We start from the raw sequence: 53135 nt of genomic DNA on the forward strand, positions 1-53135 counted from the left end.
TGTGTCTCACCGAGACCAACAGACGTTCTGGCATCCCTCCACCCCAACCCCTCCTCCAAGGAGGAGGGGCTAAGAAGGGGGTTACTCAATCCCCCGGCTTGCCGCCCCCGAACATCACCGCCTTGAGATTCATGAACTCGTGCAGCCCCCAGGGGCCGAGCTCGCGACCATGGCCGGAAAGCTTGACGCCCCCGAACGGCGCCGCCGGCACCGAGGCGAGCAGCGAATTCACCGCCGTCATGCCGGATTCGATATCCCGCGCGAACCGCTCGATCTCGTCCTCGTCCTTTGTCCACACCGACGAGCCCAGCCCATAGGGCACGTCGTTCGCCAGCGCGATCGCTTCGTCGATATCCGCGACCTTGTAGACCGCAGCGACCGGCCCGAAGATCTCCTCCTTGGCGACGTCGCTCTCGGGATCGAGACCAACCAGCACGCCCGGCGTCATCCACGCGCCCTCGCGATCGATCTTGGTGCCGCCGGTCAGCAGCTTTGCGCCGGCGGACTTGGCCTTCTCGACCTGCCCGAGCACGGTGTCGCGCTGCTGGACGCTGGAAAGCGGCCCCATCACCGTCGCCTTGTCCATCGGATCGCCGATCTTCACCGCTTCCATGCCGGCGACGAACTTCTCCAGGAACGCGTCATAGACCTCGGCATGGACGATCATCCGCTTCGAGCAGATGCAGCTCTGCCCGGCATTCTGCACGCGCGCGGTCACCGCGGTCTTCACCGCCGCATCGAGATCGGCCGACGGCATCACGATGAACGGATCCGAGCCGCCCAGCTCCAGCACCACCTTCTTGAGCGCGCGGCCCGCCGCCTCCGCCACCTTGGCGCCGGCGCCTTCCGAGCCGGTAAGCGTCACCGCCACCACGCGCTTGTCGGCAATGATCGCATCGACCTTGCCGGACTTGATCGCGAGGTTCTGGAACAGCCCCTCGGGCGCGCCGGCCTTGCGCGCCATGTCTTCCATCGCCGCCGCGCAGCCCTGCACCGACGACGCATGCTTGAGCAGCGCGACATTGCCGGCGAGGATCGTCGGCGCGAGGAAGCGCACCGCCTGCCAATAGGGGAAGTTCCACGGCATCACCGCCAGCACCGGCCCCAGCGGCAGCCAGCGCGCCACGGCATGGCCGGTGGGCGTCTTGACCGTCGTGGGTTCCAGATAGGCAGGGCCGTGCTCGGCATAATGCCGGAAGCCCGAGATGCACTTCTCCACCTCGGCCAGCCCTGCCGTGATCGTCTTGCCCATTTCGCGCACCGCCAGCTCGGCGAGGTGCTGCTTGTCGGCTTCCCAGGCATCGGCGATCCTGGCGAGCAGCGCGGTGCGAGTCTCGATCGAGGTTTCGCGCCACGCTTTATAGCCCGCCGCCGCCCGCGCCAGCGCCGCCTCGATCCCGGCATCGTCCAGTTCGGGAATGCGGTCGACGGTTTCGCCCGTGGCGGGATTGATGATTTCGAACATCCGCAAGTCTCCTTCGCGCTTCTGAACGCAGGCCTAGGCGCGGAGTGCCGCCCGCCGCAATCATACGCTGGGCGTGGCGGCGCTCGCCGACCCACCTCGGCGCGGAATTGATCGCGCCCGGTTGCCATCGCCCCCCACCCTGCCGCATAGCGAGCCCATGGCGGAACAAGCAGACATCACGGCGCTCTCCTTCGAAGAGGCGCTGAAGGAACTGGAGAAGATCGTGAGCCGGCTGGAGAGCGGCGAAGCGGCGCTGCAGGAGGCGATCGACCTCTATGAGCGCGGCGACCAGCTGCGCCGGCAATGCGCGGCCCGGCTCGACGCGGCGCAGGCCCGGATCGAAGCGATCCGCACCGATGCCGACGGCCGCGCCGCCGGCACGGCGCCCTTCGCGGCCGGCTGAGGCGTGGCGAGCGTGACCCATGCCTCGCTCGCGCTCGAATCGGCGCTGCGCCAGGTCGCAGCCGAGATCGACGCCCAGTTCGACCGGCTGCTCGACGTGCCGGACGATCCGCGCGCCGACCTGTACCGGGCGATGCGCCACGCCGCGATTGGCGGCGGCAAGCGGCTGCGCCCGCTGCTGGTGTTCGCGACCGCGCAGCTGTTCGCGGTCGACAAGAGCTGCGCGGCGCGCGTCGCCACCGCGCTCGAATGCATCCATGTCTATTCGCTGATCCATGACGACCTGCCGGCGATGGACAATGACGACATGCGCCGCGGCAAGCCGACGGTGCATAAAGCGTTCGACGAGGCCACCGCGATCCTGGCAGGCGACTGCCTCCACGCGCTCGCCTTCGAGATCCTGGCGCACGACGCCACCCATCCGGATCCGTTCGTCCGCGTCGAGCTGATCGGCGAACTCGCCCGTGCGTCCGGCCCGTCGGGCATGGCGGGCGGCCAGATGATGGACCTGGAAGCGGAGAAGGCCAGCTTCGATCTCGCCACCGTCACCCGGCTCCAGGCGATGAAGACCGGCGCGCTGATATCTTGCGCCGTCGAATGCGCGGCGATCCTCGGCCGCGTGCCGCCCGAAGGCCGCACCGGTCTGCGCGGCTATGCCCGCGACATCGGCCTTGCCTTCCAGATCGTCGACGACATTCTCGATGCCGAGGGCGACGAGGCGCTGGTCGGCAAGAAGCTCGGCAAGGACGGCGTGGCGGGCAAGGAGACCTTCCTGTCCCTGCTCGGCATCGATCGCGCGCGCGAGCAGGCGCGGATGCTGGTCGACCAGGCGATCGCGCACCTTCACGCCTTCGGCCCCGAGGCCGATCTGCTGCGCGACGTCGCGCGCTTCACGCTCGAACGCGACCGCTAAGGGTCAAGGGGAGAACCCGCATGCACAGCCGTATCGGAGTCTATCCCGGCACCTTCGACCCGATCACCCGCGGCCATATGGACATCATCCGGCGCGGCGCGAAGCTGGTCGACCGGCTGGTGATCGGCGTGACCACCAACCCCTCCAAGTCGCCGATGTTCACCGTCCAGGAGCGGATGGCGATGGTCCGCCGCGAGGTGGAAGGGCTGCCGGGCACGATCGAGGTGGTCAGCTTCGATTCGCTGCTGATGGACTTCGCCGAGCGCGAGCGCGCCAGCGTGATCGTCCGCGGGCTGCGCGCCGTCGCCGATTTCGAATACGAATATCAGATGGCCGGCATGAACCAGCAGATCAACGACCGGATCGAGACGGTCTTCCTGATGGCCGATGTCTCGCTCCAGCCGATCGCCAGCCGGCTGGTGAAGGAAATCGCGATCTATGGCGGCCCGATCCACCGCTTCGTCACCGAAACGGTCGAGGCCGATGTGGTCGCGCGCGTCGAGGCGATCGGGCGCAAGGGCACCATCTGACCGCCCCCAACGCCACCGGGCTTTGCGGCGCCGGGCGATTGGTCTAGAGCCGCGCATTCACCAGAAACGAGTGGGAAGTTCGATGCGTTTGCTAGCCACGATGGCCGCCATGGCCGCCACGCTGTTTGCCATGCCGGCGTTGGCGCAAGGCGGTGGCGGCAAGCCCAAGCCCGTCATCGAGCCGCTGAAGGGGGTCAACTCCGATGCCGCCACCCGCCCGTCGGTGCTGGTGCCTGCCGACCCCGAAAATACCTGGGTGCTCGACCTGTCCACCGGCGGCCGCGTGACCATCCGCATGCGTCCGGACGTCGCGCCGAAGATGGTCGAGCGGATCAAGACGCTTACCCGCAAGCATTTCTATGACGGCCTGACCTTCCACCGCGTCGTCGACGATCCCTACAACATCGCCCAGGGCGGCGATCCCAAGGGGGACGGCACCGGCGATTCGGATCTGCCCAACGTGCCGGCCGAGTTCAGCTCGCTGCCGCACGTCCGCGGTACCGTCTCCGCCGCCCGCCGCGGCGCGCCGGACAATGCGACGGCCGAGCAGAAGACCGAGGCGGAGAACAGCGCGAACAGCCAGTTCTTCATCATGATGCAGCCCAAGCTCGCCTTCGATCACGATTATACCGTGTTCGGCCGCGTCACCTCGGGGATGGAGTGGGTCGACAAGATCCAGCGCGGCGAGCCGCCGCAGCACCCGACCGTGATCATCCACGCCTATATCCAGTCGGACAATCCCCCGCCCTACCAGCCGCTGGCGGCCGCCGCGCCGGCAGCGACCGGCCCGACGCTGATCCCCGTGGGCCCGAGCGCTGCGGCGCCCGCCAAGCCCGCCCCGGCGGCGAAGAAGCCGGCACCGAAGAAGAAGTGATCGCGTAACCTTCCCGTGAATGTCGATCTTTTCGATTTCGAGCTGCCCAACGAACGGATCGCGCTGCGCCCAGCAAGCCCGCGCGATTCCGCGCGCCTGCTGGTGCTGGAGGGCAGCGCGACGCGCGACGCGATCGTTCGCGATCTCGCCGCTCAGCTCCGCCCCGGCGACTGCCTGGTGTTCAACGACACCCGCGTGATCCCGGCACAGCTGGAGGGGACGCGCGGCGAGGCGAAGATCGGGGCGACGCTCCACAAGCGCGAGGGGCCGCGCCGCTGGCGCGCCTTCATCCGCAACGCCAAGCGGCTGCGCGAGGGCGATGCGATCACCTTCGGTCCCGACGCGATCGCCATCGCCTCGGACCGCGCCGAGGACGGCAGCTTCGCGCTCGACTTCCAGGGCGACGAGCCGGTCGAGCTGCTGCTCGAGCGCTGCGGCCGGATGCCGCTGCCCCCCTATATTGCCTCCAAGCGCCCGACCGACGCCCGCGACGCCGACGATTACCAGACGATGTTCGCCGCCGAACCCGGCGCCGTCGCCGCGCCCACCGCGGCACTGCACTTCACGCCTGCGCTGATGGCCTCGCTGGAGGCCGCCGGCATCGGGCACACCACGCTGACCCTGCACGTCGGCGCGGGCACGTTCCTGCCGGTCAAGGCCGAGGACACGGCCGACCACAAGATGCATGCCGAATGGGGCCGCATCACCCCCGAGGTCGCCGATCGGCTCAACGCGGTGCGTGCGGCGGGCAACCGGATCATCGCGGTGGGCACCACCAGCCTGCGCCTGCTCGAAAGCGCCGCGGACGAGCATCGCGTGATCCAGCCCTTCGAGGGCGATACCGCGATCTTCATCACGCCGGGCTATCGCTTCAAGGGCGTCGACGGGCTGGTGACCAACTTCCACCTGCCGCGTTCCACGCTGTTCATGCTGGTATCGGCGCTGATGGGGCTCGATCGCATGCAGGCGGCCTATGCCCATGCGATCGAAACCGGCTATCGCTTCTACAGCTACGGGGATTCGAGCCTGTTGCTGCCCGCCCGCTAAAGGGAATCCGATGCGCCTGTTCCTGCTGCTCGCCGCCTGCACCGCTGCCCTCCCCGCCCTTGCCCAGGAACGCCCCGCACCGGGCCAGATCACGGTCAACGCGCCCGGTGCGCAGCCCCAGGCGACGGTGATCGCCGAACCCGTCGCGCTGCTGATCGCCGGGTTCGACAGCGACGGCGATGCCCGCGTCACCCGGGCCGAGTTCGACGCAGGCCTCAAGCGCAGCTTCGACAGCGCCGACACCGCACACACCGGCAGCCTCGGCTATATCGCCTATTCGGACTGGTCGCTGCGCTGGATGGGCGATCGCAACACGCTGCCCAGCCCGTTCGAGATGGATCGCGACGGCGACAACAAGGTCAGCTGGGCCGAATTCCAGGATCGCTTCGCCCAGATCTTCGCCCGGTTCGACAAGAACAAGGACGGGGTGATCGAACGCAGCGAGCTGGTGACAATCCGCCCGCCGGCGTTCAACCCGATGGAAGGCAAGCGGAAACGCCGCTGAACCTTTCGTCGCGATGGGCTAGCATCACATGGGGGACGGCCGCTAGGATCGCGCGACATGTCGGGAAATCACGCGCACGGCCATCACCACGGCCATTCACACGGGCACAGCCACGGGCATGGTCACGGCCACGGTCATGGCCATAGCCATGCGCCTGCCGATTTCGGCCGCGCCTTCGCGATCGGAACCGCGCTCAACATCGCGTTCGTGCTGATCGAGGGCGGCGCCGGCATCTGGACCGGATCGATGGCGCTGCTCGCCGATGCCGGGCACAACCTGTCCGACGTGCTGGGCCTGCTGATCGCCTGGGTCGGCGCCGAGCTCGGCAAGCGCCCCGCCACGCCGCGCTTCACCTATGGCCTCGGCGCCTCGTCGATCCTTGCCGCGCTCGCCAACGCACTGCTGCTGCTGATCGCGATCGGCGCGATTCTGCTCGAGACGATCCAACGCCTCGCCAATCCGCCCGCGGTCGCGCCGATCCCGGTGATGCTGGTCGCCGGCGCGGGCATCGTCGTCAACCTCGGCACCGCGCTGCTCTTCGCCCGCGGGCGCGAGCACGACATCAACATTCGCGGCGCCTATATGCACATGGCGGCCGACGCCGCCGTCTCCGCCGCGGTGGTGCTGGCCGGCGCGCTGATCTGGTGGACCGGGCTGCGCTGGATCGATCCGGCGGTGAGCCTCGTCGTCGTCATCGTCATCCTCGTCGGCACCTGGGGCCTGCTCCGCGAATCGCTCACCATGGTGCTGCAGGCGGTGCCGGACCGCATCGATCTGGAGGCGGTGGAGCGCACGCTGCTCGCCCAGCCGGGTGTCGAGCGCGTCCACGATCTCCACGTCTGGCCGATGAGCACCACCGAAGCGGCGCTGACCGCGCACCTCGTCATTCCCGATGGTCATCCAGGTGACGCATTTTTGATTAATCTGCAGCACCTACTCGCGCACGATTTCCGGATCGAGCACAGTACGGTACAGATTGAGTTGGGCAACGGGGCGGAGTGCCGGATGCATGGAACTGGTAGCGGACATGGCTGAGACGGGCGCCATCGCGACCCGCCCCCTGGACCTCGTCATTTTCGATTTCGACGGCACGCTCTCCGATAGCGGCGACTGGTTCGTCTCGGTTGCCAACGATCTCGCCGAGCGCTTCCGCTTCCGCAAGATCGCCCCCGACGAGGTGGAGATGCTCCGCCGCAAGAGCTCGCGCGAAGTGATCGAGTTCCTCGGCATCGCGCGCTGGAAGATGCCGTGGATCGCCCGCTATGTCCGCAAGCTGGTGAGCCGCGAAGCACATCGGATCGAATTGTTCCCCGGCACCCCGAACCTGCTCGAGCGGCTTGCCGACATGGGCGTGAAGATCGCGCTGGTCACCTCCAATTCGGAGGAGAATGCCCGCAAGATCCTGGGGCCGCGCCACGCCGCCCGCATCCATTGCTATGCCTGCGGCTCGTCGCTGTTCGGCAAGGCACCCAAGTTCCGCCAGGTGCTGCGCAGGATGGGCGTCCAGCCGCACGCCGCGCTGGCGATCGGCGACGAGACCCGCGATGTCGACGCCGCCCGCGAAGTCGGCTTGCGCGCGGGTTCGGTGCTGTGGGGCTATGCCGCCGAGGACCTGCTGACCGACATGGCCCCCGACGCGCTGTTCCGCACGCCGGAGGATATCGTCAGCTACGTCCGCCAGCACCGGGGCTGAGGCTCGATACCCCCAGTCAAGCCGTCATCCCGGCGGAAGCCGGGATCCATTTGCCAGTCCGGCTCGGCTCCTTCGGCAACGGAGCGCCAATGGATTCCGGCTTTCGCCGGAATGACGGACGTGGGGTGACGAGTGGATCAGATATCCAGCGCCCAGCCGTCGCGGCCCTTGGGATCGGGCGGAGTGACCGGCACGTAGCGCGTCGCCCCGGCGGCGAGCCGCAGGATCGTCCAGTCGCCGCGGCGGTCGACCGCCTCCAGCGTGCAGCCGCACGCTTCGAAGGCTTCTACCACCTGCGGGCGCTGCGTCTCCAGCAGACCTGCCAGCACGATCGTCGCGTGGGGCGCGGCGATCGCGGCGAGCTCGGGTGCCATCGAGACCAGCGGCCCCGCCAGGATATTGGCGATGACGAGGTCGTACGGCGCCTTGGCGGTGATCGCATCGGACAGTGCGCCGTCCGCCACCACGAGGTCGACTCCCGCGATGCCGTTCGCCGCCGCATTCTCGCGCGTCACGTCGACCGCCGCGGGATCGATGTCGGTCGCCATTACCTGCGCCTCGGGCCAGAGGTGCACGCCGGCAAAAGCCAGCAGGCCCGTACCCGTGCCGACGTCGATGATGTTGGCGAAGCGCCTGTCCGCGAGCCCGTCGAGCATCGCCAAGCACCCCGACGTGGTCGCGTGATGCCCGGTGCCGAACGCCCGGCCGGCATCGATCAGGAACGCGCGGCCGCCTTCCGGCGCCGCCACCGGATGCGCGCTCGTATGGACGACGAACCGCCCCTCGCGGATCGGCTCCAGCCCTTCCTGGCTCAGCGTCACCCAGTCCTGCGCGGTCAGCGCCTCCACCTCGGGCTCGACGCCCGCCGCGCTCGGCACCAGCGCCTTGATCGCCGCGAGCATTGCCGCGTCGGGTTCGTTCTCGAGATAGGCATCGAGCCGCCAATGCTCGACATCGTCCTCCACCGTCTCGGTGGTCATCAGCACCGCGTCGATCTCGATCGTGCCGGCGTCGATCGCCTCGGCCTCGGCACGGGTGCAGGGCAGGCTGACCTTCCAGCTGTCGATCTCAGCGGACATAGCTGGCTCCATTGGCGTCGAGCACCGCGCCGGTCATCGAGGGGGGCGCGTCGAGCGCGCAGAACTTGGCGATGGCGGCGATCTCCTCCGGGCTCGCGACGCGACCGAGCGGGATATCCGCCAGCAGCTTGTCGCCGCCGCGGCTCGCCAGATAGTCCTCGGCCATGCCGGTCATGGTGAAGCCGGGGCAGATCGCGAAGGCGAGGATGCCCTCGCCCGCATAGCCGCGCGCAATCGTCTTGGTCATGCCGACCATGCCCGCCTTGGAGGCGGCGTAATGCCAGTGCGCCGGGCTGTCGCCGCGATAGGCGGCGCGGCTGGCGACGTTGACGATCCGGCCACCGCTTTTGCGCTCCTGCCAGTGGCGCACGGCCAGCCGACACAACTCGGCCGAGGCGGTAAGGTTGACGCGCATGGTGCGCTCCCAGCCTTCGACCCAGTCGTCATGTTCGGCGTCGAGCGGGTTGGCTTCGAAGATCCCGGCATTGTTGATCAGCACGTCGATCCGGCCGTCCAGCGCGTCCAGCGCCTGCGCCCAGAGTGCTTGCGGCGCGGCGGGATCGGTGAAGTCGGCGGGGATGCCGCTGCGGGTGCCCTGGCCGACAAGCTTCACGCGCGCGTCGTCGCCGAGCAGCGCCGCCGTCGCGGCGCCGATGCCCCGGCTGCTGCCGGTGAGGAGGATATGGGTGCTCATGGTGCCTGCCCTAGCGCGGGCGGGTGGGCGCGTCACCCCGTGCGACACGGTGACGAAGCGCGCCGGCGAACGTTTCGGTAGGAGCGGATCGGCCGCACTTGTATAGGGCTGCCATGTACCGCCCGCCCGCCTTCCGCGAAGACCGGCCCGATCGCCTGTACGAGGCCATGCGGGCGCATCCGCTTGCCACGCTTGTCACCCAGGGCTCTACGGGACTGATGGCCAATCTGGTGCCGTTCACGCTGCAGACGGAGCGTGGTCCCGTCCTGCAGGCGCATCTCGCCCGGGGCAACGAACAGGTCGCCCAGTTGCGCGAAGGCGCGCCGGTGCTGGTCATCTTTCAGGGCCCCCAGGCCTATGTCAGCCCCGGCTGGTACGCGACCAAGCGCGTGCACGGCCGGGTCGTCCCCACCTGGAACTACATCGTCGTGCAGGCGCGCGGCACGCCCACCCTGATCGAGGACGCGAACTGGCTGCGGCGCCAGATCAGTACGCTCACCGCCGCGCAGGAGCAGGGACGCGCCGAGCCCTGGAGCCTCGACGATGCGCCCGCAGACTTCCTCCAGGGACAGATGAAGGGCATCATCGGCCTCGAAATCCCGATCGCGCAGCTCGAGGGCAAGTGGAAGGTCAGCCAGAACCAACCGCTGGAAAACCGTCTCGGCGTTGAGCGCGGGCTGCGCGCCGATGGTCGGGCGGCCATGGCAGACGCCGTGGCGAAGCACGCGGCCGGCGACTGAGCCGGCGCGGCTCTACGCCGCCACCGTGCTCGAGAAATTCTCCGCCGCTGAACGCAGCTGGTTCAGCCGGTCGTCCACCTCGGTCACGTCGTGCTGCAGCGTGTCGATCTCGCTCGTCACGCTCTTGGTGTCCTCGCGGATCGCGCCGATCGTCGCGGACATCGAATCGGCTGCCAGCGCGGTTTCGTCGACCGCCGCGGTGATCGCGGTGACGGTCTGCGCCTGGACCTCCATCGCAGTGCGGATGCGGTTGGCGCTTTCCTGCACTTCGGAGACGGTCGCGCGAATCGAGGCGTTGGTCTCGACCGTCGAACGCGTGGCCGACTGGATCGCGGCGATCTTGGCGGCGATGTCGTCGGTCGCGCGCGCGGTCTGGCTGGCGAGGCTCTTCACTTCCTGCGCCACTACCGCGAAGCCGCGGCCCGCATCGCCCGCCCGCGCCGCCTCGATCGTCGCGTTGAGCGCCAGCAAATTGGTCTGCCCGGCGATGTCGCGGATCAGGCCGAGGATCGATTCGATCGACTTGGCGTGATCGGACAGCATTTCGCTCATGCCCACGGCATCGCTCGCCTGGCCGCTTGCGCGCGTGGCGATCGCCGCCGCCGCCTCGACTTCGGTGCGCGCATCTTCGATCGCGCGGATCAGCCCCGCCGCGGTCATCGCCGCCTCGCGCATCGCCACCGCCGACTGCTCGGCCGCCGCCGCCACTTCGCTGGCCTTGCCGAGCATGCCCCGCGCTGCGCTGGAGGCGCCCTGCGCCTGCACCCGGATGCGATTGCCGAGCATCGTCGTGCCCTCGATCGATTCGGCGATGCTCGCGCGGAACTGGTCGGACCGTTCGCGCCGCTCGGCATGGATCGTCGCCGCATCGCGCGCGCCGAGATGCGCCGCCATCAGATCGACCTCGGCCAGCGCGATGCGCTGCACCGCGTCGCAGAGCCGCGCGAGCCGATCGACGTCGCCGCCGACCTTGGCACGCAGCACGTCGATCGTCTGCGTATGCGCATAGGCAAATTGGGAGATCAACGCCGACAGGGGAATGCCCATGCGATAGGTGCCGGCGGCATAGTCGCAGACGAGACGCGACCATTCGGCGCCGAACGGCTGCTCGAACTTGACCCGATCGTAAGTGGCACCCGCCTCGACATGGGCGTCCGCGCCATATTCCTGCAGCAGCCGCGCGCCGTCCGCGCTCTTCAGCAGTTGCGCCTGGCAGCGCCGTGCGATGTCATGGTGCGAGTCGTCGAGCAAGGCAGCGATCTCGGCGCAGGACGCCAGCAGCGTCCCGTCCCAGTCATAGTCCGCGCACCATTGCTGCGGTGATCGGAGGCAGTCGCCCCCCTGCTCCGACATGACCGTCATCGTCCCCTCTCCTCAGGCCGCTACCTTGGCGACGAACTCGCCGGCGCTGCCCTTCAATGCACCGAGCTGCTCGTCGAGCGCGGCGAATCCCTGGCCCACGCGATCGATCTCCGAGGCGACCGTCTCGGTATCGGCGCGGATCGCGTTGATCGTGGCGGACATCGAATCGGCCGCCAGCGCGGTTTCGTCGACCGCCGCGGTGATCGCGGTGACCGTCTGCGCCTGGACCTCCATCGCGGTGCGGATGCGATTGGCGCTTTCCTGCACTTCGGACACGGTCGCGCGGATCGAGGCGTTGGTCTCGACCGTCGATCGCGTCGCCGACTGAATCGCGGCGATCTTGGCGGCGATGTCGTCGGTCGCCCGCGCGGTCTGGCTGGCGAGGCTCTTCACTTCCTGCGCCACCACCGCAAAGCCGCGCCCGGCATCGCCCGCGCGTGCGGCTTCGATCGTCGCGTTCAGCGCCAGCAAATTGGTCTGCCCGGCAATGTCGCGGATCAGGCCGAGGATCGACTCGATCGACTTGGCATGGTCGGAAAGCATCTCGCTCATCCCCACCGCGTCGCTCGCCTGGCCGGAGGCGCGGGTGGCGATCGCCGCCGCCGCCTCGACCTCGGTGCGCGCATCCTCGATCGCGCGGATCAACCCGGCCGCGGTCATCGCCGCCTCGCGCATCGCCACCGCCGACTGTTCGGCCGCCGCCGCCACTTCGCTCGCCTTGCCGAGCATGCCCCGCGCCGAGGCCGAGGTGTGCACCGCCTGCCCGCGCAGCTCCTCGCCGCCGCGCGAAGCCTGCTCGACCGTGGCGCCGATCGAGTCGCGGAACTCGCTGGCCAGCCGGTCGCGCGCCACCTGCGCTGCATGGTCGCGGTACATATTGTAGATCTCGACGGTGATGTCCGCCTCCAGCGCCGACAGGCGCATCAGCGTATCGACCAGCGCCGGCAGCCGCGGATCGGCCCCGCCCAGCCGCCGCAGCAGCACCTCGAGCGCGGCGCGGTCGCTCGCGCTGATCATCGACAGCAGCGCCATCGGCGGCACGCCCGCAGCATTGGCAGCGGAGACCGAGCGCTCGATCGATTCGACCCAAGTCTTGCCGGTGGTGTCGAGGAAGCGGTGCCGCAGGAACACCACGCCCACGTCGATCATCTTGGCGGTATCGGAAGGCGCCCAGTCGCGCTCTTCGGGGAAGCAGCGCACCCATTGGTGCCAATACGCCGCGGATACCGCTTCGATCTCGGGCTCGAGGATCTCCCAGCACTCCCGACTCGACTGGAGCAGCGAGCCCTCGAAGTCGAACACGCGCAGCCGCGCGCTGGTGTCGATCCGCGCACTCATCGTGCCGGCAGCGGCAAGTGCCTGGGTGGATACCGAATTCGTCACGCCGTCATCCCCGGTCGGCGGCCACCCTGGGGCCGCATCGAACAGGAGCTATGTGGGCTGACTGGTTAAGAGCCGGTTAGGAGCAGCCTGCCGTTGCCGCTCCGCAACATCTTGCATCCACCGCCCGGCTGAACCTAAGGGCAATCCGTCTTGCATCCTCGTCTGGCGGGATTAAGGAAGCCCGCGTCGACCGAAAGGATTTATCGTTGGCCAACGTCCGCAACACGGCACGACCGCTGTCGCCGCATATCGGCATCTATACCTGGGGGCCGCACATGGCGGTCTCGATCATCCACCGCGCTACCGGCTCCGGCATGGCGACCGTGGGCACCGGGCTGTTCGTCTGGTGGCTGGTCGCGCTCGCCTATGGCCCGGATGCCTATGCGACGTTCCTCGACGTGTTCACGCTGTCGAACGGCAAGCTCAACATCCTCGGCTATATCGTCGGGATCGGGATGAGCCTGTCCTTCTTCCAGCACATGGCCTCGGGCGTGCGCCACCTGTTCCTGGACGCCGGCGCGAATTTCGAGCTGCGGAGCAACAAGCGCACCGCGCTGACCACCTTCGCGGTCAGCATCCTCGCCACCGCGATCTTCTGGGTCGTGCTTCTGGAGAAGGCGCATGGGTAACGGAACGCAGCTCGGTCGCGTCCGCGGCCTCGGCTCGGCGCATGAAGGCGCGGGCGAATGGTGGAAGCACAAGGTTTCCGCAGGTTCCAATCTGCTGCTGGTGCTGTGGCTGATCGTCTCGATCGCCCTGCTGCCCGCCTATGACTATGCGACGATGGTTGCCTGGATCGGCCAGCCGCTGGTCGCGGTGCCGCTGATCCTGCTGGTGCTGAGCGTCACCTTCCACTTCCGTCACGGCCTGCAGGTCGTGATCGAGGATTATCAGCACAACGAGACGCGCTTCGTGCTGATCGTCCTGCTCGAATATTTCACGATCACCGTCCGCGTGCTCGCGATCTTCTCGATCCTGAAGATCGCCTTCACCTCCGTTGGAGTGGCTGCCTGATGCCCGCCGCCTACAAGATCATCGATCACATCTACGATACCGTCGTCGTCGGCGCGGGCGGCTCGGGCCTCCGCGCGGTGATGGAAGTGGCGCAGTCGGGCCTCAAGACCGCCTGCATCACCAAGGTGTTCCCGACGCGCAGCCACACGGTCGCGGCGCAGGGCGGCATCGCCGCCAGCCTCGGCAACATGGGTCCGGACCACTGGACCTGGCACATGTACGACACCGTCAAGGGCTCCGACTGGCTCGGCGACCAGGACGCGATCGAGTATCTCACCCGCGAGGCCCCGGCCGCGGTGTACGAGCTCGAGCATGCCGGCATGCCGTTCAGCCGCACCGACGAGGGCAAGATCTACCAGCGCCCGTTCGGCGGCATGATGCAGAACATGGGCGAAGGCCCGCCCGCACAGCGCACCTGCGCCGCGGCGGACCGTACCGGCCATGCGATGCTGCACACGCTGTACCAGCAGAGCCTGAAGTACGACGCGGACTTCTTCATCGAATATTTCGCGCTCGACCTGATCATGGAAAATGGCGAGTGCCGCGGCGTGATCGCGCTGTGCATGGAAGACGGTTCGATCCACCGCTTCCGCAGCCATGCGGTGGTGCTGGCGACCGGCGGCTATGGCCGCGTCTACCAGTCGGCCACCTCGGCGCACACCTGCACCGGCGACGGCAACGCGATGGTGCTCCGCGCCGGCCTGCCGCTGCAGGACATGGAGTTCGTCCAGTTCCACCCGACCGGCATCTACGGCGCTGGCGTGCTGATCACCGAGGGTGCGCGCGGCGAAGGCGGCTATCTCACCAACTCCGAGGGTGAGCGCTTCATGGAGCGCTATGCCCCGTCCGCCAAGGATCTCGCCAGCCGCGACGTGGTGTCGCGCTCGATGGCGATGGAGATCCGCGAAGGCCGCGGCGTGGGCAAGGAGAAGGACCATATCTACCTTCACCTGAACCATATCGACCCGAAGATCCTGGCCGAGCGCCTGCCCGGCATCACCGAGACCGGCAAGGTCTTCGCCGGCGTCGACCTCACCCGCCAGCCGCTGCCGGTGGTCCCGACGGTCCACTATAATATGGGCGGCATCCCGACCAACTATCACGGCGAAGTCGTCCATCTGAAGGACGGCGATCCGGATGCGGTGGTCCCCGGCCTGTTCGCGGTCGGCGAAGCGGCCTGCGTGTCGGTCCACGGCGCCAACCGCCTCGGCTCCAACTCGCTGATCGATCTCGTGGTGTTCGGCCGCGCGACCGGCAAGCGGATCGTCGACATCCTCAAGCCGAACACCCCGCACCACCCGCTGCCGAAGGATTCGGAAGCGCTGGCGCTGGGCCGCCTCGACCATTTCCGCAACGCGAACGGCGGCACCCGCACATCGCAGCTGCGCGCCGACATGCAGAAGACGATGCAGCGCCACTGCGCCGTGTTCCGTACCGAGGAGCTGATGGCCGAGGGCGTGGCGCACATGGACCAGGTTTATGCGGGCATGCAGGACGTGCACGTCAGCGACCGCTCGCTGGTGTGGAACACCGATCTCGTCGAGACGCTGGAGCTGGACAATCTGCTCGGCCAGGCGATGGTGACGATCCGCAGCGCGATCAACCGCAAGGAAAGCCGCGGCGCGCACATGCACGAGGACTTCCCCGAGCGCGACGACACGACGTGGATGAAGCACACGATCGCGACGTTCGACGGCTGGGGCGGCAAGGGCGGCACCACCGCGATCGATTATCGCCCGGTCCACGACTACACGCTCACCGATGCGATCGAGTATATCAAGCCGAAGAAGCGGGTGTACTGATCCGCGCAGCGGATGGGTTTTAGAAGAGGCCGGGGCGGCGACGCTCCGGCCTTTTCGTTTGCTCGAAGGCGCGGTCATCCCCCAGCCGTCATCCCGACGAAAGTCGGGATCCATTGGGGCCTCCGTTCCGGCTCCTGCTGAAAGCTAGGAGCGTCTGGATCCCGGCTTTCGCCGGGATGACGACAATTGCGAAATGGCCGCTACCGCAGCACCCCGAACCGCGCACTCGCCAGATGGTGCGCATGGCAAATCGCCACCGCGAGCGCGTCGGCCGCGTCCGCCCCGACGATCTTCACCCCCGGCAGCAGCCGCGAGACCATCGCATGGACCTGCTCCTTGTCGGCATTGCCGACGCCGACGACGGACTTCTTGACCGTGCTCGGCTTATATTCCCCGACATCGATCCCCACCCGCGCCGCGGCGCACAGCACCACCCCGCGCGCCTGGCCGAGCTTGAGCGTCGACTGCGCATTGGAATTGACGAACACTTCCTCGACCGCCGCCGCCTCGGGCGCGTGATCGGCGATCAGCGCGGCGAGCATGGCATCGAGATGGGCGAGCCGGCGGGGGAGCGTGGCCTTGGTGTCGGTGACGAGCTTGCCGTGGCCGAGATGGCTGAGCCGATTCCCCTCGGCGCGAAGGAGGCCCCAGCCGGTGGTGCCAAGGCCGGGATCGAGGCCGAGGATGATCACGAGCCTAGCCCCTCCCCTTCAGGGGAGGGGTTGGGGTGGGGCATGACGGACCAGCGATCCGGACGGGCTTCGAGTGCCTCGACGATCGCCGCGAGCACGCCGTCGAGATTGTCGAACACGTCGTGATTGGAGAAATGCAGGGCAAGGAATCCTTGGCTGAGGAGGTACGCATCCCGGCGCTCATCATAAGCGGGATCATGCGTGTCGCCGTCGACTTCGATCACCAGCCCTTTGGCGGGACAGAAGAAATCGCAAATGTACGGGAAGATCACCTGCTGGCGACGAAATTTGTGGCCTAGCTGGGTGTTGGAGAGGTTGCGCCAAAGGCGCTTCTCCAACTCCGTCGGGTTCCGCCGCATTTCGCGTGCTCGCGCCAGTAGCTCGGCTTCGGTGACCATCCCTGCCCTCCCTTAGAGACCGGATGCACCACAAGCGGCGCGCCTGGCTACTCTGCCAGCCCCCACCCCAACCCCTCCCCTGAAGGGGAGGGGCTTAGGTTTGAGATCAACCCAGCTTCTCCATCACGTCGTCGGGGATCTCGTAATTCCCCCACACCGTCTGGACGTCGTCGTCGTCATCCAGCGCATCGATCAGCTTGAACAGCGTCGCCGCGTCGTCCGCGCCCACCGTCACGATGGTCTGCGGCCGCCAGGCGAGCTTGGCGCCCTCGGACTCGCCGAGCACCGGCTCCAGCGCCTTGGCGACTTCGTGCAGGTCGCCCTGCGCGGTCCAGATCTCGTGGCCGTCCTCGCTGCTGGTCACGTCCTCGGCACCCGCTTCCAGCGCTGCCTCGAACACCTTCTCGGCGTCGCCGGCGCTCGCCGGATAGGAGATCAGGCCCAGGCGATCGAAGCCATGGCTCACCGAACCTGCCGTGCCCAGGTTGCCGCCGTTCTTCGACACCGCGGTGCGCACGTTGGTCGCGGTGCGGTTGCGGTTGTCGGTCAGCGCTTCGATGATCAGCGAGACCCCCGCCGGGCCGAAGCCCTCGTAGCGGATCTCTTCGTAATTATCGCCTTCGCCCTTGCTCGCCTTGTCGATCGCGCGCTGGATATTGTCCTTGGGCATCGACTGCGCCTTGGCGGCGTTGATCGCGGCGCGCAGGCGCGGGTTCATGTCCGGGTCTGCCAGACCCATCTTTGCCGCCACGGTGATTTCGCGGCTGAGCTTGGAGAACATCGCCGAGCGCTTCTTATCCTGCGCGCCCTTGCGGTGCATGATGTTCTTGAATTTGGAATGGCCTGCCATGGTGAACCCGAACTGCCTGCGGTTTTGAAGGGTGGAAAGCGCTCGCCTTAGCGCGGAAGCCCGGCGAGCGCCATCGCGGCGGACTTAGATGCCCAGCGCCTGCTTGTAGGTTTCGAGCAGCATCTCGGCCTCTTCGCGATGATGCTTTTCCATCTTCCGCAGGCGGACGATGGTGCGCATCGTCTTGACGTCGAAGCCGGTCGACTTGGCTTCGGCATAGACGTCCTTGATGTCGTCGGCGATGCCCTTCTTCTCCTCTTCGAGACGCTCGACTCGCTCGATCAGGAGGCGGAGCTGCTCGGCGGAAATATTGTCGGACATGGGTGTTTGGCTCCTGAAGCGTGATGCCGGGCGGCACAGGCGCCGCGAATCACATCTCGGGTGGCCCAGCCGTTCGGAAAGGAATGGATGAAAGCGCGCGCTTAAAGAAGCACGCGCCCCCGCTCAAGCCCTGCGAAGCGTTAACGGCCCGGCTCGGTCATCGCCGGTGGATCGCTGGCCGGGAAGCTCTCGTCCAGCGCCTCGTCGAGCGCGTCATCGCGACCCTCGTTCTTCTTCAGGCTCTCTTCCATCCGCGCCAGCTGCTCGGGCGTCGCCTCGCTCTGGTACTTCGCCTTCCACTCGGATTGCTCCATGCCGTAGACGATTCGGCGGGCATCGCCCTTGGCGATGCTCGGGTCGGCCTCGTGGATCCAGTCGCCCAGGCAGTTCCGGCAAAAGCCCGAAAGCCCCATCAGATCAATGTTCTGGGCATCGTGGCGGTGGCGCAGATGGCGCACCAGCCGGCGGAACGCCTTCGCCGCCGTCGCGTCGTCCAAACGATCTAGTTCATCCATTCGCCACCTCCGGAGTTGATGTTAACGCATTTGGGGCTAGAGGCGGGCACGCACAAGCCGAGGAAGACAACGATGACACAGGCGATCTCCCCCCGCTCGCGCAAGGTGCGCGTGCTGGCAACCTTGGGACCGGCCAGCGCGTCCCCCGACATGATCGAGAAGCTGTTCCGCGCCGGCGCCGATGCCTTCCGCATCAACATGAGCCATGGCGACCAGGCCTCGAAGATCCCGCTGTTCGAAGCGATCCGTGGCATGGAGGCGACCACCGGCCGCCCGACCACGATCCTCGCCGACCTGCAGGGACCGAAGCTGCGCGTCGGCAAGTTCGCCGAGGGCAAGGTGATGCTCGTCACCGGCCACCAGTTCACGCTCGACCGCGATCCCACCCCGGGCGACGCCACCCGCGTCGAGCTGCCGCACCGCGAGATCTTCGAAGCCGCGCATGCCGATGCCCGCCTGCTGCTCGACGACGGCAAGCTGGTGCTGCGGGTGACCGACGTCGCCCCCGACCGGCTGACCACGATCGTCGAGGTCGGCGGCGCGCTGTCGAACAACAAGGGCCTCAACGTACCCGACATGGTGCTGCCGCTCGCCGCGCTCACCGAGAAGGACCGCAGCGACCTCAGCTTCGCGGTGGAGCAGGGTGCAGACTGGATCGCGCTCAGCTTCGTCCAGCGGCCCGAGGATCTGATGGAGGCGCGCCGGCTGATCGGCGGCAAGGCCGCGCTGCTCGCCAAGATCGAGAAGCCCTCGGCCATCGCGCGCCTCGAGGAAATCCTCGAGCAGTGCGACGGCGTGATGGTCGCGCGCGGCGATCTCGGCGTCGAGCTGCCGCCGCAGACCGTCCCGCCGCTGCAGAAGCGCATCGTCGAATCGGCCCGCCGCCTGGGCCGCCCGGTGATCGTCGCGACGCAGATGCTCGAATCGATGATCGAGAGCCCCTCGCCCACCCGCGCCGAAGTGTCGGACGTGGCGACCGCGGTGTATGACGGCGCCGACGCGATCATGCTCTCGGCCGAAAGCGCCGCGGGCAAGTGGCCGATCGAATCGGTGTCGATGATGAACTCGATCGCCGATGCGGTGGAGCGCGATCCGGCGCATGGCGACCGCGTCCACTTCACCGTCACCAAGCCCGACCCGACGACCGCCGACGCGCTGGCCGAAGCGGCGAAGAACATCGCGGCGACGGTGTCGGCCTCGGCGATCATCTGCTTCACCAGCTCGGGCTCGACCGCGCGCCGCATCGCGCGCGAGCGGCCGCTGGTGCCGATCCTGGTGCTGACCCCGGAACGCGACACCGCCCGCCGCCTGGGCCTGCTCTGGGGTACCCACGCCGTGCAGACCCGCGACGTCGAGTCGTTCGAGGAAATGGTTGCCAAGGCCAAGCGCATGGCGCTGCGCCATGGCCTCGCCAAGGCGGGCGACCGCGTGATCGTCTGCGCCGGTGTGCCGTTCAAGACCCCCGGTTCGACCAACGTGCTCCACGTGGTGACGCTGCTCGGCGACGAGCTGACCAACTATACCGGCCCGGAAGGGAACTGAACCAATCCGCCCCCTTTCGCTCCGGCGGAAGGGGGCTCACCCCCGCCCCATCCGCATCGCCGCACCTGCGACAAAGGGGCAGCCGGCCACCAGCACCAGGCTGATCGCCGCGAGGAGCTTGAGCGCCCCCGGTGCCCCGGCGCTGGCACCCGCGCCGAAGATCAACAGCGGCACCGCGAAGGGCAGCATCACCAGCCCGGCCAGGGCGCCGGCCCCGCGCAACCCTGCCACCAGCGCTGCCGTCGCCACGCCCAGCGCCGCCAGCCCCGGCGTGCCGATCGCCAGCGCCAGCAGGATCGTGCCGAGCACCGCCCCCGGCACCTGCAGCAGCGCCGCCGCCACGCAGCTGGCGACGAGCAGCGCGGGGCCGAAGCCCAGCCAGTGCCCGAGCATCTTCGCCGCCGCGATTTCCGCGTCCGAATGCCCCCGCACCACCAGCTGATCGAGTACCCCGCTCTCCGCGTCGGGCGCCACCAGCCGCTCGACGGGCAATAGCGCCGCGAGCAACGCCGCCGCCCAGATCACCCCGCCGCCGATCCGCGCCAGCAGCCGCCCATCGGGGCCCACCGCGAAGGGGAACAGGATCGCGACGAGCAGGAAGAAGGCGACCGGGAAGACCAGCCCGCCGCTGCTCCACGCCCGCCGCAGCTCGCGCCAGACCAGCGCGATCACAGCGCGATCGCCTGCGCGCCGGGGAGCGCGATCGGCTGGTGCGTCGCGATCAGCGCGATGCCGCCCGCCGCGCGGTGCTCGGCGATCCGCGCCTCGAGCATCGCGATCGAGGCGCTATCGAGGCCATTGGCGGGCTCGTCGAGCAGCCACACCGGGGCGCCGCTCGCCAGCACCCGAGCAAAGGCCGCCCGCCGCCGCTGACCCGTGGAGAGCAGCCGCACGGGCACCGCCGCGATCTCCGCCAGGCCAACCGCCGCCAGCGCCTCGGCCACTGCCCCGCGGCGCCCGTCCAGCCCGGCCCAGAATGCCAGCGCATTTGCCAGCGTCCGCTCGGCATCCAGCGCCGCGGCTTCGGCGAGCAGCGCCCGCGCGCCGCTGCCCGTCACCCGACCGCCGAGCGGCGCGAGCAGCCCGGCGGCGATGCGGATCAGGCTCGACTTGCCGACGCCGTTGGGCCCGAGCACCAGCCCCGCCTCGCCCGGCCCCAGGGCGAAGCGCAGCCCCTCGAACAGGATCCGCCCGCCGCGCAGGCAGGTGACGTCGTCAAAGGCCAGGCCGGGGTTCAATCGGCCGCGTCTTCCAGCGCATGCATGTCGTCGTCGGACAGGCCGAAATGGTGCCCGACCTCGTGCACGACGACATGCTGGACCAGCCGCTCCAGCGACTCGCCCGTCTCCACCCATTCGTCGAGGATCGCGCGACGATAGAGGTGGATGCGATCGGGCAGGCCGCCCGAATCGAACGCCGATTTCTCGCCGATCGGCCGGCCGTGATAGAGCCCGCTCAAGCCGAACGGATCCTCGATGCCGAGCGCATCGAGCGTCTCCTCGTCGGCGAACTCCTCGACCAGCAGCACCACGTCGGCGAGATGGGCCTGGAAAGGCTCGGGGATCCGCGCCAGCGCGGCGCGGGCGAGGCGTTCGATCTGGGCCGCATCGGGGGCGAAGGTTGGCGCTTGCTCCGGCATGGGGGATTGCATAGGCGGAGCAGCCGAGAAGGAGCAAGGAGGGGATGGCATGGTAGCGCGTTTGACCGACGGCCTGCGCGAGGAATCGCTCGCGGCACTGCCCGCCTGGACCTACGAACCGGGGCGTGACGCGATCACCCGCCGGTTCGTCTTCGCCGATTTCGCCGAGGCCTTCGCCTTCATGACCCGCGTCGCGATCCTCGCGGAAAAGGCCGATCATCATCCCGAATGGTCGAACGTGTGGAACCGGGTCGACATCCTGCTGACGACCCATGACGCCGGCGGGCTCTCGACGCGCGACCTGCAGCTGGCGGCAACCATCGACGGGCTGGTGAAGGGGTAGGACGCGCCCCTCCTGCCACCGGGAGGGGCGAAAGGGTTCACTCCTCCGCGTCGGGCCGGTCGTACAGGGTCCAGCGGTGCTCGCCGGTCACGACATCGGCATAGGGGCGCCCGGCGGCATCCTTGCTCGGCACATAGCGGAAGCGCCTGCGGATCAGCTTGCAGGTGGTCTCGTCGAGCTCGCGACTGCCGCTCGACCGCGTGACGGTGCAGTCCGACACGCGACCGTTGGTACCCACCACGAAGCGCAGCCCGACGGTGCCGCTTGCCCCCGCCTCCAGCGCGGCGCGGGGATAGTCGCCATCGGTGATCCGGCCGCCGACCCAGCGAAGCGGCACCCCGCCCCCGCCGCCCGGCCCGTTGCCGCGGCCGCCGCTGCCGGTGCCGTCACCCTGCCCGCCTGCGCCGGTGCCCGGCCCCGCCACCGGCGCGGCGCCGGAGGAGGGGTCGCTTGCGGCGGCAGGCTTGGGTGCCGCCACCACCGGCGGTGGCGGAAGCAGCACCGGCGGGGGCGGCGCGGCCACTTCGGTGGCCTGGGAGACTCGGTTGGGGGGCGCCGCGGCGCCTTCCTCCTTGGGCGCGGCGCGGCGCTTGGCCGGTTCGGGCACGGGCGGCGGGGGTGGTGGCGGCACGTCGAAGCTGAGCAGGGGCGCGTCGGGGTCCGCGCGCAGCACCGCCTGCGCACGCAAACCGGCGAAGAGCAGCGCCGCCAGCAGCGCCTCCACCGCCAGCGCGGCAACCGCGCCGCGCAGCCGGGAGCCGCCAGAAATCATCGGTCGCGCCCCGATCGTTGCGGGTTCATGCAACCGAAATGTGGCGTGGCACATTGATACGCATCGAACACAAACCGAAAGATGGGGTCCAACCATGCGTAAGACAATTGCCGCCTTCACCGCCTTCGCTCTGGTGATGCCGGTTGCCATGCCGATCACCACCGCCAGCGCCCAGACGCGCTACGAAGGCAAGTCCAGCCGCGGCTATCGCTATGTGAAGAAGTGCCGCAGGTCGAAGGGCGAGGCCGGCCTGATCGCGGGCGGCGTGGCGGGTGCGGTCGCGGGTCCGGCGATCATCGGCGGCGGCCTGCTCGGCGCCGCGGCCGGCGGTGTCGCCGGTGCGCTGGGCGGCCGCGCGATCGATCGCAGCCTGACCGCGAAGAACCGCTGCTACTACGTCAAGGTCCGCCGCTGAGAGCCCGTTTGGAAATGCGCCGCAGCGCATTTCCAAATAGACTCTTAGCCATGCTGGGGGGCGGGCCTTGGGTCCCGCCCCTTTCCAAATCGCCCTGCATCGGCCAGAAACCCGGCCATCTCGCGGTGCCGTGCGCCGCCCTTAGATGCAGGAAGTACGCGTATGTCCAGCTATGCCGATCGTCTGAACGCCCTCCGGGAACAGCTTTCCCGCGACGCGCTCGACGGCTTCGTCGTGCCGCTCACCGACGAGCACATGTCCGAATATGTTGGCGAATATGCCCAGCGGCTGGCGTGGCTCACGGGCTTCCAGGGCTCGGCCGGCACCGCGGTGGTGCTGCCGCAGGAAGCGGCAATCTTCACCGACGGGCGCTACACGCTCCAGGTCCGCCAGCAGGTCTCGGCCGACCAGTGGGCCTATGTCGGCGTGCCCGCGACCAGCGTCGCCGACTGGCTCGGCGAGCATGCCCCGGATGGCGGCCGCATCGGCTATGATCCCTGGCTGCACACCCGCGCCTGGGTGGAGGAAGCGCGCAAGGCGCTGGCCGAAAAGGGCGCGACCCTCGTCGCCGTGCCGCGCAACCCGATCGACGTGGTGTGGTCCGACCAGCCCAGCCCCTCTGACGCGCCGCTGGCGGTGCTCGACGAGGCGCTGGCGGGCAAGTCCTCCGCCGCCAAGCGCGCCGAGATCGCCGATTGGCTGCAGGCCCGCAAGGCCGATGCAGTGGTGATCGCCGCACTCGATTCGATCGCCTGGACCTTCAACGTCCGCGGCGGCGACGTCACCCACACGCCGGTCGCACTCGCCTATACGGTGATCCATGCCGACGGCACCGCCGACCTGTTCGTGGCGCCGGAGAAGGTGACCGATGCGGTGCGCCAGCATCTCGGCAACGCCGTGCGCATCCACGATCGCACCGCCTTCACCCCGGCGCTGGCCGGCTTCGCGGGCAGGCGCGTCGTCGCCGATCCGGGCAGCGCGGTGGCGGCGATCTTCGATGGCCTCGAAGCGGGCGGCGCCACCGTCGTCGCGCTGCGCGATCCGGTGATCCTCGCCAAGGCGATCAAGAACCCCGCCGAGGTCGCCGGCCACAAGGCGGCCCAGGCGCGCGACGGCGCCGCGCTGAGCCGCTTCCTCAAATGGTTCGAGGAAACCGCCCCCCAGGGTGGGCTCACCGAGCTGTCCGCCGCCGACAAGCTGCGCGAATTCCGCGAGGCGACCGGCCGGCTGAAGGACCTCTCCTTCGACACCATCTCCGCCACGGGCCCGAACGGCGCGATCCCGCACTACAAGGTGACCGACGAATCGAGCCTGCCGATCGAGCACGGCCAGCTGTTCCTGATCGATTCGGGCGGCCAGTATGGCGACGGCACCACCGACGTCACCCGCGTGATGCCGGTCGGCGCGGCCAGCGACGAGATGAAGGATCGCTTCACCCGCGTGCTCAAGGGCCATATCGCCATCGCCACCGCGATCTTCCCGGACGGCACGATGGGCGCGCAGATCGACGGCTTCGCGCGGCGACCGCTCTGGGAAGCGGGGCTCGATTTCGCCCATGGCACCGGCCACGGCGTCGGCGCCTATCTCGCGGTGCACGAGGGCCCGCAGCGCATTGCCCCGCCTTCTTATCCCGGCGGCCAGGCGCTGGAGCCGTTGCGCGCCGGCATGTTCCTCTCGAACGAGCCCGGCTATTACAAGGCCGGCGAATACGGCATCCGCATCGAGAACCTCGTCCATATCGTCGAACGCACCATCCCCGGCGGCGACAAGCCGATGCTGGCGTTCGAGACGCTCACCTTCGCGCCGATCGAGCGCAGCCTGATCGTGCCGGCGCTGCTCACGCCCGAGGAGCGGGCGTGGCTCGATGCCTATCATGCCGAGGTGCTGGCGATCGTCGGCCCGCAGCTCGAGGGCGCCGACCGGGCCTGGCTGGAGGCCAAGTGCGCGCCGATCGGGTGAGGTAGGAAAAGATCCTCCCCATTGCGGGGAGGATCGCGTCAATCCGCCGAGTCGGGGGGCGCCTGCTCCCCCTGCCCGCCGCCCTCGGCCTTCGCCCCGCGCGCCTGCGCCTTCCGCCGCCGCAGGTTTTCGCGCAGTTTTTCGGCCAGCCGGGCCTGCTTATCCACATCCTTCATGCGAAAAGCGATAAACCGGCGCGATGCGGGTTGACAATCACCGGCCCCCAAGCAAATAGGCGCCTCCCGCACGGCGCTGGTCGCCGCGGTTGGAAAACAGTGCTGCCGTAGCTCAGTGGTAGAGCGCATCCTTGGTAAGGCTGAGGTCGCGAGTTCAATCCTCGCCGGCAGCACCATTTTCCCTTCTCTTTCCGTCACATCGCCGGAAACCGCCGACAGGCGGCACGCAACGATCGCGTCGCTGAGACGTCTCTTGCTGACAACAGCAAGCGAGACACGTGCGATGGACCCCAGAACCGAACCCGTGGAAAAGCGCGCCCGCAAGGGGCTTGGCGCCGTCGCACTGATCATCCTGGCGATCATCGCAACGGTCTTTATCGGCTACAACCTCTACTACATCGTCACGCCGGGCTGAGCCGCTAGCCCAGCTTCGTCCGCGCGCGCCGCCGCCGCACCGGGCTGGCGATCGACAGGCTGGGCACCACCGGCGCCTCGACCCGATCGAACCAGCCGAGCGAGGCCGAGATCGCCGTCGCGGTCGCCTTCAGCATCTCCAGCGCCTCGCCGTGCGACACATGCGCGGCGTCGTCGATCGCGACGAGAAACGGGATGGTCAGCGCCGCGACGACATGGCCGTCGAAGCCATAGACCGGGCAGCTGATGTCGGAAACGCCCGCCATCCGCGCGCTGGGAAGGGTCTCATAGCCCTGGGCGCGGACGCGCTTGAGCCGCTCGGCCAGCTCCTTGGACACCCCGCGCGGAAAAAGAGCCTTGCGGCGCGCCTCCTCCATCGTCGCCAGCAGCACATGGCCCGAACAGCTGGTCAGCAGGTCGATCTCGGTACCCAGCCGCACGGCGAAGCCGGTGTTGCCCGGGCTCTCCTGCCGCGCGACGATCAGCCCGCGCGTGCCGTTCACCACCACCAGATGGCAGGATTGCACCGTCGCCGCCGCCAGGCTGTGCATCAGCGGCGTGGCGACATGGGTGAGTTCCTGCGCCGGCGTCGCCCGGTGGGCGATCTCGAGCAGGCGATAGGTCACCCGGTAGCGATCGCTCGCGCCGTCCTTGTGCAGCCACCCCCGCCGATCGAGCACCACGATGATTCGGAACAGCTCGCTGATCGATCGCCCCAGCCGCTGGGCGATTTCGCTGATCGTCAGCCCCTGCGGCTCGGCGCTCAGCAGTTCGATCACGTCGATCGCCTTCTCCAGCGCGGGCGCTGCATAGCTGGGCGATTTGTCGGCCACGGCAGGCGGAGCATTGTCTGTCATGGGGTAAAGCTATCCAATGCCGGGCGGCCTGTCATGCCACTTGCGCAGGGCGCCCGCTTGCGCATAAGAATGTGAAAGTAGTTTTGACATATAAAAACGCTGACGAGGAGATGGGCAGGCGATGCGTTTCGGCAACAAGACCGCGCTGGTAACCGCGGCGGCGCATGGCATCGGCCGCGCGACCGCGCTGCGGCTGCGCGACGAGGGCGCGAGGGTGTTCGCGCTCGACCGCGACGCCGCTGCGCTGGCGACGCTCGACGGCGTCGAGCCGGTGGCGCTCGACCTGCTCGATGCGGACGCGATTGCCGCGCTTCCCGACACCATCGGCCAGCTCGATGTGCTCGCCAACATCGCCGGCTTCGTCGCGGCGGGCTCGATCCTCGACGGCACCGACGCCGACTGGATGCTGTCCTTCGACCTCAACGTCCATGCGATGCACCGCATGATCCGCGCTTTCCTGCCCGGCATGCTGGCGAAGGGCGGCGGCGCGATCGTCAACATGTCGTCGATTGCGTCGAGTGTGAAGGGCATCCCCAACCGCCACGCCTATGGCGCCTCCAAGGCCGCGGTGATCGGCCTCACCAAGTCCGTCGCCGCCGATTTCGTCGCCAAGGGCATCCGCTGCAACGCGGTCTGCCCCGGCACGGTCGACACCCCCAGCCTCCGCCAGCGCGTCGCCGAACAGGCCGCGCAGCAGGGTATCGCGGTCGAGGAAGCGCACGCAGCCTTTGTCGCACGCCAGCCGATGGGCCGGCTCGGCCAGGAAGACGAGATCGCCGCGCTGATCTGCTACCTCGCCAGTGACGAGGCCAGCTTCACCACCGGCGCCGTGCATGTGATCGACGGCGGGTGGGTGAACTGATGACGCTCAACGCCCGCATCACCGGCCTGCGCACGGTCGACCTGCGCTTCCCGACCAGCGCCTCGCTCGACGGCTCCGACGCGATGAACCCGGACCCCGATTATTCGGCGGCCTATGTCATCCTGGAGACCGACGTACCCGGCCTCGAAGGCCATGGCCTCACCTTCACCATCGGTCGCGGCAACGATATCTGCGTCGCCGCGATCGAGGCGATGCGCCACCTCGTCATCGGCCTCGACCTCGCCTGGATCGCCGAGGAGCCCGCGCGCATGTGGCGGCACCTCACCGGCGACAGCCAGCTGCGCTGGATCGGTCCCGACAAGGGCGCGATGCACCTCGCCACCGGCGCGGTGGTCAACGCGATCTGGGACCTCTGGGCCAAGGCCGAGGGCAAGCCGGTGTGGAAGCTCGTCGCCGACATGACGCCCGAGCAACTCGTCCGCGCGATCGACTTCCGCTACCTCACCGATGCGATCACGCCCGAGAAGGCGCTTGCGCTGCTCACCGAGCGCGCGGCGGGCAAAGCCGAGCGCGTCGCCACGCTCGAAGCGAACGGCTATCCCTGCTACACCACGTCCGCCGGTTGGTTGGGCTATCCCGACGAGAAACTGCGCCGCCTCGCCCAGGAAGCGGTCGATGCCGGCTTCCACCATATCAAGCTCAAGGTCGGCCGCGACATGGAGGACGATATCCGCCGCGTCCGCATCGCCCGCGAGGTGCTGGGGCCCGATCGCAAGCTGATGATCGATGCCAACCAGGTCTGGGAGGTCGGCCAGGCGATCGAATGGGTCAACGCCCTCGCCTTCGCCAAGCCCTGGTTCATCGAGGAGCCGACCAGCCCCGACGACGTGCTGGGCCACAAGGCGATCCGCGACGGCATCGGCCAGGTGCAGGTCGCGACCGGCGAGATGTGCCAGAACCGCATCCTGTTCAAACAGTTCATGGCGGTGGGCGCGGTCGACGTGATCCAGCTCGACGCCTGCCGCATCGGCGGGGTGAACGAGGCGCTGGCGGTGCTGCTGCTCGCCGCGCGCTACGGCCTGCCGGTATGCCCGCATGCCGGTGGCGTGGGGCTGTGCGAATACGTCCAGCACTTGTCGATGATCGACTATCTGTGCTTTGCCGGCACCATGGACGGCAGGGTCATCGAATATGTGGATCATCTCCATGAACATTTCCTGGAGCCCTGCGTGATCCGCGACGCGGCCTATATGCCGCCGCAGCGCCCCGGCTATTCGATCGAGATGAAGCCCGAGACGCTCGTCCAGTATCGGTTCGGCGCATGAACCTGGAGCTCGCCGGCAAGGTCGTGATCGTCACCGGCGGCTCGTCGGGGATCGGCGCGGCGATCGTGGCGGGGCTGGCCCGCGAAGGCGCGGTCCCCGCCATTGTCTCGCGCGAGCCGCCCCGGCCCGAGCTGGTCGCGCAGCTGGGCACGGACTGGCTGTTCCACCCCTGCGAGCTGGCCGAGGACGATGCCGTGGTCGCTGCGGTCGACGCGGTGGCGGCGCGCTTCGGGCGGATCGACGGACTGGTCAACAATGCCGGGCTGAACGACAATCTCGGCTTCGAGGCGACCCCGGCGCAGTTCCGCGCCTCGCTCGACATCAACCTCGTCCATTATTTCGGCATGGCTCGCGCCGCGCTCCCCCATCTCAAGGCGGCACAGGGGGCGATCGTCAATATCGGCTCGAAGACCTCGATCACCGGCCAGGGCCATACCAGCGCCTATGCCGCCGCCAAGGGCGCGGTGCTGGCGCTGACCCGCGAATGGGCGGTGGCGCTGCGCGGCGACGGCATCCGGGTGAATGCGATCGTGCCCGCCGAGGTCGAGACCCCCGCCTATGCCGAATGGCTGAAGAGCTTCGACGACCCCGCCGCGCGGCGTCAGGAAATCGAGCGCCGCGTGCCCTTCGGCCACCGCTTCACCAGCCCGCAAGAAATCGCCGACACCGCGCTGTTCCTGCTTTCCGCGCGGGCCAGCCACACCACCGGCCAGTGGCTGTTCGTCGACGGCGGCTACACGCATCTGGACCGCGCCATCGAATGACCCCAACAGGGGCGTCGCACCAAGGAGAGGACACATGGCCAGCAAGGCCGGACGCTACACCCCCGCCATTATCCTGACGGTCTCGCTGTTCTTCCTGTGGGGAATGGCGAACAACCTCAACGACATCCTGATCGCGCATTTCCGCCGCGCGTTCACGCTGAGCGATTTCGAGACCAGCTTCGTCCAGCAGGCCTTCTATATGGGCTATTTCCTGCTCGCGACGCCGGCCGCGATGCTCGCGCGGCGGCGGGGCTACAAGGCGGCCATCGTGACGGGCCTCACACTGTACGCGATCGGCGCGCTGCTCTTCTATCCGGCGACGCATTTCGGCGAGTATCGCTGGTTTCTCGCCGCCCTCTTCGTGATCGCCTGCGGCCTCGCCTTTCTCGAGACCTCGGCCAGCCCGCTGATCGCCGAGCTGGGCAGCCCCGAGGGCGCCGCGCGACGGCTCAACTTCGCCCAGGCGGCCAACCCGCTGGGCACGATCTTCGGCGTGCTGGTGGGCAAATATTTCATCCTCTCCAGCTTCGCGCAGGACGAAAAGGCGCTGGCCGCGCTGTCCGCCGCCGAGCGGACCGCGACGCTGCGCGGCGAGCTTGCCTCGGTGCAGACGCCCTATCTGGTGATCGGGCTGGTCGTGCTCGCCTTCGCGATCGCCGCCGCGCTGATCGCCTTCCCGGACAACCGCAAGGACGGCGACGCCCCCGTGGTGCCGACAGGCAAGGCGCTCGGCACCGTGCTGCGCGACCGGACGTTGGTCTTCGCGGTGGTGGCGCAGTTCTTCTATGTCGGCGCGCAGGTGGGGCTGTGGAGCTACACGATCCGCTACGCCCAGGTGAACCTGCCCGGCCTCACCGAGCAGGGCGCGGCCGACTATCTGTTCGCCAGCCTGGTGCTGTTCGGCGTGGGCCGCTTCGTCGGCGCGGCAATGCTCGGCAAGGTTTCGGCGCCGCAGCTGCTGGTGGTGTTCGCCGGGCTCTCGGCGGCGCTGACCGTGGCGGCGGTGTTCATTGGCGGGACGACCGGGCTCTATGCGCTGGTCGCGGCGAGCTTCTTCATGTCGATCCAGTTCCCGACGATCTTCGCGATCGGCATCGGCGGGCTGGGCGCGCTGAAGCAGATCGGCGCCTCGCTGATCGTGATGGCGATCATCGGCGGCGCGGTGCTGACCGCGGCGATGGGGCACCTGTCCGACCTGGCGGGGATCAACCTCGCGCTGCTGGTGCCGGCGGTGGCGTTCCTGGTGGTGCTTGGGTTTGGGTTGCGCGCTACGGGGACGGCGGGGGACGTGGAGATGGTAACGGCGGGGCATTGATGCCCTCTTTCTAGCCCCTCCCCTTCAGGGGAGGGGTTGGGGTGGGGCAGGGTCTCACCGAGACCAACCTGCGTTCTGGAATCCCTCCACCCCCAACCCCTCCTCCAAGGAGGAGGGGCTTAAGAGGGACCGGCCCCGGCGTCGCCGCCCTTCCATTGGCACCTCGCATACAGGGGTAATGCGAAGCTATCGCACCTTCACGAACTCGTAGCTCGTGGCCTTGTCCAGATCGAAAAGGTGCAGCGACTTCGCCTCGTGCAGTGCCGGGCGAGCCATGCTGTCGTTGTTGAAGTGCACGAACACCGCGTTGCCTTCAAACCGAACGGCTCCACGTTGAACGCCGATGCCGGTCGGCACTTCCAGCTGATAGCCGTACTTGGCCTCCGAGACGATGTACCGGGTGGTTCTGCCCCGCGTCTCCAGGATGCCGTTTCGTAAAACCAAGGGCGCACAGCATGCGTTGACGTAGGTCCCGTCGGCCCAGGATTGCGACGGCGGAACGCTTCGAGGCATCGCCAGATAGATGATGCCAAATACCAGCAGCATGCCGGGAATCAGGACCGGCATGATTCCGGCACCGAAGGCGTAGAAGAGGGCGTTGTCTTCTGGCGTACTGCGAAAAGCCATGGTGCGACGCTAGCCGACCATATTGGGGAACACCATGGCCGGCACGTGCGCCCTTTCAAAGCCCCTCCCCTGAAGGGGAGGGGCTTAAGAAGAAGATCAGCCCACCAGCACCACATGCAAGAACCGCGGCCCATGGGCGCCGCGGACATAGGTGCCTTCGATGTCGGTCGTGCCGCTGACACCCGTGACCCAATAGTGCGCGCGCGGGACCGCGCCGCCCGGGGCGGCGTCCTCCAGCCAGCGGACCAGACCGGCGACCTCCAGCACGACGATGTGGCGCAGCGCCAGGAAGTTGGGCAGCATCGGCGCTTGCGGCGAGGTCTCGAACACCAGCGAGCCCGTTTCCGCCACCCCGGCGCGGGCGAACGCCAGTACCGTGCCGTCGTCGATCGGGCAGTCCGCCAGCCGGGTCAGCCCGGTCCAGTCGAGCCCCGCCACCCGCGCATCGGGCGGCAGCCACAGCGCCGGTGCCGCGCCCTCCGCGGCGAGATAGCCCGCCACCGCTCCCGGCAATTCCGCCAGAGACCCGATCCGCGCATGCGTCGCCGCCACGCTCGGCAGCGCGAGCTGCGCCAGGAACCGCGCGACCAAATCCTCCGGCCCCGTCGGCCGCTCGCGTTCCTCGCCCGCCAGCAGCGCCGCCGCCTCTGCAGCCAGATCCGCCGCCGCCCGCGCCGGCCCTAGCCGCGCCAGGATCGCGTCGCGCGCGCTCATCGTTCGCCCTTTCGATAGCGGTCCATGAAGCTCTCCGCCGCCGGGGCGGGAAAGTCGCGCCCGCCGGTCCAGCCGCCGGCCAGCGGCAGCTTCGCGATCCAGCCGCGGCCCGCCAGCCGCATCGCCCGGATCGCCCAGCGCACCCCAGCTCGGTACAGCCAGGGCCGCCGCGCCGCCCAGGCCCAGACGCCCAGCCCGGAGCGCAGCGTCACCGGCTCCAGCCCCTCGCGCCAGCTCTTCTCGCGCCAGCCGCGCAGCAGCGTCGGCAGGGGGATCGCGACCGGGCACACCTCCTGGCACTTGCCGTTCATCGTGCAGGCGTTCGGCAGGTCGCGGCTCGCCGCCAGCCCGTCGAGCGCGGGGGTCAGCACCGATCCCATCGGCCCCGGATAGGTGCCGCCATAGGCATGGCCGCCGATCTGGCGGAACACCACGCAGTGGTTCATGCACGCACCGCAGCGGATGCAGCGGAGCATCTCCGCCAGCCCCTCGTCGCGCATCGCGCTGCGGCCATTGTCGACCAGCACGATGTGCATCTCCTCGGGCCCGTCGCGGTCCCCTGCCCGCTTCGGCCCGGCATAGAAGGTGGTGTACTGGGTCAGCACCGCGCCGGTCGCCGATCGGGCGAGCAGCCGCAGCAGATGCACGGCATGGTCCATCGAGGGGACCAGCTTCTCGATCCCCGCGGTGACGATATGGACGCGCGGCGGCACCAGCGAGAGTTCGGCATTGCCCTCGTTGGTGACGGTGCAGATCTGCCCGCTATCGGCGATCAGGAAATTGGCGCCCGAGATGCCGACATCGGCGCCCAGCATCTCGCCCCGCAGCTGCCGCCGGGCGCTCGCCGCCATCGCGACGATGCTTTCCTCGACATGCGGCTCGCGGTGGCGGGCGCGGAAAAGTTCGGAGACCTGCTCGCGCGTCTTGTGCATCGCCGGCCAGATGATGTGCGAGGGCCGCTCGCCGGCGAGCTGGATGATGTGCTCGGCAAGGTCGGTCTCGACCCGGCCGATGCCTGCCGCCTCCAGCGCGTGCGGCAGCCCGATCTCCTCGCCGAGCATCGACTTGGAGCGGGCGACGCTCTTCGCCCCCGCCTTGCGGCAGAGGTCGACCACGATCGTGCAGGCATCGTCGGCGGTGGCGGCCCAATGGACTGTCGCCCCCGAAGCGGTCGCCGCCGCCTCGAACTGGACGAGGTAGCTGCCGAGATTGGCGATCACATGGTCCTTGATCGCCGCCGCCCGCGCGCGTGCCGCGGCGAAGCTGGGCCAGGCGCCGATCGCCACGCCGCGCTTGGCTTCGGCGGTGCCGGCGGTGCGCTCGACCGCGATCTTGAGCTGGCGGTCGGCCAGCGCGGCGTCGACCCGCGCGTCGAAGGCGCGGCTCATTGCGCTTCCCCGATCGCCGGTCCGTCGGCCATGCCGGCCAGCACCTCGATGGTGTGGAAGGCGCGCACGTCCGCCCCGCGCCGGTGGAGCTTGCCCGCCATGTTCATCAGGCAGCCGAGATCGCCCGCGAGCAGCAGCCCCGCGCCGCTCGCCTCCACCGCCGCGGCCTTCTCATCGGCGATCGCGTTGGAGATGGCCGGGTATTTCACGCAGAAGGTGCCGCCGAAGCCGCAGCAGGTCTCCTCCCCGGCGAGCGGCACCAAGTCCAGCCCGTCCACAGCGCCGAGCAGCCGCCGCGGTTGCGCCTTTATGCCCAGCTCGCGCAGGCCCGAGCAGCTGTCGTGATAGGTCGCCATCGCCGGCAGCGCCACGCCCTCCGGCCGCCAGCCGCGCGCATCGAGATAAGCCAGGATCTCCCAGGTCTTCGCCGCCACCGCTTCGGCCCGCGTGCTCCACGCAGGATCGTCGGCGAGCAGCTCGGGATAATGGCAGCGGATCGTGCCCGCGCAGCTGCCCGAAGGGACGACGATCGCGTCATACGCCTCCAGCATCGCGACGTTGCGGCGGGCGAAGTCGGTCGCGGTGGCGCGGTCGCCCGAGTTGAGCGCCGGCTGGCCGCAACAGGTCTGCGCCTCCGGCACCACCACCGCGCACCCGGCATCGGCGAGCGCGCGCAAGGCCGCGAAGCCCACGCGGGGCCGCATCGCATCGACCAGGCAGGTAACGAACAATGCAACGCGGGACGAAGGGGCCATGCTCATGCCGCCCCTTCGCATATCGGCGCCCCCGCTGCCACAAGCGGACGCCTCATCCCGCCGCCGCCTCGGCCTGCATCTCGCCGATTTCGACGCGGATCATCTTCAGGACCAGCGCCGCGGCCCCATCGGTATCTTCGGCCGGGCTGATGAAGCGGTGGTGCATCAGCCCCAGCGCCGCGGCCGTGATCACGTCGGCGAGCGCGCGCCGCCGGACCGCGAACGCCTCGTCCGGCACCAGCGCAGTCAGCGCCGCCAGCATTGTGCTGCGCACCTCTTCGCGGGTGTCTTGAAAGATGGCCGCGATCCGTTCGTTACGTGCCGTCTCGGCGACGATTTCGGCGAATAGCGGGTCCGATTCGTCGGGTTCGGGGCGGATGAAATCGGCCAGCCAGCGCCACACGAACTCGGGATCGCCACTCCGGATGCCGGCGCACAGCGACTCGGGCGCAAGGAAATCCATGCAGTCCGCCCGCACGATTTGCGCGACGATCGCCTCCTTGGAAGAAAAATCGCGATAAATTTGACCTACCGCAATGCCGGATTCCTTGGCGATCTGGGCCACGCCGGTAGCGTGAAAACCGTTCGCGATGAACAACCTGCGTGCCGCCGACACGATTTTTTCGCGTCGCAACAGAGCCTTATCGCGTGGTGGAACACCGCCTGCTTCCGTGGCTTCTGCCATCCGTGTTACCCTTGAAACCGTCTTGACCGATTAGCGCACTTCGCAGTAGCAGCGAATGTGAGCGATCGTTCACTCACATATAACACAACGGCAGGCTTCCGCATGACTTTTTTCCGTCACACCGCGCCGGCTCTCGCGCTTGTCCTCGCCGCCTGTGGCGGTCAGTCCCAGCAGCAGGGTGCCGGGGCACCTGGCGGCGCGGGCGGACAGCAGGCCGCTCCGCCCCCCGTCTCCTATGTCGTCGTCCAGCAGCAGGCGGTGCCGCTCAGCAGCGAACTGCCCGGCCGGCTGAGCCCCTATGAGAGCTCGGACGTGCGCCCGCAGGTCAACGGCCTGATCCTCGAACGGCTGTTCACCGAAGGCGACATGGTGCGCCAGGGCCAGCCGCTCTACCGGATCGACCCCGCCCCCTATCGCGCCGCCGTTGCCAGCGCCCGCGCCGCGCTGACCCGCGCCCAAGCCGCGATCGCGTCCAGCGAAGCGCTCGCCCGCCGCTATGGCGAGCTCGCCAAGATCAACGCGATCTCGAAGCAGGACTATGAGAATGCGGTGACCAGCGCCGCGCAGGCACGCGCCGATGTCGCCGCGCAGAAGGCCGCGCTCGCCACCGCCGAGATCGACCTTGCCCGTACCACGGTCCGCGCGCCGATCAGCGGCAAGATCGGCCGCTCGCTCTACACCACCGGCGCGCTGGTCTCCGCGTCGCAGGCCAATGCGCTGACCACGATCCAGCGGCTCGATCCGATCTATGTCGACATCCAGCAGTCGAGCGCCGACATCCTCAAGCTGCGCCAGTCGATCCTCGCCGGCCAGGTCGCCCGCGACGGCAACGCCAAGGTCGCGGTGACGCTCGAGGACGGCAATCCCTATGGCCCGCAGGGAACGCTGCGCTTCGCCGACGTGACCGTCGACCAGACGACCGGCAGCCAGGTGATCCGCGCGCTGTTCCCGAACCCCAACGGCCTGTTGCTGCCGGGCATGTTCGTGCGCGCGCACCTCGTCGAAGGCACCCAGCAGAATGCGATGCTGGTGCCGCAGCGCGCCGTCAGCCGCGACGAGCGCGGCATGCCCGTGGTGCTCGTCGTCGGCGCCCAGAACAAGATCGAGCCGCGCCCGATCCAGACCAGCCGCACCGCCGGCGACAGCTGGATCGTCACCAGCGGCCTCAAGCCGGGCGACAAGGTGATCGTCGAGGGCGCGATGATGCTGCGCCCGGGCATGCCGGTCACCCCGCAGCCCTGGAACCCCAATGCCAAGCCCGCGCAGGGCCAGGGCCAGCCGGGCGCCGCTCCGGCCCAAGGGAAGTAAAGCCCCATGTCGCGCTACTTCATCGATCGGCCCATCTTCGCGTGGGTCATCGCGATCATCATCATGCTGGCCGGCGTGCTGGCGATCCGGACGCTGCCGATCGCGCAGTTCCCGGCGATCGCGCCGCCCGCCGTCTCGATCACCGCGACCTATCCGGGCGCGGACGCCAAGACGCTGGAAAACACGACGACGCAGATCATCGAGCAGCAGATGAAGGGGATCGATCACCTTCGCTACTTCTCGTCCTCGTCCTCGTCGGCAGGCACGGTGACGATCACCCTCACCTTCGAGCAGGGCACCAATCCTGACATCGCCCAGGTGCAGGTGCAGAACAAGCTGCAGGCGGCCACCCCGCTCCTGCCGCAGGAAGTGCAGCAGCAGGGCATCCAGGTCGCCAAGGCGACCCAGAACTTCCTGGTGGTGATCGGCCTCTATTCGGAAGACGGGTCGCACAGCGGCACCGATCTTGCCGACTATATCGTCTCCAAGCTGCAGGATCCGCTGTCGCGTGTGAACGGCGTCGGCGATACCCAGGTGTTCGGCTCGCAATATGCGATGCGCGTCTGGGTCGATCCGGTGAAGCTCAACAAGTTCGCGCTCACCATGGACGACGTGACCGCCGCGATCCGCGCGCAGAACGCGCAGGTCTCGGCCGGGCAGCTCGGCGCGCGTCCTGCGCCGAAGGAGCAGATGCTCAACGCCACGGTATCGGTCCAATCGCGGCTCACCACCCCCGATCAGTTCGGCCAGATCCGCCTGAAGAGCGGCACCGACGGTTCGGTGGTGCGCCTGGCCGACGTCGCCCGCGTCGAGATCGGCGCGGAAAGCTATGGCTTCGATTCGAAGTGGAACGGCAAGCCCGGCGCCGGCATCGGCATCAAGCTCGCCCCCGGCGCCAATGCGCTGACCACGGTCGATGCGGTCAAGGCCCGCGTCAACGAGATCGCCAAGACCTTCCCGGCCGACATCAAGGTCATCTTCCCGTACGACACCACGCCGTTCGTCCGCCTGTCGGTCGAGCAGGTGGTGCACACGCTGATCGAAGCGGTGGTGCTCGTCTTCCTGGTGATGTTCCTGTTCCTGCAGAACTTCCGCGCCACGCTGATCCCGACGATCGCCGTGCCGGTGGTGCTGCTCGGCACCTTCGCGGTGCTGGCGATCGCCGGCTACTCGATCAACACCCTCACCCTGTTCGGCATGGTGCTGGCGATCGGCCTGCTCGTCGACGACGCGATCGTCGTCGTCGAAAACGTCGAACGCCTGATCACCACCGAGCATCTCAGCCCGGTCGACGCCGCGCGCAAGTCGATGGACGAGATCACCAGCGCGCTGGTCGGCATCGCCCTCGTCCTCTCGGCGGTGTTCCTGCCGATGGCGTTCTTCGGCGGCTCGACCGGCGTGATCTATCGCCAGTTCTCGATCACGATCGTCTCGGCGATGGTGCTGTCGGTGTTCGTGGCGCTGGTCCTCACCCCCGCGCTCTGCGCCACCATCCTCAAGCCGCACAACCCGGACAAGGCCGAAGGCAACGGCCCGCTCGCGCGCTTCTTCCGCTGGTTCAACCGCAACTTCGATCGCGGTCAGGCGAAATATGAGAAGGGCGTGCGCGGTACCGCGCGCAGCTGGAAGCGCTCGGGCCTCGTCTATCTGCTGATCCTCGGCGGCATGAGCCTGCTCTTCCTGCGCCTGCCCGGCGGCTTCCTGCCCGACGAGGACCAGGGCATCGTCATCGCGCTGGTGCAGGGCCCGGCGGGTGCCACCTCGGCACGGACGGACAAGGGTCTCGACCTGATCCGCGACCATTTCCTCAAGGAGGAAGCGGGCAATGTGAAGGGCGTGTTCACGATCAACGGCTTCAGCTTCGCCGGCGCCGGCCAGAATAGCGGCCTCGCCTTCATGCCGCTGAAGGACTGGTCCGAACGCCCCGGCGGCAAGAACGCCGCCGGCTCGATCGTCGGGCGCGCCATGGGCGCCTTCGCGCAATATCGCGACGGCCTGATCTTCGCGATCACGCCGCCGGCGGTGCAGGAACTCGGCAACGCGACCGGCTTCGACCTCCAGCTCGTCGATACCGGCGGCATCGGCCATGAACGCCTTCTCCAGATGCGTAACATGATGCTGGGCATGGCGATGCAGGACAAGCGCCTGGTCGGCGTACGCCCCAACGCGCTGGAAGACGCGCCGCAGCTCAAGGTCGATATCGACCAGGACAAGGCCAAGGCGCTCGGCCTCGACCTCTCCTCGGTCAACAGCACCATCGCCGCTGCCTGGGGCGGGACCTATGTCAACGACTTCATCGATCGCGGCCGCGTCAAGCGCGTCTATGTCCAGGCCGACGCGCCCTATCGCCTGACGCCGGAGGACATCGCCAACCTGTTCGTCCGCGGCCCCACCGGCACGATGACGCCGTTCACCGCCTTTTCGACGCTCAGCTGGGCGCAGGCGCCGGTACAGCTCACCCGCTATAACGGCCTGCCGGCGATGGAAATCCTCGGCTCGCCCGCCCCCGGCACCTCGACCGGCGACGCAATGGCGGCGATGGAGGCGATCCACGCCAAGCTGCCGCCGGGCACCCAGCTCGAATGGACGGGCCTCTCCTATGAGGAACGCCTGTCGGGCGGCCAGGCGCCGGCACTCTATGCGCTGTCGCTGCTGATCGTGTTCCTCTGCCTCGCCGCGCTCTATGAGAGCTGGTCGGTGCCGATCTCGGTGATCCTGGTGGTGCCGCTCGGCGTGATCGGTGCGCTGCTCGCGGCGTGGCTGACCGGGCTCAACAACGACATCTACCTGCAGGTCGGCCTGATCACCACGATCGGCGTGTCGGCGAAGAACGCGATCCTGATCGTCGAGTTCGCCGAGGAACGGATGCGCGAGGGCATGAGCGCCTTCGACTCGGCGGTGGAAGCCGCCAAGCTCCGCCTGCGGCCGATCCTGATGACCAGCCTCGCCTTCATCTTCGGCGTGCTGCCGCTGGCAATCTCCACCGGCGCGGGTGCCGGCGGCCAGAACGCGATCGGCCGTGCGGTGGTGGGCGGCATGCTCTCCGCGACGGTGCTGGCGATCTTCTTCGTGCCGATGTTCTTCGTGGTGGTGCGCAATCTGTTCGATCGCCGCCGCAACCGAAACCAGCGCCCGGATACCAACCATGACGGCGGCGCAGCAGCGCCGCAGGGAGCCTGACGGCCGTGACCAACCGCTTCCCCCTGTTCCTCGCGCTCGCCGCGAGCACCGCGCTCGGCGGCTGTAACCTCGCCCCCAAGTACAGCCGGCCCGCGCCGGCGGTACCGGCCGCGCTTCCCCAGGGCGACGTCTACCCGGCCGCCGCCACCGACGCGCCGGACATCAGCAAGATCGGCTGGCGCGACTTCTTCGTCGACGATCGCCTCCGCCGGGTGATCCAGCTGGGCCTGGACAACAACCAGGACCTGCGCCTCGCCGCCGCCAACGTGCTGCAGGCGCGGGCGCAGTACCGGGCACAGCGGGCGGACCTGTTCCCCGCGCTCGGCGTCAGCGGTACCGGCACCTTCACCAACACCGCGCAGTTCGCCGCCAGCGCCGGTGGCGCGCTCGGTGGCGGCGGCGTGCAGGACGTGCAGAACTTCAGCGTTGCGGCAGGCATCACCTCGTTCGAGATCGACCTGTTCGGCCGCGTGCGGAACCTCAGCCGCGCCGCGCAGGAGCAGTATTTCGCCAGCAGCGAGGCGCAGCGCGCCACCCGCGTTTCGCTGATCGGCGAGATCGCCAGCGCCTGGCTGACGCTGGCGTCGGACCGCGAGCAGCTCGTGATCGCCGAGCGGACGCTCAAGGCCTATGAAGAGTCGCTCGAACTGACCCGCGCGCAGTTCCGCATCGGCACCGCCTCCGAACTGGAATCGCGTCAGGCCGAGACGAGCTACGAATCGGCCCGCAACGACGTCGCCACCGCGCGCACGCGGATCGCGCAGGACGTCAACGCGCTGCAGCTGCTCACCGGCGCGCCGGTGCCGGCCGAGCTGCTGCCGGAGACGCTGGGCGACGGCAAGGCGACGATCGACGCGCTGCCGGGCAACCTGCCCTCCGAGGTGCTGCTGCGCCGTCCGGACGTGCTGCAGGCCGAGCATCAGCTGATCGCACAGAACGCCAATATCGGCGCGGCGCGCGCGGCCTTCTTCCCGCGCCTCTCGCTCACCGCCACCGGCGGCTCGATCGCCTCGGCGATCGGCAAGCTGTTCGGGTCGGGCACCGATACCTACACGGTGTCGCCCACCGCCTCGGTCAACATCTTCAACTTCGGCAAGAACCAAGCGAACGTCGACTATTATCGCGCCGCGCGCGAAGGCGCCGTCGCGACCTACCAGAAGACGATCCAGACCGCCTTCCGCGAGGTCTCCGACGCACTGGCCCAGCGTGGGACAATCGACGAGCAGGTCCGCGCGCAGACCGCCCGCGCGCAGGCCGCGGAAGTCGCCGCCCGCCTGTCCGACGCGCGCTACCGCGCCGGCGTAGATTCCTTCCTTACCGCGTTGGATTCGCAACGTAGTGCCTATGCGGCCGAGCAGCAGCTCGTCACCACCCGGCTCACCCGCGCGAGCAACCTCGTAACCCTGTATAGAACCTTAGGCGGCGGGCTCGAGTAGTCGCTTGCCACTTGCGAAAATCCGCATACTCTCTGGATCCAACAGAGAAGGAGAGGTGCGGTGACGCAACTTGAGTCGCATGCGGTCGAACTGCCCCCCGTGCAGACGGGGGACGAGAGCCTGATCATTCTCGAAAGCCTGCTCTGCGTGATGCGGGAGAAGAACCTGCTCAGCCGCCAGGATCTTGAGCTGCTGTGCCAGAAGGTCGATCGTCGCGCCGCCGGCATCAGCAAGAACCCCCTGCCCTGCTGTCCGGACAAGGCCGCGAACGCGCGCAACTATCTCCAGCGCCTTTCCGCCTATCTGGGCCAGCGCTACGGCGGCAAGCACCTGCGCCGGGTGGGCTGAGCGCGTAGGTGAAGCTTGCGCTAAGCCCCCAGCCGTCACCCCGGCGAAAGCCGGGGTCCATTGGGGTCACCCTCGCGGCGCTTGCCGCGCCCTAGTGGCGTCTGGACCCGGCTTCCGCCGGGATGACGGCGGTTGAGAAGTACGGCGCAACGATGCTGTTGCCCCACGCGCCCTCCGCTCGCCCCGGCCGCATCTCCAATAATCCGACAATTCGGCAAATCCTCCTTTGGCGCGGCCGCTGCACGCGCTACTGCGCAATCGTCTGCCTTTGTTGCATGAGGACGCTTGCATGAAGTTGCTTCGCTACGGCCCGCGCGGTGCCGAAAAGCCCGGCCTGCTCGACGCCGACGGTCGCATCCGCGATCTGACCGGCCTGGTGCCCGACCTGACCGTCGACGTGATCGAACGGATCCGCGCGGTCGACCCCGCCACGCTGCCGCTGGTCGAGGGCGATGTTCGCCTCGGCGTACCGGTCGCCAATATCGGCAAGTTCCTCGCGATCGGCCTCAACTATGCCGATCACGCCCGCGAAGCCGGCCTCGAGCCGCCGCCCGAGCCGATCTTCTTCACCAAGGCGATCTCGTGCCTTACCGGGCCCAACGATCCGGTGATGATCCCCAAGGGATCGCAAAAGACCGACTGGGAAGTCGAGCTGGGCGTGATCATCGGCAAGACCTGCCGCTATGTCGACCAGGCCGATGCGCTGGATCACGTGGCCGGCTATGTCCTCGCAAACGACGTTTCCGAGCGCGCCTTCCAGAAGGAGCTCGGCAGCCAGTGGGACAAGGGCAAGGGCTGCGACACCTTCGGCCCCGTCGGCCCGTGGCTGGTGACGCCGGACGAGATCGCCGATGCCCAAGCGCTCGACATGTATCTCGACCTCAACGGCAAGCGCATGCAGACCGGCAACACCGCGACGATGATTTTCCCCGTGGCGGAATGCATCGCGTACATGAGCCGCTTCATCACGCTGCATCCGGGCGACCTGCTGATCACCGGCACGCCCCCGGGTGTTGGCGAGGGCCAGAAGCCCGACAAGATCTTCCTCAAGCCCGGCGACGTGATGGAACTCGGCATCGCCGGCCTCGGCACGCAGCGCCAGGAGGTGATCGCCTTCGATCTGGCGAAGCTGGGGGGCTGAACGGCTTGCCAAGGCCCCCCTCCCACAAGCGGGAGGGGGGGGCAGGATCGCGCGGCGAGCACGCTCCCGGCGTCGAGGCTCCGCGAGTGCCTTGTTGCAGGCGGCCGCGACGCATGCGACACTGCCACAGCCCAGCGTCCCCCATTCGCGCAGGTATAGCCATGTCGTCGAACACCCTTGGCATCACGCCGTTCATGCATGTCCGGCACTGCAAGGAAGCGGTGGCGTTTCTTGTCGAACGATTGGGTTTCACCGCGATCATCGACGATGGCGGCTATGCGTATCTGGAGCGCGAAGGCGTCGCCATCCGGATTCTGGGTCATGAGAAGGATGACGCGCCGATCGAAGGCCATGGCGGATTTGCCTATTACATCGACGTGGCCGATGTTGACGTCGTCGTACAGCAATTGGGCCCGAAGCTCGCCGGGCTGCCACCGGAGCATGTGCGCGGGCCCGTTGATCAAGACTATGGACAGCGCGAACTGATCATCCGCGTACCGGATGGAAACCTATTGGTGTTCTGCCAAGCACGCAGCCGGATACCCGCATAACCTCTCGCTTCCCGTGCAAGCCTGGCTTCCGCTGACCGCGGCCCGAGGCGCTCGCACACGGGCTTGCCCCCCTTAAATCGCCTCCACCCCCAGCACCTCGATCGCCTCCGGCTTCCCGCCGAAATCCACCCGCTCGCCTTCCTCCGCGCCGAGCAGCGCATGCGCCAGCGGGGCCTGGAAGGCGAGCCGGTCGGCGGCGGGATCGGCCTCGTCATGGCCGACGATCTCGATCACCCGCTCGCGGCCGTTCAGCTTGATCCGCACGCGCGCGCCGATCCCGGCCACGCCGTCCTCGATCGGCGGCGCGACCTGCGCCGTGGCGGCGCGGGTGTTCCAGTAGCGAAGCTCGCGCTTCAGCCCTTCCCTGGCCTCGTCCTCACCCTCGGCCTCGATCGCCGCTTCCAGCGCGGCGACCTTGCCCGCGATCAGCGCCGGCCCCGCTGCCGTGACCAGGTTGGGCCCGGCCGGCAGCGGCAGCTCGAACTTCGGTTCCTTATGTTCCTCGTCGCTCTCGCGGCGAAACGCGACGCTCATCGTTGCGGCAGATCCTCAAGCGTGGACGATACCTTCCAAAGATCGATCGCGCCTTCGGTTGCATGGGTGTCGATTTCGGCCAGTTCCTCCGCGGTGAAGGCGAGGTTCTTCACGGCGTCCAACGAATCGTCGAGCTGCTGCACCGTCCGCGCGCCGACCAGCGCCGAGGTGACGCGGGGATCGCGCAGCACCCAGGCGATCGCCATCTGCGCCAGCGTCTGCCCGCGCTTCTCGGCGATCGCGTTGAGCGCGCGAATGCGGGCGATGTTCTCATCGGAAAGCAGCCGCGTGTCGAGCGAGGTGCCGCCCTTGGCCGCGCGGGCGTCCTCGGGCACGCCGTTCAGATACTTGCGCGTCAGCATCCCCTGCGCCAGCGGCGAGAAGGCGATGCAGCCGGTGCCGAGATCCTCGAGCGTGTCGAGCAGGCTCTCCTCGATCCAGCGGTTGAGCATCGAATAGCTCGGCTGGTGGATCAGCAGCGGCACCTTGTAGTCCGCGAGGATCGCCGCGGCCTGGCGGGTCAGCTCGGGCGAATAGCTGGAGATGCCGACATAGAGCGCCTTGCCCTCGCGATGGATCTGGGCGAGCGCCCCCATCGTCTCCTCCAGCGGCGTCTTGGGGTCGACGCGGTGCGAGTAGAAGATGTCGACATAGTCGAGCCCCATCCGCTTGAGGCTCTGGTCGCACGAGGCGATCAGGTACTTCTTGCTGCCGCCGACGTCCCCATAAGGCCCGGGCCACATGTCCCAGCCCGCCTTGGTCGAGATGATCAGCTCGTCGCGGTGGCTGGCGAAATCGGTCGCCAGCACGCGGCCAAAATTCTCTTCCGCAGAACCGTAAGGCGGGCCGTAATTGTTCGCGAGATCGAAGTGCGTCACGCCGCGATCGAACGCCCGGCGCAGCATCGCGCGGGCATTCTCGAACACGTCGGTCCCGCCGAAATTCTGCCAGAGCCCCAGGCTGATCGCCGGCAGGTCGAGCCCGCTCACGCCGCAGCGGCGATAGGGCATGCGACCATCATAACGGTCGGCATCGGCGTGCCAGGGCTGGGGATAGGCCATCATCTCTCTCCATCGGGAAGGCTGTACGGAACGCGCCTATACGCAGACCGGGTCCAGCACGGAACACCCCGCCCCACCAACAATGGCAAGCCGCCCCCAAGGACAGCTATCTTGTCGTCCCGGCGCTCGCCCGGTAACGCGGGCGGCCATGCAGTATCACAGCACCCGCGGCGCCGCGCCCTTGCTGGGCTTTCGCGACGTCACCCTCACCGGCCTCGCCAGCGACGGCGGCCTCTACGTCCCGACCGAGTGGCCGCGCTTCTCGGCCGAGGACATCGCCGCGATGCGCGGCCTCTCCTATGTCGAGACGGCGGTGCGCGTCATGCTGCCCTTCGTCACGCCGGACCTCAGCGAAGACGAGCTTCGCCAGCTCTGCACCCAGGCCTATGGCCGCTTCTCGCACGCGGCGGTGACCCCGCTCGTCCAGCTCGACCAGCAGCACTGGCTGCTCGAGCTGTTCCACGGGCCGACGCTCGCGTTCAAGGACGTCGCGCTCCAGCTGCTCGGCCTGCTGTTCGAGAAGTTCCTGAGCGGCACCAACCAGCACCTCACCATCGTCGGCGCGACCTCCGGCGACACCGGCAGCGCCGCGATCGACGCCGTCGCCGGGCGCATCGGCGTCGACATCTTCATGCTGCACCCGCAGGGCCGCGTGTCGGACGTCCAGCGCCGCCAGATGACCACGGTGCTCGCCCCCAACGTCCACAACATCGCGATCGACGGCAGCTTCGACGATGCCCAGGCGCTGGTGAAGGCGATGTTCAACGATGCGGACTTCTCGGGCCGCTTCCAGCTGAGCGCGGTCAACTCGATCAACTGGGCCCGGCTGATGGCGCAGGTGGTGTATTATTTCTACGCCGCCGTCCGCCTCGGCGCGCCCGAGCGGGCCGTGGCCTTTTCGGTGCCCACCGGCAATTTCGGCGACGTGTTCGCCGGCTATGTCGCCGCGCGCATGGGCCTGCCCGTGGCCAAGCTGGTGGTGGCGACCAACGTCAACGACATTCTCCACCGCGCGCTCTCCGCCGGCGACTATTCGGCGGGCACCGTCACCCCCACCGCCGCGCCGTCGATGGACATCCAGGTCAGCTCGAACTTCGAACGGCTGCTCGCCGACCTCGCCGGTGCGCCGATCGCGGACCAGATGCGCGGCTTCGAGGCGACCAAGGCGATGCAACTCACCAACGCCCAGCGCGAAGGTGCCTCCCAGCTGTTCACCAGCGACGCGATCGATGCCGACGGCATGAACGAGGCGATGCGCTGGGCCTGTGCCGAAGCCGGCCAGGTGATCGATCCGCACACCGCGATCGGCCTCGCCGCCGCCCAGCGCGCCGGCCTTGCGGTGGACGTGCCGGTGGTCACCCTCGCCACCGCCCATCCCGCCAAGTTCCGCGACGCGGTCGAGCGCGCCACCGGCATGCGCCCGAATGTGCCAGGCCGCATCGGCGACCTGTTCGATCGCCAGGAGCGTTACGTCGCCCTCCCCGCCACCTTCGACGCGATCACCGGCTATATCGCCGAGCGGGCCCACGCCCGCCCATGAAGCTCGTCACCCTCACCGGTGCGCCATGGGCCGATTACGGGCTGATCGATTCGGGCCATGGGCGCAAGCTCGAGCGCTACGGCGCCTATCGCTTCATCCGCCCCGAGCCCCAGGCGATGTGGGCGCCGGCCTCGGCCGACTGGGACGCGCATGCCGAATTCGTCCCCGGCTCCGACGAGGATGGCGGCGGCCGCTGGGAGTATCTCAAGCCGACGCCGCGCGAAGGCTGGCCGCTGGCGTGGCGCGAGGTGCGCTTCACCGCACAGACCACGCCCTTCCGCCACCTCGGCTTCTTCCCGGACATGGCGCCGGTATGGGACTGGATGCGCGGCCGCATCGACGGGATGGCCGATCCCGAATGCATGAACCTGTTCGGCTATACCGGGGTCGGCTCGCTGGCACTGGCGGCGGCGGGCGCCAAGGTGACCCATGTCGACGCCTCCAAGAAATCGGTGATGGAGGGCAAGGCCAACGCCCAGCTCTCCGGCATGGCCGACAAGCCGATCCGCTGGATGATCGACGACGCGATGAAATTCACCGCGCGCGAGGTACGCCGGGGGCGCCGCTATGACGGCATCATCCTCGATCCGCCCAAATGGGGCCGCGGGCCCAATGGCGAAGTGTGGAAGCTGGAAGAGGGCCTGCCGTCGCTGATCGACGACGTGGCCAAGCTGCTGGATGCGAATTCGCGCTTCCTGTTCCTGACGGTCTATGCGGTGCGCATGTCGGCGCTGGCGATCGGCGAACTGGTCCGCCAGGCGATGGCGGACAAGGGGGGTGTCGTGGAAGCGGGCGAGCTGACGGTGCGGGAGGAGGCACGCGGGCTGGAGCTGCCGACGGCGATTTTTGCGCGGTGGAGTAGGTAGTGAAGCCCCTTCAAATTAGGCCTTAAGCCGAAGCAAGCTAGGCTCGCGCGCCTCCTGCATATCCATTTGACGGAAAAGATTAATTCCGAATAACACTTGTCGGTGGTCACTTTGGGGACATCGATGACTGACCGCCGCCCCCCCCAAACATGTACACACCTGCCGCCGCCTCGCCGGCAAAATGTCAGCCACCATTGCCGCAGCGCATCTGATCCCTATATGTTCCTAGCTGACATCCACACGGCAACCGCTCTTTGAACCTACCGGGAACCCATCGCGAAAATGCACCGCGTGTTTCCCGTGTGAACTTAGCGAATCGCGCACGAGCCTAAACTTCGTAAACTTAGGGACGCCGCAACCCTACCTCCACACCCGTCATCCCGGCGAAAGCCGGGATCTATTGGGGTCACCGTTCCAGCTCCAGCGCCGACGGAGGGGCGAATGGATCCCGACTTTCGTCGGGATGACGCCCAAAGAATGGAGAAGAGGAAAAAACCGCCAGCTCAGCCGGCAAGCACGCCCAGCCGCACCAGCTCGGCGCGGAACGCCTCGGCGCCGGTGAACACCACGCCGTGGATACCCTGCGCCCGCGCCGCGTCCACATTCGCCGGCAGATCGTCGACGAACACCGCGTCCGGGCCAGCCAAGCCGAATCGCTCCAGTGCCAGCGCGTAGATGGCGGGATCGGGCTTCACCAGCTTCTCGTCGCCCGAGACGACGATGTCCTGGAAGCGGCCGAACAGCCAGTCGACCTGCGGCATCCAGGCCCGCCAGAACTCGCCGGAAAAGTTGGTGATGCCGTACAGCGGCACGCCCGCCGAATCGAGTTCCTCGACCAGCGCGACCATATCGGGAAAGGCGGGCCCCAGCTGCTCGGCAAAGCGCGGCCCCCAGAGCGCGATCTTGTCGGCATGCTCGGGGTACAGCGCGATCAGCTCCGCCGAGGTCTCGGCGAAGGGGCGGCCAGCGTCATGCTGGAAATGCCATTCCTTGGTGACGACCTGCGACAGAAACGCGTCGAGCGCCTGCTCGTTGTCGAACAGGCGCTCGTACAAACGCCGCGGTTCCCAAGGGAAAAGAACGTTGCCGACGTCGAAGATGACGGCGTGCGGCGCAGTCCCCACGTATGGGCTCAGCCCTGACGTGCCTTGAAACGCTTCTGCGTCTTGTTGATCACGTAGATCCGGCCACGGCGGCGGATCACGCGGTTGTCGCGGTGCCGCCCCTTGAGCGACTTCAATGAATTGACGATCTTCATGACCGATTCGCTTCTCAAATTATCTGGAATGCCGGAAAGAGCGGCTCGCCTATAAGCGCAGGGGCGGGAAGTCAAGGCCGCGTGTGCCCCCATGCGGCCGATATGCAGCCGATCGCGCGTGCCGAACGTTCCATCCCCGGGCGCACGCGCAAATCTCCTCGACCCGGCGCCGGGCGGCGGGATAGACCCGATACGCCCACGAAACAGGAGTGCGTGTTCGTGAATCAGTATCTGCGTCTTGCCCTGCTCGCCACCATGCCCGCGCTCGCCGCCGGCTGCACCGCCACCGGCGCTCGCCCGCCGATCGACGTTACCCGCTATCACCTGAGCGAGCCGTTCGAGCGCACCACCGTTACCGTGATGCCGATGTCCGGCGCGATGGACGTCACCCCGGAATTCCGCGCCTATGCCGATGCGGTGCAGGCGGAGCTGAGCAAGCTGGGCTATGTCCCCGCCACCAGCGATCGCCCGGCCGGCTATGTCGCCTCGGTGTCGTTCACCCGCAGCTCGCGCGGGGTGGTGCGCGAGCCGTCGCCGGTCTCGATCGGCCTGGGCGGCGGCAGCTTCGGCGGCGGTCGGGGCGGCGGCGTCGGTGTGGGCGGCAGCTTCTCCTTCGGCCTCGGCAAGCGCAAGCAGAACGAGATCCTGGTCTCGCAGCTCTGGGTGCAGCTGCGCCGCCGCGCCGGCGAGAACGTGATCTGGGAGGGCCGCGCCGAGACCACCGGCGTCGGCCTCCGCGACAACCAGCCCGCCGCCACCGCCCAGCGCCTCGCCGCTGCGCTGTTCAAGGACTTCCCCGGCGAGTCCGGTATCACTACGACGGTGAAATGAGCATCCAGATCAGCGCCGCGTTCGACAGCGGCAACATCCGCGTGGTCGCCATCGAAGGCGACCGGGTCGACTGCGAGATCGTCCTCGATCACCAGTCGGACTTCTTCCAGTGGTTCCACTTCCGCGTCGCCGGCGCGAAGGGGCGGACGCTGAATTTCCGCATCCTCAATGCGGGCAGCTCGGCCTATCCGTTCGGCTGGCCGGGCTACAAGGCGCGCTGGTCGGCCGACCGCGAATCGTGGCGGATGGCGGAGACGGAGTATGCCGGCGGCATCCTCAGCTTCACCCATCATTTCCAGACCGACCTCACCTGGTTCGCCTATTTCGCGCCCTATTCGATGGAGCGGCACCACGACCTGGTCAGCCGGATCGCGCTGCAGGACGGCGTGACCCACCGCCAGCTGGGCACCACGCTGGACGGCCAGCCGATCGATTGCCTCAGCATGGGCGAGGGTCCCAAGCAGGTCTGGCTCTATGCCCGCCAGCATCCGGGCGAGAGCATGGCCGAATGGTGGATGGAAGGCGCGCTCGAGTTCCTCACCGACGCGGACAATGCGGTGGCGCAGGCGCTGCGCAGCAAGGCGACCTTCCACTGCGTGCCCAACATGAACCCGGACGGCTCGCGGCGCGGCCATCTGCGCACCAATGCGGCGGGGGTGAACCTCAACCGCGAATGGCACACCCCCACGCCGGAGCGCAGCCCGGAAGTGCTGGCGGTGCGCAACCGGATGGACGAGACCGGCGTGACCTTCGCCATGGACGTCCATGGCGACGAGGCGATCCCCGCCAACTTCCTCGCCGGCTTCGAGGGCATTCCGAGCTGGACCGACGCACTCGGCGAAAAATTCTACGAGTTCGGCCGACGTCTCGCGGCACACACCCCCGATTTCCAGACCGAGCTCGGCTATGACAAGTCGCCCCCGGGCAAGGCCAACCTCGCCATGTCGACCAACCAGCTCGCCGAGCGGTTCGGCGCGGTGTCGATGACGCTGGAAATGCCGTTCAAGGACCATGACGCGAACGCCGATCCCGAATTCGGCTGGTCACCGATCCGCAGCAAGCTGCTCGCCCATGCCTGCCTCGAGACGCTGGCGGGGATGATCGACACGCTGTGATCACGATCCGGGAAGGCGGGCTGGACGACGCTCAGGTGCAGGATCTCCTGCGCCTGCACGCCTCGGGCATGCTCGCCAACTCGCCCGCCGAGAGCTGCCACTTTCTCGACCTGTCGGGCCTCCAGGCGGCGGACGTCAGCTTCTGGAGCGCCTGGGCGGGCGAGGCGCTGCTCGGCATGGGCGCGCTCAAGCAGTTGGACGCGATCCATGGCGAAGTGAAGTCGATGCGCACCGTGCCGGCGTATCTCGGCAAGGGCGTGGGCGCGGCGTTGCTGGAGCATATCCTCGCCACCGCCCGCGCGCGCGGCCTCCAGCGGCTCAGCCTGGAGACCGGCACCGCGCCTGCGTTCGAACCGGCAATCCGGCTCTACACCCGCTACGGCTTCGTTCCCTGCCCGGCCTTCGGCGACTATCCCAAGGACGATCCCAACAGCCGGTTCCTGACGCGGGCGCTGTAAGCGCACTACCCGCTCCCGGAGCGAGGTCCGCAGATCCAGCTGCCGCGCGGCATGACATGTTTCCACCATGCCGATTCGCCCCGCCCTCGCCCTGCTGGTGCTGGTCGCCACCCCGCGCCTATCTGCCTGCGGGAACGAGGTCGTGCCGAGCAGCGCAGCGTCACGGTCGATGGGGACTGTGTGGTCGCACTCGGGACCGAGCGCAGCCGCATTCATGCCACCCGCGTCGTCAGCACCTGCTCCACCGAACCAGAAGATAATCGTCGCACGCATTAGGTGATCGAGCGGGAACTGCTGTAACCAGACGCCTTTCCGAGCGGACTTGGCAAGCCGGTGCGCCGGACGCGCAAGCGACAACATGGGACAGAGTCGCCATGACACTGGACGACCTCGGATCACGGATCTGCGTTCTGGGCCCCTCGAACAGCGGCAAGTCCACGCTGGCCGTCGCGATCGCCGCCGCGCGCGGGCTGGAGGCGATCCATCTCGACCAGCTCCACCATCTGCCCCATACCGATTGGGTGCCCCGCCCGGCCGACGATTTCGCCGCCCTGCACGACATGGCGATCCTCGGCGACAGCTGGGTGATCGAGGGCAACTATACCCGGCTGCTGCCGCAACGCCTGGCGCGGGCCACCGGCGTACTGCTGCTCGACGTGCCGACCTCGGTCAGCCTGTATCGCTATGTGCGGCGCTGCTGGTTCGAACGCCAACGGCACGGCGCGCTCGCCGGCGGGCGGGACAGCGTGAAATGGGCGATGCTCCACCACATCCTGTTCGCCACCCGCGCTAATCGTGTGCGGTACCGTCGAATCTTCGACGATGTCGCGCTGCCCAAGGTCCTGCTCGTCTCGACCCGCGCGATCACCGACTTCTACCGCAAGAACGACCTGCGCCGCTAAGGCCGCCGTCCGGACGAAAGAACGCGCGTCCGCCGCCGCCTCAAGCGAACAGCGACAGCGCCCCGCTCTCCAGCGCTTCCGGGATCGGCAGCCGCTCGCCGCTATCATGCTGGTGGGTGGTGGGTTCGGGCACCAGGTTCCACGGCGTCACCACCGCGTCGCACCAGGCAGTGAACAGGCCCGAGGACCAAGCCCGCAGGTTCTCTTCCGCGTCGGGCAGCGTGCCCCCCATGAGGTTCGGTTGTCGTTGCATCGTCATCTTCCCGCTCCCTGTCAGCGTGGTCGATCCCGCACTCCCCCGAGTCCCTGTGCAGCATAGCCCAAAAAGTCCGGGAATGCACGGTACTGCAATCGTTTAGCCCGCGCCCATGCCCGCCGCGAAGGCGATTCTAAGCGCCTCGGAAAGGCTCTTCGCACCAAGCTTCGCCATCACGTTTGCGCGGTGCACTTCCACCGTCCGCGCCGAGATGCCGAGGTCATAGGCGATGGTCTTGTTCGGATAGCCCTGGGCCAGCCCTTCCAGCACCTCGCGCTCGCGCACGGTCAGCGCACCGAGCAGCGTTTCGGCATCGGCGGCGCGCGTCTTGACGTCCTCGGCGGCCTCCAGCCGCTCGAAGCCGCGGTTGATCGCGTCGATCAGCGCGCGGCTCTCCATCGGCTTTTCGAGAAAGTCGACCGCGCCGGCCTTCATCGCCTTCACCGCCAGCGAAACGTCGCCATGCCCGGTCAGCACGATCACCGGCAGCGCGATGCCGCGCGCGTGCAGTTCCCGCTGGACCTCCAAGCCGTCCATCTCGGGCATACGCACGTCGAGCAGCACGCAGCCGGGCTCGACATGCCGCGCCTCCTTGAGAAACGCGACGCCCGAGGGCCAGGTCTGCACCGCGAAGCCCGAGGTCTTGAGCATGAAGCTGGCGGAGCGGCGGACACCATCCTCGTCGTCGACGATATGGACGAGGCGCTTGTCGGTCACGGGGTCGTTCCTTCTTCTACATGGACGAGGGTGAAGTGGAAGGCGCTGCCGCCGCCCTCGCGCGGCTCCAGCCAGATGCGGCCGCCATTGGCCTCGACGATGGTGCGGCAGATCGACAGGCCAAGGCCCATCCCATCCGTTTTGGTGCTGTGGAAGGCGCGGAACAGGTCCTCCGCCACCTCGGCAGCGACGCCGGGGCCGGTATCGGCCACCGTCACTCGCACGAATGCCGACGATTCCAGACGGCTGGAAACGGTCAGCCGCCGCTCGGGCGAGTCAGCCATCGCCTCGATCGCGTTGCGCATCAGGTTGATCAGCACCTGCTGGATCTGGATGCGATCGACCAGTACCGGCCCGGCGGCGGGATCGAACAGGAACTCCGCGACGACGCCCTTCTCGCGCGCGCCGATCAGCGCGAGCTTGCAGGCCTCGTCGACCAGATCGGGGATCTGCTCGACGCTCTTCTCCACCTCGCCGCGGGCGACGAATTCGCGGAGGCGGCGGACGATGGTGCCGGCGCGCAGTGCCTCCTGCGCGGTATCGTCGAGCGCCTCGCGGATCACTGGCAGGTCTTGCGGGTCGCCGGCGTCGATGAGGTTGGAGACGCCGCGGACATAGTTCACCACCGCGGTGATCGGCTGGTTGAGCTCGTGCGCCAGCGTCGAGGCCATGGTGCCCATCGCGCTCACCCGCGCCGCATGGATCAGGCCGGAGCGCAGTTCCTCGATGCGCTGCTCGGCGCGCTGCTTGTCGCTCAGATCGCGGATGAAGCCGGTGAACACGCGCTCGCCCTCGGTCATCGCCTCGCCGACCGACAGCTCGATCGGGAAGGTCGATCCGT

The 53135-nt window shown here is 68.1% G+C and carries 61 protein-coding genes and 1 tRNA gene (1 of these 62 running past the window's edge); 34 read left to right on the forward strand and 28 right to left on the reverse strand.

The genetic code is table 11. The features are described from left to right. Positions 1-85 precede the first annotated feature (85 nt). Complete coding sequence (locus SAZ01S_RS12250; RefSeq protein ID WP_084582558.1) at positions 86-1465, reverse strand: NAD-dependent succinate-semialdehyde dehydrogenase; 1380 nt, start codon at positions 1463-1465, stop codon at positions 86-88. 157 nt (positions 1466-1622) lie between these two features. Between SAZ01S_RS12250 and SAZ01S_RS12255 the strand changes: the two genes are divergently transcribed. From SAZ01S_RS12255 to SAZ01S_RS12290, 8 genes are all read left to right on the forward strand, one after another. Continuing rightward, positions 1623-1868 (forward strand): exodeoxyribonuclease VII small subunit, encoded by a 246-nt coding sequence (locus SAZ01S_RS12255; protein WP_084582559.1) that lies wholly within the window; start codon positions 1623-1625, stop codon positions 1866-1868. A 3-nt stretch (positions 1869-1871) separates the two neighbouring features. After that, entirely contained in the window at positions 1872-2780 is a 909-nt protein-coding gene (locus SAZ01S_RS12260; protein WP_084582560.1) for a polyprenyl synthetase family protein, read from the forward strand. A 20-nt stretch (positions 2781-2800) separates the two neighbouring features. Then, positions 2801-3310 (forward strand): pantetheine-phosphate adenylyltransferase, encoded by a 510-nt coding sequence (coaD, locus tag SAZ01S_RS12265; protein ID WP_084582561.1) that lies wholly within the window; start codon positions 2801-2803, stop codon positions 3308-3310. A gap of 82 nt (positions 3311-3392) precedes the next feature. Then, entirely contained in the window at positions 3393-4184 is a 792-nt protein-coding gene (locus SAZ01S_RS12270) for a peptidylprolyl isomerase (protein WP_245824804.1), read from the forward strand. A 15-nt stretch (positions 4185-4199) separates the two neighbouring features. Further along, entirely contained in the window at positions 4200-5231 is a 1032-nt protein-coding gene (queA, locus tag SAZ01S_RS12275) for a tRNA preQ1(34) S-adenosylmethionine ribosyltransferase-isomerase QueA (RefSeq protein ID WP_084582562.1), read from the forward strand. Between the two features lie 10 nt (positions 5232-5241). Next, positions 5242-5736 (forward strand): EF-hand domain-containing protein, encoded by a 495-nt coding sequence (locus tag SAZ01S_RS12280; protein ID WP_084582563.1) that lies wholly within the window; start codon positions 5242-5244, stop codon positions 5734-5736. 57 nt (positions 5737-5793) lie between these two features. Beyond that, on the forward strand, positions 5794-6771 hold the full coding sequence (locus SAZ01S_RS12285; RefSeq protein ID WP_084582564.1) for a cation diffusion facilitator family transporter: 978 nt from the start codon (positions 5794-5796) through the stop codon (positions 6769-6771). After that, the gene (locus SAZ01S_RS12290) at positions 6764-7429 is read left to right on the forward strand and encodes an HAD hydrolase-like protein (protein ID WP_084582565.1); all 666 of its coding nucleotides are present in this window, start codon (positions 6764-6766) and stop codon (positions 7427-7429) included. The genes SAZ01S_RS12285 and SAZ01S_RS12290 overlap by 8 nt, the downstream gene beginning before the upstream one ends. Positions 7430-7566: 137 nt before the next feature. Here SAZ01S_RS12290 and SAZ01S_RS12295 read toward each other — a convergent pair whose 3' ends face one another. Then, a complete protein-coding gene (locus SAZ01S_RS12295; protein ID WP_084582566.1) occupies positions 7567-8508 on the reverse strand; it encodes a 50S ribosomal protein L11 methyltransferase in 942 nt (313 codons plus the stop codon). After that, positions 8498-9202: an SDR family NAD(P)-dependent oxidoreductase gene (locus tag SAZ01S_RS12300; RefSeq protein ID WP_084582567.1), complete on the reverse strand. Its 705-nt coding sequence runs from the start codon at positions 9200-9202 to the stop codon at positions 8498-8500. The genes SAZ01S_RS12295 and SAZ01S_RS12300 overlap by 11 nt, the downstream gene beginning before the upstream one ends. 98 nt (positions 9203-9300) lie before the next feature. Here SAZ01S_RS12300 and SAZ01S_RS12305 point away from each other — a divergent pair, with 98 nt between their 5' ends. Then, positions 9301-9942 carry an FMN-binding negative transcriptional regulator gene (locus SAZ01S_RS12305; RefSeq protein ID WP_245824806.1) on the forward strand — a complete coding sequence of 214 codons (642 nt, stop codon included), beginning with the start codon at positions 9301-9303 and terminating at the stop codon, positions 9940-9942. A 12-nt stretch (positions 9943-9954) separates the two neighbouring features. Here SAZ01S_RS12305 and SAZ01S_RS12310 read toward each other — a convergent pair whose 3' ends face one another. After that, positions 9955-11304 carry a methyl-accepting chemotaxis protein gene (locus tag SAZ01S_RS12310; protein ID WP_439951225.1) on the reverse strand — a complete coding sequence of 450 codons (1350 nt, stop codon included), beginning with the start codon at positions 11302-11304 and terminating at the stop codon, positions 9955-9957. A gap of 12 nt (positions 11305-11316) precedes the next feature. Further along, the gene (locus tag SAZ01S_RS24580; protein WP_084582569.1) at positions 11317-12642 is read right to left on the reverse strand and encodes a methyl-accepting chemotaxis protein; all 1326 of its coding nucleotides are present in this window, start codon (positions 12640-12642) and stop codon (positions 11317-11319) included. A 251-nt stretch (positions 12643-12893) separates the two neighbouring features. Here SAZ01S_RS24580 and sdhC point away from each other — a divergent pair, with 251 nt between their 5' ends. The 3 genes from sdhC to sdhA are packed head-to-tail and all read left to right on the forward strand — an operon-like array spanning position 12894 to position 15503. Beyond that, on the forward strand, positions 12894-13316 hold the full coding sequence (gene sdhC, locus SAZ01S_RS12320; RefSeq protein ID WP_084582570.1) for a succinate dehydrogenase, cytochrome b556 subunit: 423 nt from the start codon (positions 12894-12896) through the stop codon (positions 13314-13316). Next, positions 13309-13701, forward strand: a complete 393-nt coding sequence (gene sdhD / locus SAZ01S_RS12325; RefSeq protein WP_084582571.1) for a succinate dehydrogenase, hydrophobic membrane anchor protein — start codon at positions 13309-13311, stop codon at positions 13699-13701. Before sdhC ends, sdhD begins: the two co-directional genes overlap by 8 nt. After that, a complete protein-coding gene (gene sdhA, locus SAZ01S_RS12330; RefSeq protein ID WP_084582572.1) occupies positions 13701-15503 on the forward strand; it encodes a succinate dehydrogenase flavoprotein subunit in 1803 nt (600 codons plus the stop codon). The genes sdhD and sdhA overlap by 1 nt, the downstream gene beginning before the upstream one ends. Positions 15504-15703: 200 nt before the next feature. Here the strand turns inward: sdhA and ruvC are convergent, their stop codons facing one another. The 5 genes from ruvC to SAZ01S_RS12355 all read right to left on the reverse strand — a co-directional run bounded on the left by ruvC (position 15704) and on the right by SAZ01S_RS12355 (position 18279). Beyond that, positions 15704-16195, reverse strand: a complete 492-nt coding sequence (gene ruvC, locus SAZ01S_RS12335) for a crossover junction endodeoxyribonuclease RuvC (protein ID WP_084582573.1) — start codon at positions 16193-16195, stop codon at positions 15704-15706. After that, positions 16192-16593 carry an endonuclease domain-containing protein gene (locus SAZ01S_RS12340; protein ID WP_084582574.1) on the reverse strand — a complete coding sequence of 134 codons (402 nt, stop codon included), beginning with the start codon at positions 16591-16593 and terminating at the stop codon, positions 16192-16194. Before SAZ01S_RS12340 ends, ruvC begins: the two co-directional genes overlap by 4 nt. A gap of 106 nt (positions 16594-16699) precedes the next feature. Next, positions 16700-17443: a YebC/PmpR family DNA-binding transcriptional regulator gene (locus SAZ01S_RS12345; protein WP_084582575.1), complete on the reverse strand. Its 744-nt coding sequence runs from the start codon at positions 17441-17443 to the stop codon at positions 16700-16702. A gap of 84 nt (positions 17444-17527) precedes the next feature. Beyond that, positions 17528-17764, reverse strand: a complete 237-nt coding sequence (locus SAZ01S_RS12350; RefSeq protein ID WP_010543233.1) for a DUF2312 domain-containing protein — start codon at positions 17762-17764, stop codon at positions 17528-17530. 140 nt (positions 17765-17904) lie between these two features. After that, positions 17905-18279, reverse strand: a complete 375-nt coding sequence (locus SAZ01S_RS12355; protein ID WP_084582576.1) for a DUF1244 domain-containing protein — start codon at positions 18277-18279, stop codon at positions 17905-17907. A 72-nt stretch (positions 18280-18351) separates the two neighbouring features. On the opposite strand from SAZ01S_RS12355, the gene pyk reads away from it, so the two are divergent. After that, positions 18352-19821, forward strand: coding sequence for a pyruvate kinase (gene pyk, locus SAZ01S_RS12360; RefSeq protein ID WP_084582577.1), 1470 nt, complete (start codon positions 18352-18354; stop codon positions 19819-19821). 36 nt (positions 19822-19857) lie between these two features. Here the strand turns inward: pyk and SAZ01S_RS12365 are convergent, their stop codons facing one another. Genes SAZ01S_RS12365 through SAZ01S_RS12375 form a run of 3 tightly spaced genes read right to left on the reverse strand, consistent with a single transcriptional unit; the run spans position 19858 to position 21460 of the window. Then, positions 19858-20493 carry a heme exporter protein CcmB gene (locus SAZ01S_RS12365; RefSeq protein ID WP_084582578.1) on the reverse strand — a complete coding sequence of 212 codons (636 nt, stop codon included), beginning with the start codon at positions 20491-20493 and terminating at the stop codon, positions 19858-19860. Beyond that, the gene (ccmA, locus tag SAZ01S_RS12370; protein ID WP_084582579.1) at positions 20490-21059 is read right to left on the reverse strand and encodes a heme ABC exporter ATP-binding protein CcmA; all 570 of its coding nucleotides are present in this window, start codon (positions 21057-21059) and stop codon (positions 20490-20492) included. Before ccmA ends, SAZ01S_RS12365 begins: the two co-directional genes overlap by 4 nt. Next, entirely contained in the window at positions 21056-21460 is a 405-nt protein-coding gene (locus SAZ01S_RS12375; protein ID WP_174596113.1) for a metallopeptidase family protein, read from the reverse strand. Before SAZ01S_RS12375 ends, ccmA begins: the two co-directional genes overlap by 4 nt. A gap of 49 nt (positions 21461-21509) precedes the next feature. Between SAZ01S_RS12375 and SAZ01S_RS12380 the strand changes: the two genes are divergently transcribed. After that, complete coding sequence (locus SAZ01S_RS12380) at positions 21510-21803, forward strand: 4a-hydroxytetrahydrobiopterin dehydratase (protein ID WP_084582581.1); 294 nt, start codon at positions 21510-21512, stop codon at positions 21801-21803. 37 nt (positions 21804-21840) lie between these two features. On the opposite strand, the gene SAZ01S_RS12385 is transcribed toward SAZ01S_RS12380, so the two are convergent. Then, on the reverse strand, positions 21841-22575 hold the full coding sequence (locus tag SAZ01S_RS12385) for an energy transducer TonB (protein ID WP_084582582.1): 735 nt from the start codon (positions 22573-22575) through the stop codon (positions 21841-21843). A gap of 94 nt (positions 22576-22669) precedes the next feature. On the opposite strand from SAZ01S_RS12385, the gene SAZ01S_RS12390 reads away from it, so the two are divergent. Both SAZ01S_RS12390 and SAZ01S_RS12395 read left to right on the forward strand, forming a co-directional pair. After that, positions 22670-22990 (forward strand): hypothetical protein, encoded by a 321-nt coding sequence (locus SAZ01S_RS12390; protein ID WP_084582583.1) that lies wholly within the window; start codon positions 22670-22672, stop codon positions 22988-22990. Positions 22991-23152: 162 nt separating this feature from the next. Continuing rightward, positions 23153-24949, forward strand: a complete 1797-nt coding sequence (locus SAZ01S_RS12395; protein ID WP_084582584.1) for an aminopeptidase P family protein — start codon at positions 23153-23155, stop codon at positions 24947-24949. A gap of 38 nt (positions 24950-24987) precedes the next feature. Here the strand turns inward: SAZ01S_RS12395 and SAZ01S_RS24045 are convergent, their stop codons facing one another. Further along, entirely contained in the window at positions 24988-25125 is a 138-nt protein-coding gene (locus tag SAZ01S_RS24045) for a hypothetical protein (RefSeq protein WP_167693151.1), read from the reverse strand. 101 nt (positions 25126-25226) lie between these two features. On the opposite strand from SAZ01S_RS24045, the gene SAZ01S_RS12400 reads away from it, so the two are divergent. After that, positions 25227-25301: transfer RNA gene (locus SAZ01S_RS12400), tRNA-Thr, on the forward strand. A 107-nt stretch (positions 25302-25408) separates the two neighbouring features. Beyond that, positions 25409-25540: a hypothetical protein gene (locus SAZ01S_RS24585; RefSeq protein WP_281252159.1), complete on the forward strand. Its 132-nt coding sequence runs from the start codon at positions 25409-25411 to the stop codon at positions 25538-25540. A gap of 4 nt (positions 25541-25544) precedes the next feature. Here the strand turns inward: SAZ01S_RS24585 and SAZ01S_RS12405 are convergent, their stop codons facing one another. Continuing rightward, positions 25545-26396, reverse strand: coding sequence for an IclR family transcriptional regulator (locus SAZ01S_RS12405; protein WP_084582585.1), 852 nt, complete (start codon positions 26394-26396; stop codon positions 25545-25547). A gap of 121 nt (positions 26397-26517) precedes the next feature. Between SAZ01S_RS12405 and SAZ01S_RS12410 the strand changes: the two genes are divergently transcribed. Genes SAZ01S_RS12410 through fucP form a run of 4 tightly spaced genes read left to right on the forward strand, consistent with a single transcriptional unit; the run spans position 26518 to position 30623 of the window. Further along, the gene (locus SAZ01S_RS12410; RefSeq protein WP_084582586.1) at positions 26518-27258 is read left to right on the forward strand and encodes an SDR family oxidoreductase; all 741 of its coding nucleotides are present in this window, start codon (positions 26518-26520) and stop codon (positions 27256-27258) included. Next, positions 27258-28544 (forward strand): L-fuconate dehydratase, encoded by a 1287-nt coding sequence (locus SAZ01S_RS12415; RefSeq protein ID WP_084582587.1) that lies wholly within the window; start codon positions 27258-27260, stop codon positions 28542-28544. Before SAZ01S_RS12410 ends, SAZ01S_RS12415 begins: the two co-directional genes overlap by 1 nt. Further along, positions 28541-29308: an SDR family oxidoreductase gene (locus tag SAZ01S_RS12420; RefSeq protein WP_084582588.1), complete on the forward strand. Its 768-nt coding sequence runs from the start codon at positions 28541-28543 to the stop codon at positions 29306-29308. Before SAZ01S_RS12415 ends, SAZ01S_RS12420 begins: the two co-directional genes overlap by 4 nt. A 34-nt stretch (positions 29309-29342) precedes the next feature. Then, on the forward strand, positions 29343-30623 hold the full coding sequence (fucP, locus tag SAZ01S_RS12425; protein WP_084582589.1) for an L-fucose:H+ symporter permease: 1281 nt from the start codon (positions 29343-29345) through the stop codon (positions 30621-30623). A gap of 186 nt (positions 30624-30809) precedes the next feature. Here fucP and SAZ01S_RS12430 read toward each other — a convergent pair whose 3' ends face one another. From SAZ01S_RS12430 to SAZ01S_RS12450, 5 genes are all read right to left on the reverse strand, one after another. Then, positions 30810-31250 (reverse strand): hypothetical protein, encoded by a 441-nt coding sequence (locus tag SAZ01S_RS12430; protein ID WP_084582590.1) that lies wholly within the window; start codon positions 31248-31250, stop codon positions 30810-30812. Between the two features lie 96 nt (positions 31251-31346). Then, on the reverse strand, positions 31347-31964 hold the full coding sequence (locus SAZ01S_RS12435; RefSeq protein ID WP_084582591.1) for a LutC/YkgG family protein: 618 nt from the start codon (positions 31962-31964) through the stop codon (positions 31347-31349). Continuing rightward, a complete protein-coding gene (locus tag SAZ01S_RS12440; RefSeq protein WP_084582592.1) occupies positions 31961-33352 on the reverse strand; it encodes a lactate utilization protein B in 1392 nt (463 codons plus the stop codon). The genes SAZ01S_RS12435 and SAZ01S_RS12440 overlap by 4 nt, the downstream gene beginning before the upstream one ends. Continuing rightward, positions 33349-34113 (reverse strand): (Fe-S)-binding protein, encoded by a 765-nt coding sequence (locus SAZ01S_RS12445; RefSeq protein ID WP_084582593.1) that lies wholly within the window; start codon positions 34111-34113, stop codon positions 33349-33351. Before SAZ01S_RS12445 ends, SAZ01S_RS12440 begins: the two co-directional genes overlap by 4 nt. 46 nt (positions 34114-34159) lie before the next feature. After that, the gene (locus SAZ01S_RS12450) at positions 34160-34792 is read right to left on the reverse strand and encodes a TetR/AcrR family transcriptional regulator (RefSeq protein ID WP_245824808.1); all 633 of its coding nucleotides are present in this window, start codon (positions 34790-34792) and stop codon (positions 34160-34162) included. A gap of 102 nt (positions 34793-34894) precedes the next feature. Here SAZ01S_RS12450 and SAZ01S_RS12455 point away from each other — a divergent pair, with 102 nt between their 5' ends. The 6 genes from SAZ01S_RS12455 (at position 34895) to SAZ01S_RS12480 (ending at position 42756) form a co-directional block, all read left to right on the forward strand. Beyond that, positions 34895-36100 (forward strand): efflux RND transporter periplasmic adaptor subunit, encoded by a 1206-nt coding sequence (locus tag SAZ01S_RS12455; RefSeq protein ID WP_084582594.1) that lies wholly within the window; start codon positions 34895-34897, stop codon positions 36098-36100. A 6-nt stretch (positions 36101-36106) separates the two neighbouring features. Then, positions 36107-39280 carry an efflux RND transporter permease subunit gene (locus tag SAZ01S_RS12460; protein ID WP_084582595.1) on the forward strand — a complete coding sequence of 1058 codons (3174 nt, stop codon included), beginning with the start codon at positions 36107-36109 and terminating at the stop codon, positions 39278-39280. A gap of 5 nt (positions 39281-39285) precedes the next feature. Beyond that, positions 39286-40716 (forward strand): efflux transporter outer membrane subunit, encoded by a 1431-nt coding sequence (locus tag SAZ01S_RS12465; RefSeq protein ID WP_084582596.1) that lies wholly within the window; start codon positions 39286-39288, stop codon positions 40714-40716. 60 nt (positions 40717-40776) lie between these two features. Then, positions 40777-41064 (forward strand): hypothetical protein, encoded by a 288-nt coding sequence (locus tag SAZ01S_RS12470; RefSeq protein WP_245824810.1) that lies wholly within the window; start codon positions 40777-40779, stop codon positions 41062-41064. A gap of 289 nt (positions 41065-41353) precedes the next feature. Next, entirely contained in the window at positions 41354-42205 is an 852-nt protein-coding gene (locus SAZ01S_RS12475; protein WP_084582597.1) for a 2,4-didehydro-3-deoxy-L-rhamnonate hydrolase, read from the forward strand. Positions 42206-42366: 161 nt separating this feature from the next. Continuing rightward, a complete protein-coding gene (locus SAZ01S_RS12480; protein WP_084582598.1) occupies positions 42367-42756 on the forward strand; it encodes a VOC family protein in 390 nt (129 codons plus the stop codon). Between the two features lie 72 nt (positions 42757-42828). Here the strand turns inward: SAZ01S_RS12480 and SAZ01S_RS12485 are convergent, their stop codons facing one another. Together SAZ01S_RS12485 and mgrA are read right to left on the reverse strand one after the other, a co-directional pair. Beyond that, on the reverse strand, positions 42829-43290 hold the full coding sequence (locus tag SAZ01S_RS12485; RefSeq protein WP_084582599.1) for a GreA/GreB family elongation factor: 462 nt from the start codon (positions 43288-43290) through the stop codon (positions 42829-42831). Next, positions 43287-44351 carry an L-glyceraldehyde 3-phosphate reductase gene (gene mgrA / locus SAZ01S_RS12490; protein WP_084582622.1) on the reverse strand — a complete coding sequence of 355 codons (1065 nt, stop codon included), beginning with the start codon at positions 44349-44351 and terminating at the stop codon, positions 43287-43289. The genes SAZ01S_RS12485 and mgrA overlap by 4 nt, the downstream gene beginning before the upstream one ends. A 148-nt stretch (positions 44352-44499) precedes the next feature. Between mgrA and thrC the strand changes: the two genes are divergently transcribed. Both thrC and SAZ01S_RS12500 read left to right on the forward strand, forming a co-directional pair. Next, positions 44500-45891: a threonine synthase gene (gene thrC, locus SAZ01S_RS12495; RefSeq protein WP_084582600.1), complete on the forward strand. Its 1392-nt coding sequence runs from the start codon at positions 44500-44502 to the stop codon at positions 45889-45891. Then, positions 45888-46757 carry a class I SAM-dependent methyltransferase gene (locus SAZ01S_RS12500; protein WP_084582601.1) on the forward strand — a complete coding sequence of 290 codons (870 nt, stop codon included), beginning with the start codon at positions 45888-45890 and terminating at the stop codon, positions 46755-46757. Before thrC ends, SAZ01S_RS12500 begins: the two co-directional genes overlap by 4 nt. A 503-nt stretch (positions 46758-47260) precedes the next feature. Here SAZ01S_RS12500 and SAZ01S_RS12505 read toward each other — a convergent pair. Next, positions 47261-47881 carry an HAD family hydrolase gene (locus tag SAZ01S_RS12505; RefSeq protein ID WP_084582602.1) on the reverse strand — a complete coding sequence of 207 codons (621 nt, stop codon included), beginning with the start codon at positions 47879-47881 and terminating at the stop codon, positions 47261-47263. Positions 47882-47889: 8 nt separating this feature from the next. Then, on the reverse strand, positions 47890-48015 hold the full coding sequence (ykgO, locus tag SAZ01S_RS12510) for a type B 50S ribosomal protein L36 (RefSeq protein ID WP_010543750.1): 126 nt from the start codon (positions 48013-48015) through the stop codon (positions 47890-47892). A 219-nt stretch (positions 48016-48234) separates the two neighbouring features. On the opposite strand from ykgO, the gene SAZ01S_RS12515 reads away from it, so the two are divergent. The 4 genes from SAZ01S_RS12515 (at position 48235) to SAZ01S_RS12530 (ending at position 51321) form a co-directional block, all read left to right on the forward strand. After that, positions 48235-48846, forward strand: coding sequence for a DUF4136 domain-containing protein (locus SAZ01S_RS12515; protein WP_245824812.1), 612 nt, complete (start codon positions 48235-48237; stop codon positions 48844-48846). Then, the gene (locus SAZ01S_RS12520; protein ID WP_084582604.1) at positions 48843-49961 is read left to right on the forward strand and encodes a M14 family metallopeptidase; all 1119 of its coding nucleotides are present in this window, start codon (positions 48843-48845) and stop codon (positions 49959-49961) included. The genes SAZ01S_RS12515 and SAZ01S_RS12520 overlap by 4 nt, the downstream gene beginning before the upstream one ends. Further along, the gene (locus SAZ01S_RS12525; RefSeq protein ID WP_084582605.1) at positions 49958-50419 is read left to right on the forward strand and encodes a GNAT family N-acetyltransferase; all 462 of its coding nucleotides are present in this window, start codon (positions 49958-49960) and stop codon (positions 50417-50419) included. The genes SAZ01S_RS12520 and SAZ01S_RS12525 overlap by 4 nt, the downstream gene beginning before the upstream one ends. A gap of 374 nt (positions 50420-50793) precedes the next feature. After that, complete coding sequence (locus SAZ01S_RS12530; protein ID WP_084582606.1) at positions 50794-51321, forward strand: P-loop NTPase family protein; 528 nt, start codon at positions 50794-50796, stop codon at positions 51319-51321. A gap of 40 nt (positions 51322-51361) precedes the next feature. Here the strand turns inward: SAZ01S_RS12530 and SAZ01S_RS12535 are convergent, their stop codons facing one another. From SAZ01S_RS12535 to SAZ01S_RS12545, 3 genes are all read right to left on the reverse strand, one after another. Further along, entirely contained in the window at positions 51362-51580 is a 219-nt protein-coding gene (locus tag SAZ01S_RS12535) for a hypothetical protein (protein WP_139810061.1), read from the reverse strand. 96 nt (positions 51581-51676) lie between these two features. Continuing rightward, positions 51677-52294 (reverse strand): response regulator transcription factor, encoded by a 618-nt coding sequence (locus SAZ01S_RS12540; RefSeq protein WP_084582608.1) that lies wholly within the window; start codon positions 52292-52294, stop codon positions 51677-51679. After that, positions 52291-53135, reverse strand: partial view of a PAS domain-containing sensor histidine kinase gene (locus SAZ01S_RS12545; protein WP_084582609.1) — the 3' end only. The gene runs 925 nt beyond the window's last position; 845 of the gene's 1770 nt are visible here — the last part of the coding sequence; the start codon falls outside the window, past its right edge — the gene reads right to left on this strand; the stop codon is at positions 52291-52293. Before SAZ01S_RS12545 ends, SAZ01S_RS12540 begins: the two co-directional genes overlap by 4 nt.

The sequence above is a fragment of the Sphingomonas azotifigens NBRC 15497 genome (assembly GCF_002091475.1).
Classification (GTDB): Bacteria; Pseudomonadota; Alphaproteobacteria; order Sphingomonadales; family Sphingomonadaceae; genus Sphingomonas; species Sphingomonas azotifigens.

Excerpts from the sequence above, each read along its gene's own strand:
- SAZ01S_RS12250 (WP_084582558.1), bottom strand. The coding sequence starts at position 1,465 with ATGTTCGAAATCATCAATCCCGCCACGGGCGAAACCGTCGACCGCATT.
- SAZ01S_RS12255 (WP_084582559.1), top strand. The coding sequence starts at position 1,623 with ATGGCGGAACAAGCAGACATCACGGCGCTCTCCTTCGAAGAGGCGCTG.
- coaD (WP_084582561.1), top strand. The coding sequence starts at position 2,801 with ATGCACAGCCGTATCGGAGTCTATCCCGGCACCTTCGACCCGATCACC.
- SAZ01S_RS12270 (WP_245824804.1), top strand. The coding sequence starts at position 3,393 with ATGCGTTTGCTAGCCACGATGGCCGCCATGGCCGCCACGCTGTTTGCC.
- SAZ01S_RS12280 (WP_084582563.1), top strand. The coding sequence starts at position 5,242 with ATGCGCCTGTTCCTGCTGCTCGCCGCCTGCACCGCTGCCCTCCCCGCC.
- SAZ01S_RS12285 (WP_084582564.1), top strand. The coding sequence starts at position 5,794 with ATGTCGGGAAATCACGCGCACGGCCATCACCACGGCCATTCACACGGG.
- SAZ01S_RS12290 (WP_084582565.1), top strand. The coding sequence starts at position 6,764 with ATGGCTGAGACGGGCGCCATCGCGACCCGCCCCCTGGACCTCGTCATT.
- SAZ01S_RS12295 (WP_084582566.1), bottom strand. The coding sequence starts at position 8,508 with ATGTCCGCTGAGATCGACAGCTGGAAGGTCAGCCTGCCCTGCACCCGT.
- SAZ01S_RS12300 (WP_084582567.1), bottom strand. The coding sequence starts at position 9,202 with ATGAGCACCCATATCCTCCTCACCGGCAGCAGCCGGGGCATCGGCGCC.
- SAZ01S_RS12310 (WP_439951225.1), bottom strand. The coding sequence starts at position 11,304 with ATGACGGTCATGTCGGAGCAGGGGGGCGACTGCCTCCGATCACCGCAG.
- SAZ01S_RS24580 (WP_084582569.1), bottom strand. The coding sequence starts at position 12,642 with ATGAGTGCGCGGATCGACACCAGCGCGCGGCTGCGCGTGTTCGACTTC.
- sdhD (WP_084582571.1), top strand. The coding sequence starts at position 13,309 with ATGGGTAACGGAACGCAGCTCGGTCGCGTCCGCGGCCTCGGCTCGGCG.
- sdhA (WP_084582572.1), top strand. The coding sequence starts at position 13,701 with ATGCCCGCCGCCTACAAGATCATCGATCACATCTACGATACCGTCGTC.
- SAZ01S_RS12340 (WP_084582574.1), bottom strand. The coding sequence starts at position 16,593 with ATGGTCACCGAAGCCGAGCTACTGGCGCGAGCACGCGAAATGCGGCGG.
- SAZ01S_RS12345 (WP_084582575.1), bottom strand. The coding sequence starts at position 17,443 with ATGGCAGGCCATTCCAAATTCAAGAACATCATGCACCGCAAGGGCGCG.
- SAZ01S_RS12350 (WP_010543233.1), bottom strand. The coding sequence starts at position 17,764 with ATGTCCGACAATATTTCCGCCGAGCAGCTCCGCCTCCTGATCGAGCGA.
- SAZ01S_RS12355 (WP_084582576.1), bottom strand. The coding sequence starts at position 18,279 with ATGGATGAACTAGATCGTTTGGACGACGCGACGGCGGCGAAGGCGTTC.
- pyk (WP_084582577.1), top strand. The coding sequence starts at position 18,352 with ATGACACAGGCGATCTCCCCCCGCTCGCGCAAGGTGCGCGTGCTGGCA.
- SAZ01S_RS12375 (WP_174596113.1), bottom strand. The coding sequence starts at position 21,460 with ATGCCGGAGCAAGCGCCAACCTTCGCCCCCGATGCGGCCCAGATCGAA.
- SAZ01S_RS12380 (WP_084582581.1), top strand. The coding sequence starts at position 21,510 with ATGGTAGCGCGTTTGACCGACGGCCTGCGCGAGGAATCGCTCGCGGCA.
- SAZ01S_RS12385 (WP_084582582.1), bottom strand. The coding sequence starts at position 22,575 with ATGATTTCTGGCGGCTCCCGGCTGCGCGGCGCGGTTGCCGCGCTGGCG.
- SAZ01S_RS12390 (WP_084582583.1), top strand. The coding sequence starts at position 22,670 with ATGCGTAAGACAATTGCCGCCTTCACCGCCTTCGCTCTGGTGATGCCG.
- SAZ01S_RS12395 (WP_084582584.1), top strand. The coding sequence starts at position 23,153 with ATGTCCAGCTATGCCGATCGTCTGAACGCCCTCCGGGAACAGCTTTCC.
- SAZ01S_RS24045 (WP_167693151.1), bottom strand. The coding sequence starts at position 25,125 with ATGAAGGATGTGGATAAGCAGGCCCGGCTGGCCGAAAAACTGCGCGAA.
- SAZ01S_RS24585 (WP_281252159.1), top strand. The coding sequence starts at position 25,409 with ATGGACCCCAGAACCGAACCCGTGGAAAAGCGCGCCCGCAAGGGGCTT.
- SAZ01S_RS12405 (WP_084582585.1), bottom strand. The coding sequence starts at position 26,396 with ATGACAGACAATGCTCCGCCTGCCGTGGCCGACAAATCGCCCAGCTAT.
- SAZ01S_RS12410 (WP_084582586.1), top strand. The coding sequence starts at position 26,518 with ATGCGTTTCGGCAACAAGACCGCGCTGGTAACCGCGGCGGCGCATGGC.
- SAZ01S_RS12415 (WP_084582587.1), top strand. The coding sequence starts at position 27,258 with ATGACGCTCAACGCCCGCATCACCGGCCTGCGCACGGTCGACCTGCGC.
- SAZ01S_RS12420 (WP_084582588.1), top strand. The coding sequence starts at position 28,541 with ATGAACCTGGAGCTCGCCGGCAAGGTCGTGATCGTCACCGGCGGCTCG.
- fucP (WP_084582589.1), top strand. The coding sequence starts at position 29,343 with ATGGCCAGCAAGGCCGGACGCTACACCCCCGCCATTATCCTGACGGTC.
- SAZ01S_RS12430 (WP_084582590.1), bottom strand. The coding sequence starts at position 31,250 with ATGGCTTTTCGCAGTACGCCAGAAGACAACGCCCTCTTCTACGCCTTC.
- SAZ01S_RS12435 (WP_084582591.1), bottom strand. The coding sequence starts at position 31,964 with ATGAGCGCGCGCGACGCGATCCTGGCGCGGCTAGGGCCGGCGCGGGCG.
- SAZ01S_RS12440 (WP_084582592.1), bottom strand. The coding sequence starts at position 33,352 with ATGAGCCGCGCCTTCGACGCGCGGGTCGACGCCGCGCTGGCCGACCGC.
- SAZ01S_RS12445 (WP_084582593.1), bottom strand. The coding sequence starts at position 34,113 with ATGAGCATGGCCCCTTCGTCCCGCGTTGCATTGTTCGTTACCTGCCTG.
- SAZ01S_RS12450 (WP_245824808.1), bottom strand. The coding sequence starts at position 34,792 with ATGGCAGAAGCCACGGAAGCAGGCGGTGTTCCACCACGCGATAAGGCT.
- SAZ01S_RS12455 (WP_084582594.1), top strand. The coding sequence starts at position 34,895 with ATGACTTTTTTCCGTCACACCGCGCCGGCTCTCGCGCTTGTCCTCGCC.
- SAZ01S_RS12460 (WP_084582595.1), top strand. The coding sequence starts at position 36,107 with ATGTCGCGCTACTTCATCGATCGGCCCATCTTCGCGTGGGTCATCGCG.
- SAZ01S_RS12475 (WP_084582597.1), top strand. The coding sequence starts at position 41,354 with ATGAAGTTGCTTCGCTACGGCCCGCGCGGTGCCGAAAAGCCCGGCCTG.
- SAZ01S_RS12480 (WP_084582598.1), top strand. The coding sequence starts at position 42,367 with ATGTCGTCGAACACCCTTGGCATCACGCCGTTCATGCATGTCCGGCAC.
- SAZ01S_RS12485 (WP_084582599.1), bottom strand. The coding sequence starts at position 43,290 with ATGAGCGTCGCGTTTCGCCGCGAGAGCGACGAGGAACATAAGGAACCG.
- mgrA (WP_084582622.1), bottom strand. The coding sequence starts at position 44,351 with ATGGCCTATCCCCAGCCCTGGCACGCCGATGCCGACCGTTATGATGGT.
- thrC (WP_084582600.1), top strand. The coding sequence starts at position 44,500 with ATGCAGTATCACAGCACCCGCGGCGCCGCGCCCTTGCTGGGCTTTCGC.
- SAZ01S_RS12500 (WP_084582601.1), top strand. The coding sequence starts at position 45,888 with ATGAAGCTCGTCACCCTCACCGGTGCGCCATGGGCCGATTACGGGCTG.
- ykgO (WP_010543750.1), bottom strand. The coding sequence starts at position 48,015 with ATGAAGATCGTCAATTCATTGAAGTCGCTCAAGGGGCGGCACCGCGAC.
- SAZ01S_RS12520 (WP_084582604.1), top strand. The coding sequence starts at position 48,843 with ATGAGCATCCAGATCAGCGCCGCGTTCGACAGCGGCAACATCCGCGTG.
- SAZ01S_RS12530 (WP_084582606.1), top strand. The coding sequence starts at position 50,794 with ATGACACTGGACGACCTCGGATCACGGATCTGCGTTCTGGGCCCCTCG.
- SAZ01S_RS12535 (WP_139810061.1), bottom strand. The coding sequence starts at position 51,580 with ATGACGATGCAACGACAACCGAACCTCATGGGGGGCACGCTGCCCGAC.